Genomic DNA, 52,887 nt, shown 5'->3' with positions numbered 1-52,887 from the left:
AGACCGGATCGTAGCCTTCGTCGGCAAGCCACTTCTTGGCGGCATCATCAAGCTCCAGCTCGATCTTGCGCTGCACAAGACGCTTTTCCAGTCGGCGGAGCTGGATCTCGACGATCCCGCTCATATCTTCGCGTGTCAGCCTGTCGAAAATGATCTGGTCGTCGAGCCGGTTGAGGAACTCAGGCCGGAAATGTGCCCTGACCGCATCCATGACGTCGCGCCTGGCCTGCGCGGCATCCGCGCCGTCGGGCAACTGGCTCAGTGCCTGCGAGCCGAGGTTCGACGTCAACACGATCAGCGTTTGCTTGAAGTCGACGTGGTGTCCCTGCCCGTCAGTCAGCACGCCGTCGTCCATGACCTGCAGCAGCACGTTGAAGACATCCGGGTGCGCCTTTTCGACTTCGTCGAACAGGATCACCTGATAAGGACGTCTGCGAACCGCCTCGGTCAGCACCCCACCCTCATCGTAGCCAACATAGCCCGGAGGGGCGCCGATAAGCCGCGCGACCGAGTGCTTCTCCATGAACTCCGACATGTCAACGCGGACCATCGCGTGTTCATCGTCGAACAGGTATTCGGCAAGCGCCTTCGTCAACTCGGTCTTGCCGACCCCTGTCGGCCCAAGAAAGAGGAACGAACCAAGTGGACGATTCTCGTCTTGAAGCCCCGCCCGCGCCCTGCGAACGGCCTTTGACACGGCCTCAACCGCGCGGTGCTGGCCGACGACGCGACGGCCAAGCTCCTCCTCCATCTTGAGAAGCTTCTCCCGCTCGCCTTCGAGCATCTTCGAGGTCGGAATACCGGTCCAGCGCTCGACCACTTCTGCGATCTGCTCCGGCCGCACGGCCTCTTCGACCATCAGCGCGTCTTCCTGCTCTTCGGCCGAAGAAAGCTGCTTTTCCAGCTGCGGAATGACACCGTAGCTCAGTTCACCGGCACGCGCGAGATCGCCGGCACGCTTCGCATGATCGAGTTCGTTTCGCGCCTGATCGAGCTGCTCCTTCAGCTCCCTCGCCGATTCGAGCTTGTCGCGCTCGGACTGCCATTTGGCCGTCATCTCGGCCGACCGCTGCGAAAGTTCGCTAAGTTCCTTCTCCAGCCTCTCAAGCCGTTCCTTGGAGGACGCGTCATCTTCTTTCTTCAGCGCCTCCGCCTCGATCTGTTTCTGAAGAATCTCGCGGTCGAGAGCGTCAAGCTCTTCCGGCTTGGAATCCACCTCCATGCGCAGCCGCGAGGCGGCTTCGTCCACAAGGTCGATGGCCTTATCGGGGAGGAATCGGTCGGTGATGTACCGTTGCGAAAGCGTCGCCGCCGCGACCAGCGCACTATCAGAGATCTTCACCCCGTGGTGAAGTTCGTACTTTTCCTTGATGCCGCGTAGGATCGAGATGGTGTCCTCGACCGAGGGCTCGTCGACGAAAAGCGGTTGAAATCGCCGGGCGAGTGCCGCGTCCTTCTCGACATACTTGCGGTACTCGTCGAGCGTCGTCGCGCCGATGCAGTGCAGTTCGCCCCGTGCCAGTGCCGGCTTGATGAGATTCGCCGCATCCATCGCGCCGTCAGTCTTGCCGGCCCCGACCAGCGTGTGCATCTCGTCGATGAAGAGGACGATCTCGCCCGCCGCGGCCTCGATCTCTTTCAGAACCGCTTTCAGGCGCTCCTCGAACTCGCCGCGGTACTTTGCGCCCGCGATCAGCGCGCCCATGTCAAGCGCCATCAGCTTCTTGTTGCGCAATGATTCCGGCACGTCCCCGTTGACGATGCGGATTGCCAGCCCCTCTGCGATCGCCGTCTTGCCGACGCCCGGATCACCGATCAGCACAGGATTGTTTTTGGTGCGGCGGCTCAGAACCTGCATCGCGCGCCGAATCTCCTCGTCGCGGCCGATTATCGGGTCGATCTTGCCCTGTTCGGCTGCCTCGGTCAGGTCACGCGCGTATTTCTTAAGTGCGTCGTATCCTTCCTCGGCCGACGCCGAGTCGGCGGTTCGGCCCTTGCGGATCTCGTTGATCGCGGAATTGAGGTTCTGTGCCGTCACGGCACCGGCCTCAAGCGCATCCCTGGCCTTCGTGTTGACCATGACGAGAGCCATCAGAATCCGCTCGACGGGAACAAAGGAATCTCCCGCTTTCTTCGCGATTTTCTCAGCTTCATCCAATACACGGACGAGCGCGGTATCGACGTAGACCTGGCCGTCACCACCCGAGACTTTGGGCGTCTTCGCGATAATCTGATCGACAGATTCGGATACGCGGCTCGGTTCTCCGCCCGATCGCTTTATCAGGTTGGACGCCAATCCCTGTTCGTCATCCATGAGCGCCTTCAGTAGATGCTCAGGCATCACTCTTTGATGTCCCTCTCGCATCGCGACGGTCTGCGCGGCCTGAAGAAAACCGCGAGACCGCTCCGTGAACTTTTCCATGTCCATCGGTGATCTCCTTGCTTAGCCCCCGGCCTCCGGTCGCCCGCAACGGCACGACACATCCGGGTCTAAGCAATGACTTGGCGACGGAACGGCGGGATTTCAAGCGCCAACCGAAGCCGATCAAAACGAAACGAATTGGAAAGGAGAATCTGCCTTAATCGGGCTTAACCTTAACGGAGGAGCCCGCATGACACGTCTGACCTCGTCCATCCGCACGGCTGCCGGAGGCTGGCTGGCTACGGTGAACCCGCCGCCTCGGCAGCTACTGTCGCTTGCCGCCGAACGCCAGGCAATCCCGACGATGAAGAAGCGCTCGGTGCCGAACCCCTTCGCTCCACGGCTTCGCTAGGGGCTCTGCGATGCGCATCCTTTCGTCAAGAGTCTTGCGTGCGCGCCGCGACCGTTCGGCAGGCCAGGTCGTGGCGCTCATCGCGCTGACCGCTGTGCGGGAGGGAATTCCAGTGCAGGCTCATATACAGGTGGCCGCGCCCGCGCGCGCGCCGGGCGCGGCAGCCCTTCGCGCTCGGCTTCTAGGGGCCGCGAAACTGAGCTTCGCCGCCCATCCCGAGCGGCATGCACTTCGGCGCGCAGCTTGACTGCTGCCCAAATGCTCAAGGGGCGGACGCAAAACGCCCGCCCCTTCGGACTTACGAGTAAGTGCTGGCCTAGCGCTATTCGCTTGGCGCCGCTGCCGGGGCTGTCTGCGATTCACCGACCGCCGGCGCGGTCGCATCAGTCGCGGCCGGCGCTGCCGACCCGTCAGCGGGAACGGCCACGGCGGGATCGGCGGTGGCCGGTGCGCCGCTCCGCGTGCCCTCGCCACCTGCCAGCCAGATAACGATTGCCAACGCAGCGACGATCACTGCTATGATGAAAAGAACGCTCCCGATGCCGCCTTCGCGATGCATTTCTCCGCGAGCACGTGACGGATCGTACGAGGAGCGGCCGGGCATGTGTTGTTCATAGTCCATGATGGGCTCCTTTCTTTTAGAACTGTCCCACAAAGGCCGCGTCTGCTCTAACCCCTTCCGGCAAAGCGCTTTTCTTTCGGCCAACGCTGGCCGAATATGCCAGAATCAACCTGCGGTTTTCCGCCGATATCGCTTCTGTGCTCGGAACGGCCGGACGGCAACGCGGCGGCCAACCCGGGTCCAGCGCTTGACAGGTTCTCACCCACAGCCCAAGAAACCTGAACCTTGGGAAAGGAGTGACGATGACCCTAGCCAATGACCGCCTGATCGTCGCGCTCGACGTGCCCGAGGCGCACTCCGCACTGGAGCTGGTCGAAGCTCTTGGCGATACGGTGAGCTTCTACAAGATCGGTCTGGGCATGCTCACTGGCGGCGGGCTGGCCCTCGCGAACGAACTCAAGCAGGAGCATGGCAAGCGCGTTTTCCTCGACATGAAACTGTTCGATATCGGCGCGACGATCGAAGCCGCTGTCCGTGGCCTAGCGCGCTATGAGCTGGATTTCCTGACGGTGCATGGCGACCCGCATGTCGTGCTTGCCGCCAAACAGGGGGCGGCGGGCACAGATCTGAAAATCCTTGCGGTAACTGTCCTCACCTCTCTCGACCGCCATGATCTCGACGCTGGGCTGATCCGCCGGGGCGACATTCCCGAAATCGTGGTGGAGCGCGCCGCCCGGGCCTTTGCCGCGGGTGCCGATGGTGTGATAGCGAGTGCCCGAGAGGCCACGCATATCCGCGCGCTGCCCGGCGCGCGCGGCCGCCTCATTGTCACGCCGGGAATACGGCCGGCGGGAAGCGCCCTAAATGACCAGAAACGCGTGACAACACCCGCCGACGCCGTAGCAATGGGCGCGGACCACATAGTCGTCGGCCGGCCAATCTGGGCTGCACCCGATCCATCCGCGGCAGCGGTAGCCGTCGCCGCCGAGCTTGCAGCCGCCGATCTGCAGACCGCGAAAGCCTGACGGGGAGCGCCGCAACGCCCAAGATCCCATGCTATCCTCTCGTCGCCCCGCTAGAGGAACTTGCATGGCCCGAAAATCTCAGACTGACCCTGATCTCGTTCTATCCTTTCAAGCCGTCCGCCAGGCTCTGGGCTATCTTGGTTGGTTCCTGCCGCTGTCGCTTCTGGCCTTTGCCTGGATTGGAGGCTACAGCCTTGAGGGTTCGATCAGTGATTTCTACTACACGTCCATGGGCGGCATCCTCACAGGAACGCTGTCGGCGATAGGCATTTTTCTCGTTGCCTACCGCGGCTACGACCCAGCACCTGGTGAGTTTCTGTCCGACCGCTGGCTGTCGGCGATCGCAGGCATTGCCGCGCTCGGCATTGCACTCCTACCGGTTCACCGGCATGGCTACCCCGTCTGTGTCGATGCGCCGCAACTGTGCTGGCGTTTCGGCATCACGTCTCATCCCGAATTGCTGCACTATGGCGCAGCAATCATATTTTTTTCGTGCCTCGCACTCTTCAGCGTCTTGCAGTTCCCGCAGGGCGAACGCGACGCGGACGGCCGTCTTCTGTGGACCGTGCGCAGCTTCATATTCCTCGGCTGCGGTACGGTGATCGTTGCCATGATGGTGGCGATCCTGCCCTACTTCCTGACGGATCCCGAGACTCGCGCGCGGCTGTCGGAACGCAACTACCTGTTCTGGACGGAGTCGCTTGCGACGGTCGCATTCGCGACCTCATGGCTAACGAAGGGCCGCGCCCTGACCTCACTAACAAACACCATGCAGCGGCTCGGCGGCGGGACTTGAGCGACCCCGCAGCCGAGCCCAACTTCAATCGCTAGTGGGACACCCGATTGACCGGACCCGCGTGCGCCAACGCCGCGTCCGCCGACGCCGCGACTTCCTGGCGCTGCGCTCCGGCCGTCAAGCTGACCACCACGAACGCGATGAAAATCGCTGCGATCCTTGCAGGGGTGCCCCAGCTCCCGCCCAAGCGATTGGACACACTCCGCTCGCAGGACGGATCGTAAGAAGATCGGCCATAAAAGTGCTGCTCATACTCCACGAGCGACTCCTTTGCCTGACATCTGAACGCCGGCCGGAAAATTGACTCCATAAGCCACGAAATCCATAAGCGGAATTTCACTCAGCCGGGCCTCGCCGAAAGCGGCCCGTGGGCAACGCGCATATTCGCCGAACGAATATCCTCGTCGCAGAAAAGGGATTGGTGTTGCTGTTGTGTCAGCGGGCCAAATCGCGCGCTGAAGTGCTTCCGCTATGTGGTCGTCGCTCAAAGCGCAGCCGCAATCAGCAAATTGAACAAGGCACGCGAAAGGTCTATCGAGGCGGGGAGTGTTTCGAGGAGCAACCCATGCAAAACGCCGCAATAGAATCCCGCCGTCAATCCGCCTTGTCGCGCGGTGTTGGCGTAATGACGCAGATCTACGCCGACCGAGCCGAAAACGCTGAAATCTGGGACGCCGAGGGCAACCGCTACATCGACTTTGCGAGCGGAATCGCCGTTCTGAACACCGGCCACCGTCATCCAAAGGTGATCGCAGCGGTCAAGGATCAGATCGACCGCTTCACGCATACCTGCCACCAGGTCGTGCCGTACGAAAACTACGTGCGTCTGGCCGAGCGGCTGAACGCGATGGTCCCGGCGAAGGGCGACAAGAAGTCGATCTTCGTCACGACCGGCGCCGAGGCGGTCGAGAACGCAGTAAAGATTGCCCGCGCCGCGACCGGCCGCCAGGCCGTCGTCGCCTTCACCGGCGCATTTCATGGCCGCACCTTCATGGGCATGGCGCTGACCGGCAAGGTCGTGCCCTACAAGGTCGGCTTCGGCGGCATGCCGGGCGACGTCTTCCACGCGCCCTTCCCAGTACCGCTGCACGGCGGGAGCGTCGAGAAGTCGATCGACGCACTCAACTATCTCTTCAAGGCGGATGTCGATCCGAAGCGCGTTGCCGCGATCATCGTCGAGCCGGTGCAGGGCGAGGGCGGCTTCTACGAGGCGCCGCGCGAGTTCATGACGAAGCTTCGCGGCATCTGCGACGAGCATGGCATCCTCCTCATCGCAGATGAGGTGCAGACGGGTTTCGCCCGAACCGGAAAGATGTTCGCGATGGAGCACCACGACGTTCAGCCGGATCTGACGACGATGGCCAAGTCGCTGGCTGGCGGCTTCCCTTTGGCGGCGGTGACGGGCCGCGCCGAGGTCATGGACGCGCCCGCGCCCGGCGGTCTTGGCGGCACCTATGGGGGCAGCCCGCTCGGCATCGCTGCCGCCAACGCGGTGATCGACGTGATCGAGGAAGAGGGCCTTTGCGATCGCGCCAACCAGCTCGGCGCACGGCTGAAGCAGCACCTTGCCAGTCTGCGCGACGAGGTACCCGAAATCGTCGACATCCGGGGCCCTGGCTTCATGAACGCGGTCGAGTTCAATAAAGGCGACAAGCCGTCGGCCGACTTCGCCAATAAGGTCCGCACCGAAGCGCTGAACCGCGGCCTTCTGCTCCTGACCTGCGGTGTTTACGGGAACGTCGTGCGCTTCCTGTCGCCGATCACGATACAGGACGAGGTCTTCACCGAAGCGCTAGGAAAGCTCGAGGACTCAATTCGCGCTGCCCGCAGCGCCTGACGCGGCATTCGTATGGGGTCAGGCTGGCCGCCCCGGGGGGCGGCCGTTTCCTTACTTCAGGCGTTTCAGAATATCGACGCTCGCATATCCATCGGGGGTCAATCCGGATGCCCGCTGATAGGCTCGAATCGCGGCAATCGTGTTCGGTCCGATCTTTCCGTCCACGCCTTGGGTGTCGAACCCGGCGCGGGTAAGGCGCTCTTGCAGCTCCTTGCGTTCGGCGAACAGCAGCGCGCGGTCCTCGCGCGGCCAACTTGCCTGGATCGGCTGTCCGCCGGCGATCCGATCCGCCAGGTGACCGACGCCGATGACATAGGCGTCCGCCGTGTTGTAGCGCTCGATCACGTGGAAGTTCTGGAAGATCATGAAAGCCGCGCCGCGGGCGCCGGCCGGCATGAGGATCGATGCGGCGCCGTGGTTTGGGATCAGCTGGCCGCTCGTGTCGCGGACGCCCATGGCCGCCCACTCAGCGGGCGATTTCTTCACCCGCTCTCCCGTCAGCGCGAAGTCGAAATCGTTCGGAAGCTGCACTTCGACTCCCCAGGGCAGCCCCCTGCGCCAGCCGAACTGCGAAAGATAGGCCGCCGTCGAAGCGAGCGCATCTGCGGGATCATCCGACCAGATATCGCGCTTGCCGTCGCCGGTGAAATCGACCGCATAGGAAAGATACGAGGTGGGGATGAATTGGGTATGCCCCATCGCGCCCGCCCAACTGCCGGTCATCTGGCGCGGATCGACATCGCCTGCCTGGACGATTTGTAGCGCAGCAATCAACTGGCTTTCGAAGAATTTGCCACGCCGCCCGTCATAGGCGAGCGTCGCCAGAGCCTCGATCAGCGGCGTGTTGCCTCGGTACGTACCGTAGGAGCTTTCGAGTCCCCAAACCGCGACGACGACTTCTTTGTCGACGCCATAGGTCGCCTCGATCTGCTCCAGAAGATTGCGGTGTTGAGCGAGTGCCGCCTTGCCGTTCGCGACGCGGGTTTCTGACACGGCGGAATCGAGATAATCCCAGATCGTCTTGGTGAACTCGCTTTGATTGCGGTCTTTCGATATCACGTCGGCGTTGTACTCAATGCCGCGGAACGCGCTGTCGAAAACGTGGTCGCCTATCCCAGCTGCACGCGCCCTGCTTTGGAACCCACGAATCCAATGCCCGAACCCCTGATTGGCCGCAGCGGGTACAATCTCTTCGGGTCCGCCCATGATCCCCCCTTCAGCGGTTGGCGAGTTCGGCGCTATTCCTGCGGCAGCTGCCGCGAACGGCAGAAGCGCGAGAATTGTCATGATTCCGGCTGTGTATCGCATGCCTCACCTGCTCGTTTCTTGATTGCGGTGAGTGTAGCGCGACAGTGATCGTCCGAAAAGAGTCAGATCGCCCGCATATGCATCTTACTGGTTGTCAGCGGCGCTTGCGCTCAACTTTGCGACGGGTGCGGCCCGGTTTCGCCCGTGCCGGGCCCGGACGGCGCCCGCCCGGCCGACCGCGCCTTGCCGATGCACCGGCCGCCATCGGCCGCCCTTCGATCTCCAGAAGCTCCAGCATCAGGCCGCCGGTCACCGGCACGGCCTCGGCCAGCCGGACGGTGACCCGTTGGCCCACGCCAATCTCGGTTCCGGTATCGGCCCCCATCAGCGTCTGGCCCCTCGGGTCGAAATGGAAGAACTCACGCCCGAGCGTGCGAACCGGAATCAACCCGTCCGCGCCGGTCTCGTCGAGCTTCACGAACAGCCCGAACCGCGTAACTGTGGAAACGCGGCCTGCAAATTCGCTGCCCACCCGGTCGGCGAGATACGCCGCGAGGTAGCGGTCGGTCGTGTCGCGCTCGGCCGCCATCGAACGCCGCTCGGTGTCGGAGATGTGTTTGGCGGTTTCCTCAAGCATCTCGATGTCCTGCGGCGACAGCCCATCCTTGCCCCAGCCGTGCCCTGTGATTAGCGCGCGATGCACGATCAGATCGGAGTATCGCCGGATCGGCGAGGTGAAATGCGCGTAGTGCTTCAGTGCGAGCCCAAAATGGCCGAAGTTTTCCGCATTGTAGTAGGCTTGGGTCATGGACCGCAGCGTCGTGATGTTCAAAAGCTCGTCGAAATCGGTGCCCTCCGCTTGGGCGAGCAGGCGGTTCAGATGCTCGGTCTTCAGGACCTGCCCCTTGGCGAGCGTGAAGCCAGACGCCTCGGCCACCTCGCGAAGCGCGTCGAGCTTCTGCGGCGAAGGCTCCTCGTGCACCCTGTAAAGCAGCGGTCGGCGGAGGCGGATCAGCTCCTCGGCAGCGGCGACGTTGGCGAGGATCATGAATTCCTCGATCAGCCGGTGTGCGTCGAAACGCTCGCGCAGCGCGACGGAGGTGACGCGCCCGTCCTCGCTGAGTTCGATCTTGCGTTCGGGCAGGTCGAGGTCAAGCGGTTGGCGCATCGCGCGGGCCGTCTTCGTCGTCTCATAGGCGGAGTAAAGCGGTGCGATGACCTCGTCAAAAAGCTCGTCACAACGCGTGTTCGGACGTCCATCTTGCGCCTCCTGTACCTCCGCGTAGTTGAGGCTGGCGACCGATTTTATCATCGCGCGCGTGAAGCGGTGCGAAACCTTCCGGCCTTTGGAATCGAGCTTCATCCAAACCGCGATTACCGCACGCGCAACGCCTTCATGTAATGAACACAGGTCGCCCGACAGCCGGTCCGGCAGCATCGGCACGACGCGATCCGGAAAATAGGTGGAGTTGCCGCGATTCCGAGCCTCGCGGTCGAGCGCCGAGCCGGGGGGGACGTGGTGCGCGACATCGGCGATGGCGACCCAAACGATGTGACCGCCTTCGTTCTTTGGGTCCTCGTCGGGATGCGCGTAGCAGGCGTCGTCGTGGTCGCGTGCATCCGCGGGATCAATCGTGATGAAGGGCAGGTGGCGGAGATCCTCGCGGTCGCCGAGCGGCGCGGGGTTCATGGCATCCGCCTCGGCGATCACATCGTCGGGGAAGTCGTCGGGTATGCCGTGCTGGTGGATCGCGATGAGCGAGACAGCCTTCGGCGCCGAAGGATCGCCGAGGCGTTCGACCACCCGTGCCTTAGGCAGTCCCATGCGACCCTTCGGACCCGCCTGTTCGGCCTCCACAAGTTCGCCGTCCTGCGCGCCCTGCGTGGCGTCCGGCGCAACGGTCCACTCTTTCTCCGCGCCCTTGTCGATGGGAACGATTCGTCCGCCTTCGGTCCCCTTTCGAAAGACACCGAGAACCTTGTGTGGATTGGTCCCGATCTTGCGGATCAACCTCGCTTCGTACTGGTAATCCTCACCGCGCGTCTCATTGACGCGCGCAAGGATGCGGTCGCCCTCGCCTAGCGCCGGGTCGCTGTTGCGCGGCTGGAAGAGCACGCGCGGCTCCGGCCCCTCGCCCTGCCATTCCATCGGCCGCGCGAAAAGGTCGCCGTTCCGGTCAGGAGTGAGGATAGTGAGCACGGTCACCGGCGGCAGTTTCTCGGGGTCGCGGTAGGACTTGCGGCGGCGTTCGAGCGTGCCTTCCGCCTCCAGTTCTTTCAGGAGCCGTTTCAGCTCGATCCGATCGGCGCCCTTGATGCCAAAAGCCTTGGCGATGTCGCGCTTGGCAGAGAGGCCAGGGTTCTCTGCGATCCAGTCGAGGATTTCTGTTTTGGAAGGAATGCGCGCCATGCCGATCACCTAGCACGGGCCGAAATTGGCGTCATGCGAAAATCGGAGACGGACACATCAGGCGAAGTAGTCCCGCAATATACGCCGGTAAACAGACTTCAGGGCTCCGATCTGCGCGATCTCGACGCGCTCGTCGACCTGATGCATCGTTTGACCTACGAGCCCGAATTCCACGACCGGACAGTGCTCTTTCACGAAGCGCGCATCAGATGTGCCACCTGAGGTGGAAAGGACCGGATCGACCCCCGTCTCTGCCATCACGGCAGCGGCTACGAGATCGACCAAGGGGCCCGGCGGCGTCAGGAAACTTTCGCCCGACACCTGTATCGCCAACCCGATCTTCACCCCGGTTTCGTCTTGAACCTCCGCTGCCTCTTCACGCAGCCAGTCGGCGAGGCTTGCCGAGCTATGCGCGTCGTTAAATCGGATGTTCACGACCGACCGCGCCCGTGCCGGGATAACATTCGAGGCGACATTGCCTGTGTCGATGGTGGTGATCGCCAGTGTCGAGGGATCGAACTGTTCCGTCCCGTGATCAAGGTGATGAGACGTGATCCGGGCCAAGAGGCGCACCAGTGCGTGAAGAGGATTCCGGGCACGGTGGGGATAGGCTGAATGACCCTGCTCGCCTCGTGCCTCGAAACTAACCGTCATGGAGCCGCGGCGGCCAATCTTGATCATCTCGCCCATCCGCTCGGGGCAAGTCGGCTCTCCCACGAGGCAGACCGACATCGACTCGTCTTGCGCCTTCATCCAGTCGAGAATGGCGACCGTCCCATCTTTTCCCGGACCTTCTTCGTCCCCCGTAATCGTCACGATCACTGCGCCGTCCGGAGGTGTTTCGCGCACGAAATCCACCGCCGCGGCGACGAAGGCGGCGACGCCAGATTTCATGTCGGTGGCGCCGCGCCCCCAAAGCCAACCGTCCGAGATCTCGGCTCCGAACGGATCGCGGCTCCAGGCGGCGGCGTCGCCCACCGGGACGACGTCAGTATGGCCGTTGAAGCCGAAGCTTTTCGCTGCGCCCTTCTTGCCCCACCGCGCGAAGAGGTTGGGCGTGCCGTTCCGATCGACGCGGTGACACTCGAACCCCGCCTCGCCAAGGATCGTCGTCAGTAGGTCAAGCGCGCCGCCCTCTTTCGGCGTCACGCTAGGGCAGCGGACCAGCGCGGCGGTCAGGGCAACGGCATCGACGTGTTCGGGCAAGACAGGCTCCCAAGTTGGACTGCCAAAGCGTTAGCCCCGATGACGGCGGGCTGCAATCCGCAGGACTGTTGCGCCCACGCCACCGCGTTCCTGCGCCATCGAAACCGCCCGATCAAGAGGGATTCACAAATCGGCGGCAGTCGGACATACTCGTAGGCAGAAAAACAAGACCCGAGGCAGGGCAAACGCATTTCGGGGCGCAACGTCCTCCGAATTGAGCAGTTGGCGGAAAGGAGCGGGGCATCATTCCCCCGTCTGCAGTTTGCACTGCCTCACGAGGTTGGAGGCGGGCACGATGACCAGAGCATGGCTCGGGTGCAGAGCACTTGCGCTTCGCGCAGCCGAGGCAGTGCGGCTATGACTTGGCGCACCATATGGAGCGCGGACGGCACTGCGCGGCAACTCAACCAGGCGCCGCTTCCGGAGCGGATTGACCGCGGCACGCTTGTCATCGAACTCGATCTGGCTGAAATCGGCTTGCCTAACGACGGCGAGCCGGTGCTGAGGCTCGCGCGGCATCTCGAGCCCAAGCGGATGTTCTCGATTGAGCGCGGCCAAGACGTGAGACTGCACCTCTTGCGGCGCCATGGGCCAGAGGTGAGCCACCTCTCGGTTGGGCTCGGTCTCGAGCCGATCTCCGGGATATTGAGGCTGACCTATCACTGGGACGCGGCTCGCGGCAGAAGTCTTCTGACAGCGGAGAACCTGACACGGGGTTCCATCCGTCAGCATGACGGGACGGACGCCTTGCCGATGCTTCGGGACGAGCTGGAATCTCTGCTCGCGCCCGGTGACAGTGGTAGACATGTCGCGATTGATTGGATCGGCCTTGCCGATCATTGGCATACCGTCGGTCCCATGCCGGGCTTTGCGCCCGGCACCGTGATCGCAACGCCCGAAGGTCCGCGCCCAATTGAAACGCTGAACCCCGGCGATCTCGTGTTGACCGCCGATGACGGGCCTCTGCCCGTCTTGTGGCAAGGTCGAGTGGCCGTGCCCGGCATGGGCCGAATGCGTCCAGTCCGATTGATCGCACCTTATCATGGATTGACCCGGGACCTCCGCATTAATCCCGGACAGCGGCTCGCGCTGTCCGGCCCCGAAGTCGAGCATCACTACGGCGAGGACGAGGTGCTTGTGGAAGCGCGCCATCTCGTGAATGGCCGGACGGCGGTCTGGGATTGTGAAGGTGCGCTGGAGACTTACCACGGTCTGCTGTTCGACCGGCACACAGTGATCGACGCGAACGGAATCCGGACCGAAAGCCTCTATCTCGGCCGTCTGACTCGTAACCCGGATCTTGCTCGGACGACGGCGCCCGCCGCGCTCGGACGGATACGGGAACTCCCGGATCACGCAACGCCGGTGCGGCCGGGGCTCAGAGACCACGACGCCTTCGCGCTCAACCTCTCACGGCTGAAAAGTCGCGCGCCGCTCGCTGCCTGAACGCCCATCCTTCAAGTTATAGATCAAACGTCGCGAAAACCGGCGCGTGGTCAGACGGCTTTTCCCAGCCCCGCGCCGAGCGCAGAACGCGGCTGCCATGGCCCGCGTTCGCGATGTCCGGCGTGGCCCAGATGTGATCGAGACGACGGCCCTTATCCGCCGCATCCCAATTCGGCGAGCGATAAGACCACCAGCTGTAGAGCAGCCCCTCAGGAATGTCTTGCCGGGTGATGTCGACCCATTTGCCGGCATTTTGCGCCTCGCCGAGGCCCTCCACCTCGATCGGTGTGTGACTGACGATCTTCAAGAGTTGCTTGTGGCTCCAGACGTCATCCTCGCGTGGCGCGATGTTGAGATCGCCGACAAGGATCGACTTCTCGGGCTTTTCGGCGCTGGCCCAGTCGCGCATCGCTGCCACGTAGTCGAGCTTCTGGCCGAATTTTTCGTTCATCTCGCGGTCGGGTACGTCACCGCCCGCGGGGACGTAGAAATTGTGGATGGTGACTCCGTTTTCCAGCTGCGCCGCGATATGTCGCGCGTGGCCAAGATCGACGAAGTCGTGCGCGCCGATCTCTTTCAGGGGAAACTTCGAGAATATCGCAACGCCGTTGTATCCCTTCTGCCCACGCGCGGCAATGTACGCGTAGCCAAGGTCCCGGAATGTCTCTAGCGGGATCTTCTCGACCGGGGACTTGCATTCCTGCAGGCAAATAATGTCCGGCGCCTCTTCCTGCATCAGACGGGCAACGAGCCCCTCGCGCAGCCTGACGGAGTTGATGTTCCAGGTGGCGATGGTGAAGGGCATGGCGTTCTCCTCATCTGTCGGACCGCGCGAACTTAGCCGGGGCACCGGATGGTAGCAACGCATCAGCGGCGAACTCTTTTCCGCTTCTCGCAGGACATCTGCTTCATTCCGTCGCGGCAGCCTCGTCAGAAAAAAAGGCCGGGCTGAAAGCCCGGCCAGTCCAACAGGGAGGATATCACGCCATTACCCCGACGTGATCAGGGGATCTCTCATGCAACCAGTCTATACCCGCCAGATTCGGTGACAAGAAGGCGGGCATTTGACGGATCTGGTTCTATTTTCTGACGAAGCCGGTAGATGTGGGTCTCGAGCGTGTGGGTCGTGACGCCCGCGTTGTACCCCCAGACCTCGTGCAGAAGGACGTCGCGCGGCACAACGCCCTCGGTCGCACGGTAGAGGAACTTGAGTATGTTCGTCTCCTTTTCGGTGAGCCTGATCTTCCGGTCCCGCTCGTCGATCAGCATCTTCATCGCCGGCTTGAACGTGTACGGACCAAGCTGGAATATTGCGTCCTCGGACTGCTCGTGCGTGCGCAACTGGGCGCGGATCCGGGCCAGGAGCACGGGGAACTTGAAGGGCTTCGTCACATAGTCATTGGCGCCCGCATCGAGGCCAAGGATCGTGTCGGCATCGCCGTCCTGACCCGTCAACATCAGAATTGGACATTTGACGCCCTGCTTGCGCATCTTCTTGCAAAGCTCCCGCCCATCGGTGTCAGGCAAGCCCACGTCGAGGATCACGAGATCATAAATCCCCGCCTTCACTTTATCGATACCCTCGGCGCCAGTGCCGGCCTCGAAGACGTCGAAATCCTCGGTTGAAACGAGTTGCTCGGCCAGTGCTTCGCGCAGGTCTTCGTCGTCATCGACCAGCAGAATTTTCTTCAAGTTGGCCATTGGCTTGTCTCCTTCTTACTTCAAGAGATGCGTGCGGACCCGCAAATCGGCAAGTCACGGCTCTGTCATTTCACGCGCTCGTGTCGCGGAACCCGGGAATTGTTTCAATTTCAGCAGCGGCGGACTATCTAGAAGGGCGCGAAGTTTCAACGGATGTAACATGCCCCTTGGCCCCGATATCGTCGAACGCCTCAATCGCGGGCGCGCCGATCTGCGGATGGGCGTACCCGTTGTTCTTGTTGCGGGCGGACAGGGCGCGCTCGCACTCGCGGCCGAGGCTCTGACGCCTGAGCGATTCATTGCCCTCATGACATTGGGCGAAACCGTTCTCGCGATCACGGCACGGCGGGCGGAGACGTTGAGGGCCAGACCCTATGACGGAGACATTGCGCGGCTCATCGTGCCTGCGGACGCCACGCCGGCCTGGATCGCGGCGGTCGCGGATCCGGCGGACGACCTCACCGTTCCGATGAAGGGCCCGTTCGACTGTTCGCGGGGCGACGACGCCACCCTTGCGCGCGCCGGCGTCGAACTTGCCAAGTCGGCGCGGCTTCTGCCGGCGGCGTTGATCGTACCGGTGGCCGAACCGGCCCGGTTCGCTGCGAGGGAGAGCCTCACGCTCATCGACTGGGATCGCGCCGGCCCGATCATGCTGGATACTAGCCCGCTTCATCCGGTCGTCGCCGCCCGGCTTCCCATGGCAGCCGCCGAGGCCGGGCGTCTGCACGTCTTTCGTCCCGAAGACGGCGGCGAGGAACACTATGCGATCGAGATCGGCCAGCCGCCGCGTGACCGTCCCGTTCTCGCGAGACTGCATTCGGCTTGCTTCACCGGCGACATTCTGGGCAGCCTCAAGTGCGATTGCGGACCGCAGCTCCGCGCCGCGCTCACTCTCATGGGACAGAAGGGGGCTGGGATATTGCTCTATCTCAACCAGGAAGGCCGCGGCATCGGGCTCGCCAACAAGATGCGGGCCTACTCGCTTCAGGATCAGGGCTTCGACACGGTAGAGGCCAACCACCGGCTGGGCTTCGAGGACGACGAACGCGACTTCCGCATCGGCGCGGGAATTCTAAAGCGGCTCGGCTTTTCATCCGTACGGCTTCTGACGAATAATCCGGCCAAGATCCGCATGATGGAAGCGGCAGGCATTCGGGTGAGCGAGCGAGTTCCCCTCAAGGTCGGGCGGACGCAGCACAACGATGCCTATCTTGCGACCAAGGCTTCGCGTTCGGGCCACCTGCTATGAGCCTTGGCGAGCTCGTGCTCACCCCGACCGGACTACGCTTTCTTAGCCGCACCTTCCCGGTCACCATCGGCCGCACCGGCGTCACGACTGCCAAGCGCGAAGGCGACGGCGCCACGCCCGCTGGTACGCACCGCATCATCGGTCTCCTCTACCGGCCAGACCGCGTTGCCGGAACGCGGCTTCCGCCCTGGGCGCAACCGATTCACCTTCAGGATCGCTGGTGCGACGCGCCGGACCATCCATCATACAATCACCTGACGCGCAAACCCTTCGGCAACAGCCCGGAACGCCTGCGCCGCGCCGACCCGCTTTACGATCTGATCCTGCCACTCGACTGGAACTGGCCCAGGGCGGTGCCCGGCGACGGATCGGCGATCTTCATCCACCAATGGCGCCGCCCGGGTTTCCCCACCGCAGGCTGCCTCGCCCTGTCGCGCAGGGATCTTCTCTTCATTGCGCGCCACGCTCCGCCCGGCACTCGCGTAGTAGTTCCCACACGCGCATGATCCTCACCTTGCCCAACGCTTTCGGGGATGAACCCCCGACTCGATCCGGGGAAAGGGGCGGAAGGTACCCTCAGCGCTGTCCGTAATCCCGCGCACCGAAGATGGCGGAACCGACGCGCACATGCGTCGCGCCCGCCGCGATTGCCTCCTCGAAATCCGCGCTCATCCCCATCGAAAGGCCCGAGAGACCGGTACGCTCCGCGATCTTCGCGAGCATTTCGAAATGCGGCCGCGGATCGTCTTCCTCCGGCGGGATGCACATCAGCCCCGTAAGCGTCAGGCCCATCCCGCGGCAGTCATCGATGAAGGCGTCGGCGTCATCGGGCAGCACACCTGCCTTCTGCGGCTCCTCCCCGGTATTCACCTGAACGAAGAGTTCCGGGCACGACCCGCCCTCCTTCGCCATCCGCGCAATCTTCTTCGCCAGGGACGGCCGATCGAGCGTGTGAATTGCGTCGAAAAGCTCCATCGCGGGCTTGGCCTTGTTCGACTGCAGCGGGCCGATCATGTGGAGAGAGACATCAGCGAACCGTTCTCTCAAGGGGGGCCACTTGCCCAGCGACTCCTGCACGTAGTTCTCACCGAAGATGCGATGGCCTTCTTCCAGCACCGCCTCAATCCGCTCCAGCGGCTGCACCTTGGAGACCGCGATCAGCGTCACCGATCCCTCCGGCCGCTGCGCCGCCATCTCCGCCGCCCTGATCCGCGCGGTAATCTCAGTCAGGGACATGCCCGCCTTCCCTCAGCGCGTCGAGCATCGGCTCCAGTTCCTTCTCGTAGCGCTGCCAGAGCGCAACGGAAGCCTTCGAGATCGGCTGGCGCACCTGATAGACGGAAAGTGTTTCCACCTTGCGCTTGGTCTCGTGGAAGCTGAGGCAGGCGTCTTCCCACTCAAGCCCGCAGGCGGCGATGAGCTTGCGCGTCTCGTCCTCGGGATTGGCGACGAGTTCCTCGTACTGCACCTCGTAGAACCAGTCGGGCACCCGCTCGCGCCAGAAGTCGATCACATCGACGAAGGTGCCATAGAAGGCAGCAAGGTCTTTCTGGTCGTAGGCATAGAGGTGCGTGTCGTCGGGGAACTTGTTCTTGTAGATCGACAGAAGGTTGTCGCGCGGGTCGCGGCGTACGACGACGAAACGCGCGTTCGGCATCGCGAGCTTCACTAGACCCATATACATGTAGGTCTGGATCGATTTGTCTGTGATCCGGTCGGCGCCGGGGAAGCGGGCCCCAATATACTCCTCGAAACGGTGCCCGAGCTCCGCGACGTCTTCCATCTTCGGCGGATGCATCTTCCGCGCGCTGACATCGTCAGAGATCAGAAGCTGCGCCGCCCTTGCGCATTCGCCGATTTCGCCCGCACCGGTGACGGTCGAGTGGCTGGCGATGATCTGTTCGATCAGCGTCGTGCCGGAGCGCGGCATGCCAGTGACGAAGATCGGCGCGAAATCGGTCGTGCCTTCGAGCTTGGTCCCGTGCCAGTCGATGCCGTCGAGCACGGCCTTCGTCTCCGCCACCTGTTCGCGGCGCAGTTCGATCGAATAGGGCGACATCTTGCGCATCAGCGCGTTCGCTTCGTCAAGGTAGCGGAAGACGCGGGCGTAATCCTGCACGTCCTCCAGCGCCTTGGCGATGGCGAAGCCCATGTTGACGCGATCGGCGTCCTTCAGCGCCGGGTTTTCGTAGCGGTCGAGCATCGTGGCTATGACCGGATCGTCAGACTTGGTTTTGTGCGACATGATGAAGGCGCGGAAGTTCTCGCCGTTCAGCGGGTCGAGTTCGAAGCCACGCCGGAAAAGCTCCTCGGCCTGGTTGAAATGGCCGAGCGTCTGGAGAAGCTGCGCCTTGCCGCCCGTCGCGACCGGGGAGTCCGGGTCGATCTGCAGCGCGAGATCGTAATTGGCCATCGCCGCATCGTCCTTGCCGAGCCGCGCCTGCGACTGGGCGAGAAGTGCGGTCGCATGACCGCTCTTGCCGCCGCCCGCCGTGTCGATCGCCTTCTGAAACGCCTGTTCCGCCTTCGCGAAATTCTTGAGTCTGGTGTAGAGGTTTCCCGCGGCGATATGAAACGGCAGCGCATCGACCCCCGCGGCCTCCGCCTTGTTCAAGAGAGTGCGTGCCGCTTCATAGTGACCGGACTGCGTATAGGAACTCGCGAGGTTCACGATCGCTGACGGCAGTCCCGGGGCCAGTGTGACGGCGCGGCGGAAGAGTTGAACTGCCTCCGCATCGCGCTTCCGCTCGATGAGGAACCGTCCGAGATTGTCGTATGCCTCGGCATAGTTTGGATCGGCCTGAATCGCGCGCCGGAAGCTGGTTTCCGCCGCGCGGTCCTTGCCGAGATTCACTTGCGCTGTCGCCAGGACGTTCAGGGCGAGAGCCGACTGCGGCTGCTGCTTGAGAACGGCAAGGGCGGCGCGTTCCGCTTCATCGTGGCGGCCGGCTTCCATCAGGCCCATCAGCCCACGGATCTGCGCAGGCTTCGCGCCCCCCGTCGCCGGTCGGGTACTTGCGCGCCGTGCCCCGAAACGGTCCTGTAGAACGATCTTGGTGTCGGCAGCGACAGGGGCGGGTTTCAATGTGCGGAGGAATGCGGCCTCGACATCGGCGTTTCCGCCGAGCGCGACCGCCTCGGCCCAGGCCATCCAGATAGCACTTTCGGCAGGGCGCAGCTTCACGGCGGCCTGAAAATGCTGAAACGCCCGCTCAAAGCGATTGCTTGTCGTGAAGATGCGGCCCGCCTGGAAGTGCGCCTCAGCGATCTTCGGATTGGCCTCGATGATCCGCCCGTAGATCTGTAGAGCCTCTTCGAGCTTCCCCGCCTGATGCAGCTTTAAGGCCTCGGCATAAGTCTGCTGGACCTGGTTCGGAGTCATCACGGTTGTCATCGGGGCGTCCGGGCAGATGTCGGGTCGCGGCGGACCTTATCGCTGGCCCCCGGCAATGTCGAGTTGGCCCCGGACGGCCTCAAAAAGAAAAGAGCGGGCCGAAGCCCGCTCTCTCCCGATTTGTCAAACCGCTCGATTAGAACGAAAGGCCAAGGCCGGCCGACCAGGTGTCTTCGCCCTTGCCGTTGGCCGAGACGCCGTTGTCGCTCGCGCCGTAGCCGACCATCGCGACAGCGCCGCCGCCCAGGTCGTAGTTGGCCACGATGCCCCAGCCCGACGGATCGGGAACGCCAGCGACAGTCGCGTCGTACTCACCGTAGTTTACGCCGACAGTCAGCGCGCTCATGGTCGCAGGCGTGTAGGCCACGCCGATGCCCCACCAGCTGTCAACCGCAACGCCGTTGCCGACCGCATCGGGGATACCGTCGAGGTCGGCATAGCCGACTGCGACCGAAACACCCATGGCGAACGCCGCCGAACCGCTCAGACCCCAGACGCTGATGGCGCCGTTGTCCTGGTAGCCAGCGCCGACGCCGACATCCACACCCTGGAAACTGCCAGCCCACTTGCCACCGATGGCGAAGTTGACGTCGTTGGTGACGCCGTCGCCGAGAACGGGGTCACAAGCGGGACCCGTGCACGCCGTGTCGTCGTCCATTTCGGCCGAGATCGCGACGCCGAAGTCACCGAACGAGTACTCGTAACGCATGATCTGGTTGTCGTAGGCACCGTCGAGGCCCGTGAACCAGTACGCACCGGCGTGGGTCGAATGGTCGTCGGTCAGCGAGGTGCCGGTGTAGATTTCCGACAGGGCCCAGTCGAAGGCGCCGTCGGTTTCACCAAGCGTCACCTTGCCGAATGCGCCCGAAACGAAGAACGATTCGTCGTCGATGACCAAGCCGCCGTTGATCGCCGACGGGCTGTTGGACTCTTCGATCTGGACACGGCCGCCGAACTCGAGACCGCTGTCGGTCGAGCCGGAGAAGTTGAAGTTCACCTGCCAGTCATTATGGAACTGCGTCTCGAACTGCGCGGCGCCCGGGCCGTCGCCACCGCTGATACCGATCTCGGCGTAGCCCGAGAGCGAAACTTCCGCAGCCGCGGCGCCGGCGAAGCCGACGAGAGCGGTGGAAGCGAGAAGGATCTTTTTCATTTCGTATTCCCTCGTTGATCTCAAAGGTCGGCCCAACTCAGGGAAATCCGAATTGGGTATGCGTCTATTTCCGCTCTTGGGCCGGGCAATGCAATGGAAAGGACCGGTGGCTTGGGAAGACTGGGGCGTGATGGTGCAGTCTTGCCACAGTGCGGGCGAGCGGTCGGAGAATAGCGCAGAACCCCCTGACCGGAAAAGCCTTGTTCGGGCGGGAAGGCTCGGCTAGACAGCACAAAATTCACTGTCGTGGGGTGGGTCATGCAGGTCCGGATCATCATGCGCGGGGCGATTCTCGCCGGTCTCCTGGCCAGCCTTGGCGGGTGCAACGGATTCGGCTTCGGCGAAGGTGGCATCTTCGGACGCGATCGGGCGCCCGCAACCGATGCTGCAACACTTGAATCGCGCGCGCGTGCGGATCAGCAGCGCGCCAATCTCGAACGTGTATCGCCGCAGCGGCAACGGTCGACGATCTGGGACCTTTTTACCAACAGCGCCGACCCGAACAACACGGTCGAGGTCAACAAGTATCTCTGGCAGGCGTCGCTCGAGGTGCTGGACTTCCTTCCGATCCAGTCGGTCGATCCGTTCTCGGGCGTGATCGTCACCGGCTACGGCACGCCGCCGGGCGGCGGGCGCGCCTACCGCGCCACGATCTATGTTCAGGATCCCGCACTCGATGCGCGCTCGCTCAAGGTGGCGCTCGCCACGCGGGGCGGCGCGGTCGACGCGGCAACGCAGCGCGCGGTCGAAGACGCAATTTTGACCCGCGCGCGCCAGCTCCGGATTCGCGACAGCAAGCTCTGACCGCCGGGCACCGGCCCGGTCATCTCAGGACCCATCCGCGGGCAGAGGTAACCTCTGGACCTCGCGCGCCGCGCTTGTATAACCACGCGGACGAAGCCTCGAGGATAGACCATGTCGCGTTACGACTCCGCCGTCATCGAGCCGAAATGGCAGGAAGCCTGGGAGAAGGAAGGCATTTTCAAGGCTGAACGCGACCCCTCGAAGCCGAAATACTACGTCCTTGAGATGTTCCCCTATCCATCGGGTCGGATCCATATCGGACATACGCGCAACTACACGATGGGCGACGTCGTGGCGCGCTACAAGATGGCGAACGGTTTCAACGTTTTGCATCCGATGGGCTTCGACGCCTTCGGCCTGCCCGCAGAGAACGCGGCGATGGAGAAGGGCGTCCATCCCGGCGCCTGGACCTATCAGAACATTGCCGACATGAAGGATCAGCTGAAGCCCTTGGGCTACACCCATGACTGGAGCCGAAGCTTCGCGACTTGCGATCCTGAATATTACGGTCAGCAGCAGTCGATGTTCATCGACTTCATGGAAAAGGGCCTCGTCTACCGCAAGAACGCTGTGGTGAACTGGGACCCCGTCGACATGACGGTGCTGGCGAACGAGCAGGTCATCGACGGCAAGGGCTGGCGGTCTGGCGCCGAGGTCGAGCGGCGAGAGCTGACACAGTGGTTCTTCCGCATCTCGGATTTCGCGGGCGAGCTTCTGGAGGCGATCGACGGGCTGTCCGAGTGGCCCGAGAAGGTGCGCGTCATGCAGGCCAACTGGATCGGCAAGAGCCGGGGCCTGCAATTCGCCTTCTCGACCATCGGCGCGCCCGAGAGTTTCGACCGGATCGAGGTCTACACGACCCGGCCCGACACGCTTCTGGGCGCGAGCTTCGTCGCGATCTCTCCGGACCATCCGCTCGCCAAGCAGTTGGAGCGTCACGACGAGAAGATCGCCGCCTTTGTCGCCGAGTGCCGCCGGATCGGCACGTCGGAGGAGGCGCTGGAGAAGGCCGAGAAGAAGGGGCTGGAGACCGGGATCCGCTGCCGCCACCCTTTCGACGACGGCTGGGAACTGCCGGTCTACATCGCGAACTTCATCCTGATGGATTACGGCACCGGCGCGATATTCGGCTGCCCGGCGCATGACCAGCGGGATCTCGATTTCGCGCGCAAGTACGGGCTGCCGGTCGTGTCGACCTATGAACCGCTGTCGCCAGATGCGGACTTTCGCCACCCGGAGAACGGTGGCGACGCCTATGTTCCGATGAAGTCGGAAAAGGTGCGCTACATCAAGGGCTTCGCCGGAAGCGAGGAGCAGACCGGCGAAGGGGCGATCGATGCCGCGATCGCCTTCTGCGAAGGCAAGGGCGTCGGTCGCGGGGTCACCAACTACCGTCTGCGCGACTGGGGCATCTCGCGCCAGCGGTTCTGGGGCTGCCCGATTCCCGTCGTGCATTGCGGCGACTGCGGCGTCGTGCCCGAAAGGAAGGAAAACCTGCCCGTCAAACTGCCGAAGGACGTGACCTTCGACCGGCCCGGCAATCCGCTCGACTGGCACCCGACCTGGCGCGACTGCGTCTGTCCGCAATGCGGCCGGCCCGCCAAGCGCGAGACCGACACGATGGACACCTTCGTCGATTCGTCCTGGTACTACGCCCGCTTCACGGCGCCACGTGCCAAGACGCCGACGGTGATGGAGGACGCCGACTACTGGATGAACGTCGACCAGTATATCGGCGGCATCGAGCACGCGATCCTGCATCTGCTCTACTCGCGCTTCTTCGCCCGCGCGATGCATATCTGCGGGCATCTGCCCGAAAAGGCGGTCGAGCCGTTCAACGCCCTCTTCACGCAAGGCATGGTCGTGCACGAAACCTATGCGACCCGGACGGAGGACGGCCGGCCGGTCTGGCACCTGCCGGAGGATGTGACGCGGACCGAGACGGGCGCGACCCTGAAGGACGGCACGCCGGTCGAGATCGGCCCGCTGATCAAGATGTCGAAGTCGAAGAAAAACGTCGTCGACCCCGAAGATATCATCGGCCGGTACGGCGCGGATACCGCACGCTGGCTCGTCATGTCCGACAGCCCGCCGGACCGCGACGTGGAATGGACCGCGGCGGGCGCGGAAGCGACCCACAAGCACCTGGCGCGCGTCTGGCGCCTCGCCTCTGAGGTGAACACGCGCGGTGAAGGGGATGCTGCGCACGACGAGGCGCTTCTGAAGGCCACGCACCGGACCATCGCGGATGTCACCGACGGAATTGAGGGCTTTGCGTTCAACAAGGCGGTGGCGAAGCTGTACGAGCTTACCAACACCTTCTCGAAGTCGGACGCGAGCCGCAAGGCCAAGCGCGAGGCGATGCTGACGCTCGCGCAGCTCATGTCGCCGATGGTGCCGCATTTGGCCGAGGACATCTGGGGGATGCTCGGCGGCGAGGGGCTGGTCGCTCAGGCACCCTGGCCAAAGGCCGATCCGGCGATGCTGGCGGAAGACACGGTCACACTGCCCGTCCAGATCAACGGCAAGCGGCGGGCCGAGATCAGCGTTCCGAAGGACATGGCGGCCGCCGAGGTTGAAAAGATCGTTCTGGCCGAGGAAGCTGTGATCCGGGCGCTGAATGGCGGCGCCCCCAAGAAGCTGATCGTCGTGCCGGGCCGCATCGTCAATGTCGTCATCTGACCGTCGCACATTTCTTGCCGGGCTACTGGCGCTCTTGCTCGCGGGCTGCGGGTTCGAGCCCGCCTACGCGCCGGGCGGTCCTGCTTCCGGCCTGCTCGATCAAGTCAGAGTGGACGATCCGGCCGACAAGGATGACTTCGATTTGGTCGAGCGTCTCGAGGAACGTCTCGGTCGCCCGGGAAGCCCGCGGTTCCGGCTGTCCTATGACGTGAATACCAAGGTCGAGAGTCAGGCGATCACACCCGAAAGCGTGATCACGCGCTACCAGCTGCTTGGGAATGTGTCCTACAGGCTGCATGACATAGCCACTGATTCTGTGCTGAGCGCCGGTGAGGTGGCGTCATTCACGTCCTATTCGGCCGTGGGTACCTCGGTGGCCACAGCCGCTGGCGAAGCGGACGCCCGCACGCGGCTGATGCGGCTGCTCGCCGACCGGATGTTAACCGAGTTGATTGCCACGTCGGCGGAGTGGAACCGTCGATGAGGCTGTCGGGGGCTGCCGCCAATCGTTTCTTCGCCCGGCCAGAACCTGACCGCGCCGGGCTCTTGATCTACGGCGCCGATCCCATGCGAGTCGCGCTGAAGCGGCAGGAGGTCATCGCTGCGCTCATCGGTCCCGAAGGCGAGGCCGAGATGCGGCTGACTCGGATCGCCGCCTCCGATCTGCGCAAGGATCCTGCCCTTGTCGGCGACGCGCTCAGGGCACAGGGGTTTTTCCCGGGACCTCGGGTGGTCTTCGTCGAAGATGCGACAGACACGCTGGCCACTGTTCTGAAGGACGCTCTTGCGGATTGGAGCGCCGGGGACGCGATGCTCGTCGTCACGGCAGGCAGTCTCAACAAGTCCTCCGCGCTCCGGAGGACTTTCGAGGGCCACGCCAACGCCTACGCCGCAGGCATCTACGACGACCCGCCGTCGCGCGAAGATATCGAGGCAGAATTGGTGCGCGCGGGGCTCAAGGAGATCAGTCGCGATGCGATGACCGATCTGCATACGCTCGCCCGCGAGCTTGATCCTGGCGACTTTCGACAGACGCTTGAGAAGGTGGCGCTCTACAAGCTCGGCGATGCGGCACCTCTGTCGTCCGAAGACGTGGCCGCCTGCGCACCGGCCACGATCGAGGCCGAGCTTGACGACGTTCTCCACACCGTCGCCGAGGCGCGGACGCCGGATGTGAGCCCGCTCGTGCGGCGCCTCGAAGGGCAGGGCATCACGCCGGTCTCGCTATCGATAGCGGCTACGCGTCATTTCCGCGCACTCCACGCTGCCGCCTCGGCACCGGGCGGAGCAGCCGAGGGGATCGCACGCATGCGTCCGCCCATCTTCGGGCCGCGTCGCGAGCGGATGCTGCGGCAGGCACAGTCGTGGGGGATGCAGCGCCTGGAAACCGCGCTGTCAATCCTAACAGATACCGACCTGAAGCTACGCTCGGCGTCGCGCGCGCCGGCAATGGCCGTAATGGAGCGTGCGCTGATCAGGCTGGCGATGCTAAATCGGCACTGACCCATTCGCTGAGCTTCACTTAGAGGGCCGCGTCAACACGGGGCGGAAACATGCCTATCGGCGCTTGCGCCCGTTGCGCCCTCATGGCTCCATATCGGGCAGGTTCGGGAGAAACCGTATGTACACCGTCATCGGGACCGCCAAAAGCCGTGCGGCGCGGGTTCTCTGGATGCTCGAAGAGCTTGGTCAAGCCTACGATCATGTCGCCGCGCCCCCGCGTTCCGAAGGGGTCACGGCCTTCAATCCCGCTGGCAAGGTTCCAGTTCTGATCGAGGATGGGACACCAATCACCGATTCGACGGCGATCATCCAGTACCTCGCAGACAAGCACGGCCAACTGACGCACCCAGCCGGAACGCTGGAGCGCGCGCGCCAGGACAGTCTCACCCAATTCCTTCTTGATGAGTTTGACGCCGCGCTCTGGATGGCCGCCCGGCACAGCTTCGTCCTACCCGAGGAGCTTCGCCACGCCGCAATCAAGAACACATTGCGGTGGGAGTTCGAGCGCAGCCAAAAGACGCTTGTCCACCGCATGGGCGAGGGTCCGTTCATCATGGGTGAAATGATGACAGTGCCCGATATAATCCTCACCCATTGCGGCAATTGGGCGCTTGGCGCAAAGTTTCCAATCACCGAGCATCGGCTGACTGAGTATCTTGACCGGATGCGACGCCGCCCGGCCTACAGCCGGGTGATGTCGCAATGGAAATAGGCGCTTTGCTTAAGGGCAGGCCGCCACGTAGCGGTTGCCGTAGCGATCCTGATAGACGCAGTCGCCAGGCTTCTGCGCTTGCCCGATCAGTCCGCCGACGATCGCGCCCGCCGCGCCGCCCATCAGAGCGCCCTCGACGCGGTCGCCGTCATCCGAAACGGCCGCTCCGATCGCGGCGCCGGCAAGCGCGCCGGTTCCTGCGGAGCGCTGTTCCTGCGTCTGGCAGGCGGCAGCGGCGAGCACGATCGGCGCGACAAACATCAATCTTTTCATGTCACCCTCCTGGGTCTGGGTTATGGTTCCCGATCCTATCCAACGCCGGATCGGCCGGGTAGGTTCCCGCCGCACTCAGGCGGTTCGCTCGCGTATATCCGCCGATGCCGCCCGACCCGCCCATTGCCCCGTCGCAAGGCATGCGGTCAAGAGATAGCCCCCGGTGGGTGCCTCCCAATCCAGCATTTCGCCACAGGCAAAGACACCCGGCAGCGCCTTGAGTTCCAGCCCACCTGTCAGCGCATCGCGGCGTATACCTCCGGCGACAGATATCGCCTCGTCGATCGGTCGCGGGCCCTGATGCGGCACGGGCAGCGCCTTGACAAGTCGTGCGAGCGCGTTTCCTCGCGGCAACGGACGGCCCCACTCCTGCAACAGCGCGATCCGCACCGGGTCAAGCCTCAGCGCCTTTCTGAACCAGTTCGTCACTGAAACCTTTCCAGGCCCTGTTGAAAGCTGCGCTGCAAGTTCTTCCTCACTGCGGTCAGGCAGCAGGTCGAGCCGCAATTCCGCGCCTTCCCTGACCGCGCGCGACACAGCATAGAGTCCGCCGCCCTCGAGTCCATTGATCGATATCACGAACTCCCCACGTTCCTCCTGGTGTCCGGCAATCAGAGCAGCTCCTTTTACCGGCTGGCCGAAATAGCGGGTCATATGCGCCGACCAATCGACACGGAACCCCACGTTTGCCGGCTTGAACGTTGCGATCGCGACACTCTTTTCCGCTAGTCTTGGCACCCACGCTGCGTCCGAACCGAGCCTAGCCCAGCTTGCACCGCCCAACGCGAGAATGGTCACGGCGGGGTTGAGGACCTGCCGTCCGCCGGGCGTGTCGAAGGCGAGGCCGCCATTTTCGAAACCCAGCCATCGCCAGCGGATTCGCAGATGCACCCCCGACGCGGCGAGTCGCCCGAGCCAGGCGCGCAGAAGCGGAGAGGCCTTCATCGCCTCTGGGAAGACCCGACCTGTGGAGCCGGTGAAGACCTCCTGCCCGAGCCCCCTGGCCCAGTCCGTCACCTCCTTGGGCCCGAACGCCTCCAGCATCGGGCGCAGCCAGTCGGCGTCATAGCGGCCGACAAATGCCTTGAATGGCTCCTCCTTGGTCAGGTTCAGCCCCGACTTACCTGCCATCAGGAACTTCCGCGCCGGGCTTGGCTTCGCCTCGCAAACCACCACGCTCCGCCCGGCGGCGACAAGCGCTTCGGCGGCCATGAGGCCCGCCGGTCCGGCGCCGATCACCAGCGCGTCGATCACGTCGGCACACCGCCTTTGATCTCCACGACACGGTGCGGATAGGGAATTTCGATCCCCGCCGTCTTCAGCGCGTTCCAGACCGCGAAAAGCACGTGACTCGCATACTTGTTGCGACCGTCGTCGATGCCGTGCACCCAGTACTCTACGGCGAAATTGATGCCGGATTCGCCGAAACCCTTCAGCTCGCAGTCCGGCCCCTCGGGCATTTCCAATACGAATGGCAGCGCCGACACAGCAGGGTTTATGATTTCGGGCACCCTGTTGATGTCCGTGTCGTAGCTGACCGAGAACTCGATCTCATAGCGGTTGGCGCTGCCCTGGTCGGAGTAGTTTACGACCCGCGTCGTGATGAAATGCTCGTTCGGCACTACAATCCACCTGCCGTCGAAGGTCTCGAGCACGCAGGCCCGCGCCGTCATCTTGACGATTGTCCCAGCTTCGCCGCCGTCAAGTTCGACGTAGTCGCCAACAGTCGTCTGCCCCTCGATCAAGAGAATGATGCCCGAGATGAAGTTTGCCGCGATCTGCTGAAGGCCGAGGCCGATGCCCACACCCAGCGCGCCGCCCAGCACGGCGACCGTCGTCAGATCGATCCCCATGATGTTCAGGAGAAGCAGGAAGGCGATGCCGAAGATAACGAGTTCGGCCGCCTTCGCGGCCAGTTCCCGTGTCGCCGGTCTTAACTCCTCCTGCGCCTTGATGTAGCTGGCGCTCCGCTGGTTCGACCACGACCCCAGCCAGAAGAGAAGGCTGCCTGCGATCGCGCCGCGAATGAGCGCCATCATCGAGAAGCTGATATTGCCCAGCTGGACCGTCAGACCTTCCAGCCACTCCGCCGCTTCATCCGTCAGGTCGAGAACATAGAGCGCGGCAACCGGGATCAGCACGTAGCGGCCGAGCAGCTTGAGGAACGGGTCGCTTATCACGCGCCGCACGAGCACCCGCGCGGCGATGAACAGGAACACTCGCTTGCCGAAGGCGATGACCGCGCCCGAGCCGAAGACCGAGCGCGTGACGCTTTCACCGACCGCTGTAAAGCCATAGGCGAGAAGCGGCAGAAGAAGCGGCAGGAACCGCAGGAAAAAGCGGCGCAGAATTGCGAAGGGGCCACGCGCCTCCTTTGCCGGGGCAACGAGCGCTTGTATCCGGCGGCCGAGCTTACGCGCGACGACGACCGCGACAAGCCATGACACGACGAGAATGGCAAACTGCGACCATGCCGCAGGACTTTTCACCCAGTCGAGCGCCAGCGCCCATCCCTGATCGAGAAAGCCGAGTGCCCTCGCGACGATTTCCGGCTGTCCTTCCATGCCCTTGCGCCTTTCGGATTGCCCGTTCAACCTGTGACAACAAACCGGGTTCGACTCAAGTGTCCGAACGATACGAAGACCGCGATCTGATCTGCCCGCTGTGCCGCCGCGCAATTCCAGTGGACGTGCCGCAGAGCCGCCACCACCTCGTGCCGCGTCTGCGCGGCGGGAAGAGTGGGCAGACGGTTCTGTTGCACCAGATCTGCCACGCAGAGGTCCATGCGGCGCTAAGCGAAGCAGAACTCGCGCGCAGCTATGCGACGATCGAGGCCCTGCGCGCCCATCCACGGCTCGCAAGGTTCATCGCCTGGGTCGCCAAGCGGCCGCCTGGCTTCATGTCGCGGACGCCGGGGTCGCGCCGGTCCGCGCGCGGTTGATCCGCGAATGGAGAGAACGTCTGGGCTAGCTCCGCACCGACCGATGTGGCACTGAGATATGAAACGAGGGGGAGCCGGAGGTGAATCGCGAACATATCGACATTGCCCGCGGCTGCGTCCTGCTGTCCGCCGCGCCGGACGCCATCGTTGACAACGTGCTGGCTTCTGCCCGGCTACGCGAATTCGATCGGGGCGCCACCATCTTTCTACAGGGTGAGCAGGCCAACGCAATCTACATCGTCGCTGAGGGCTGGGTGAAGCTGTACCGTATCGCGCCCAGCGGGGCCGAGGCTGTCGTCGGGGTCTTCACGCGCGGTCGCAGTTTCGGCGAGGCGGTGGCGTTTCAAAATCGCACGTATCCGGTCGCGGCGGAAGCTGTCACTGACTGCAAGCTGATCCGGATCGAGGCGGAAGCGTTCCTCAGGATCATCCGGGGCAACCCCGAAATTGCGCTTTCGATGCTCGCGGCGACCTACGTGCACCTTCACAGCCTCGTCGAGCAGATCGAGGCGCTCAAAGCGCAAACGGGCGCCCAGCGCGTCGCCGAGTTTCTGATGGAACTGGCACCCTGCCCGGGGGGTGCGTGCGAAGTCGTGTTGCCATACGACAAGGTGTTGATCGCTGGTCGTCTTGGCATGAAACCCGAAAGCCTCAGCCGCGCCTTCGTCCGGCTGCGCGACCAAGGCGTCACTATCCGTCACAACCACGCGCTTATTGAAGATCTAGGCGCGCTGCGCAGATTCGCGGAAGAGGATCCTGCCGCAGCCTGGAGCCGCTAGGCGTGTTCAGCCGAGGACGGTCAGTGCCATCAGAAGCAGCGTGTAGGCGGTGACGGCAAAGTCGAACCCCTGCCGCCACAAACCGGTACCGGCCAGCCCCAGATAGTGCCACAGGATCACCCGCGCCTTTGCCCAGCCAATGGCGAGAATTGCGAGGTTGGCCGCATCGATGGCCCATCCGCCGGGAAAGTCGCTTCGCGCCAGCGAAAGAAGCGTCGCGAACGCCGACAGGCCTAAAAGCCACATCCATGCACGTGTTGGTGCGGCGGTATGGCGTGCGGAGCTCATGACACCAGGTAGATGACCGGAAGCAGCATCATCCAGACGAGATCGACCATGTGCCAGAACGCGGCGACGGTCTCCGTCGTGTCCGGGCGCGGTCGGAACGTCACATAGGTCAGAAGAACGATCCCGGCCGCGACATGCGCGGCATGAAATCCAGTGAGCAGGTATGAGAAGGTGAAGAAGGCATGTGTATCGGTGGTGATGCCCTTGGCCGACAGGTCGGCGAATTCCGTCGCCTTGACCGCCAGAAAGACGATACCCAGAAGCGCCGCACCCGATAGAAGCCAGCGCGCCTGCAACACCCGGCCTTTAGCGGCCGCGCGGGTCGCGAGAGCGGCAAGCCAGCCGGATGTGACGAGGATCAGCGTGTTCACACCGGCGGCGGCGCGGTGCAGGTGCGACTGTGCCGCCGCGAAGCCCTCTGGGTCCGTCACGCGCACCGCGAGGAAGGCAGCGAGCCCCGCGCCGAAGACCAGAAGTTCGGACACGATGAGAACCCAGATCATCAACTCGCCAGGCAACTCGTCGCCCGGCGGGTTGGCAATTCGATCTGAAGCTGCTCGCGTCATGCCCCGACGAGCTGTCGGTAGATGTCTGGAAGCGCGCGCGTCAAATGCTCTGGCGCGGGGATGAGCGCGAAGCCGCCCTGCCCGAAAAGACGCGGGAACCACGACTTGCCGTCACGGTCTACTGTGATGCCGAAGACGGCGTGACCCGCACGCCGCGCCTCCATCACGGAGCGCCGGCTGTCTTCGATCCCGTGGCGGCCCTCGTAGTGATCGAGGTCGTTAGGCTTGCCGTCTGTGATCACCAGAAGCAGACGGCGCTTGCACGATTGGGTCGAGAGTTGCGCCGAAGTGTGGCGAACGGCGGCACCGAGACGCGTGTAGAAACCGGGCTTCAGACCGGCGATCCGCGCCTCCACGGATGCGGACATCGGTTCACCGAAGTCCTTGGCCGATTGCACGAAGACGCGGTCACGCTTCAGGCTCGAGAACGCGTGGATCGAGAAATCGTCGCCGCAGGCATCCAGCCCCCAGGCAAGCGCGGCGAGCGCTTCGCATTCGATTTCGATGACGCTGCGCCCTTCGTGACCGTGCCCGGGCACGGCCGCCTCGGTCGATCGCGAGATGTCGAGGAGAATCGACACGGCGAGATCGCGGCGCAACGGACGGCTCTGGCGCCAGACACGGTCGCTGCCTCGGCCCGTCGCGAGAAGCTCTGTATGCGCCCTGATGGCGCGTTCGGTATCGACCTCGTCTCCGTCCACATGGCCGGTCGTGGTCACCCGTCCGGGGCGCAATGCCTCGAACTGGCGGCGGACGGAGCGGATGCGCGCGGCGGCGCGGGGATCGTCGCGGAAGCCGATGCACCCGACCTCGGGCGCAGGTTCGGCCCGCGACGTCAGGACGCGTACGTGATCGGGCAGGTATGCGGCGCTTCGCGCATCCCATTCGGGATAGGTCAGCTTGCCCGACAGCGCTTCGCGCGCGGCGTCCTCGGGCGCAAGGTCGAGATGCAACTTGAGCCGGCTCGCCGGTGCCTTCGAGATCTGGCCGAGCCCGATTTCGTCCGTGTCCTCCGCCGCCTTCTTCGCGCTATCGGTATCGTCGTCCTCGACCCGACGGTTGAGGTTAATGAACTCCGCCCAGCTCAGGATCGCCTCGAACTTATGCAAGATGAAGCTGTCGGCGCGTTCTGCTTGGTCGGCGGCGCGGCGGCGGGCGCGGTGACTGCGCGCGATGTTGGCTTCGTCGGTTCGCGCGTCCGTCCGCTCGGTTTCCTCAGCCGCCGATGGTTCGGAGGACTCGATGCAGCGCAGCATCGGCCAAAGCGGCACAGGCTGAAACGTCCGGTAGCCGCGAGTTGCGCGCAGACCCGCAATATCGCCGGTTTCCAGCCGCACGGAAAGCGCAGCCGCCCCAAAGGGAAGCGGCGCCGGGTCGCCGAGTTCGTGGCGCACGAGAGCCTCGACCTCGGCTTCCATCGCAGGAAGCTGCGGAACGCGCCGGAGGCCGAGATGAAGCCGCGCGAGATCGTCATGCAAGGTCTGGTACCCCGGGGCTGCTTCCAGCGTCGCCTTCGTCATCCGGCGCGCCGCGATCAGCGCGGCTAGGTCGGCGCGGAGCGGATCGCATTCAGCCTGCGGCACGCCGGCATGGGCCGCCGCGGCGGCAAGCCAGAGATAGAGCGCGGCGTTTGCTGCGCGAGCGGGGAAGACGGCAAGGCTTTCGGGCAGGCGTAGGACTTCGCCGTCGAAACTCGCTCGCGGCGCGCGCTCGGCGGGCGTCCCCAGACGGCGGCTGAGGGACAGCCGATGGGTGCTTTGCTCCTCGGCCACGGCGCGAAGTTCTACCGCCGGGTTGCCGCCGAGACCGCGGAACAAAACTGCCAGCCGCCCCCCGACTTCGGAAAGGCCGACACGTGCTCCCTCGTGGACGCTCGGCGCGTCGAGACGGCTGGCATAGGCGTGCCACAGTTTCCCGATCGTTTCCTCGGGTTCCCATGGCTCGATGTCGATCTGCGCCACGGCCGGCCTCACCCGAATACAGCCGTGACCAGATCGAGGAGCCCGCCTTTCGTGTCGGGGTCATCGGTGAGCGGCTCGATCATGGCCGCGAGGATCGCGCGATCCGTGGACATGCCACCCGCGATCAGCGTGGCGGCATAGACTACGAGCCGGGTCGAAACTCCCTCTTCCAGATCCTGGCCCTTCAGTGCGCGAAGCTTGTTGGCAAGACGCACGAGCGGCGCGACGCGTTCCTCCGAAAGTCCGCTTTCGCGCGCCACGACGGGGACTTCATGCTCGGCCCGCGGGAACCGGAACTCTAGACTGATGAAACGCTGGCGCGTCGACGGCTTCAAAGTCTTCAGAATATTCTGATAACCGGGATTGTAGGAAGCAACGAGCATGAAATCGGGAGGTGCCGACAACTCCTCGCCGGTCCGGTCTATCGGCAGGATGCGCCGGTCGTCCGTCAGCGGGTGAAGAACAACGGTCACGTCCTTGCGCGCCTCAACCACCTCGTCGAGATAGCAGATCGCGCCTTCCCGCACGGCCCGCGTCAAAGGTCCGTCGACCCACTGCGTCTCTCCTCCTTTCAGGAGGTAACGCCCGATCAAGTCGGCGGCGGACAGGTCGTCATGACAGGCCACCGTGTAGAGCGGCCGGCCCAGCCGCGCCGCCATGTGCGCGACGAACCGTGTCTTTCCGCAGCCCGTCGGCCCCTTCAGCAGGACCGGGAGGCATTTGTCGCTGGCCGCCTGGAATAGTCCGCACTCATCGCCTTGCGGGAGGTAGAAGGGGGCCTCGGCCCCCGTTACGTTGATGCTTCCGTGCATCATGCGCCTCACTCCGCTGCCGTGTGTTCAGCGTCGATCCGGGCCTTTTCGAGCGGGCCCGGCTCAATGAATTCGCGGCGCGGCGCCAGCACCGAGTAGATGAAGAGAATCGCGCCCAGCACGACTGCGATGCCCGAACCGAAGCGCATCACATAGAACACCCAGAGCTGGTCCTGCACTTCCATGTAGTTCATGCCAAGTACGCGCTGGAGGTGCGTCTGAACGGTACCAGCGAAAGTAAGCGTGAAGGTCATGAAGGTCATGCCACCCGCCATCAGCCAGAAAGAGGCCATATTGAGCACCTGGTTGTACGGATCGCGCCCCTTGAGCACTGGCATCGCGTAGGTGATGATCGCGAGGTTGAGGCACACATAGGCGCCGAAGAAAGCGAGGTGGCCGTGTGCAGCGGTGATCTGAGTACCGTGTGTATAGAAGTTCACACCGTGGAGAGTATGCAGGAACCCCCAGACGCCCGCGCCGAAGAAGGCGAGCGTTGCGCAGCCGAGACTCCATAAGAGCGCCGCCTTGTTCGGATGGTCGCGGCGGCCCTTCCAGACCATGACGAAGGCGAAACTCATCATCGCGAAGAACGGAATCACCTCGAGCGAGGAGAAGATCGAGCCGATCCACTGCCAGTAGCCCGGCGTGCCGATCCAGTAGTAGTGGTGCCCGGTACCGAGGATCCCCGAGAATAGTGCCGTTGCGACGATGACGTAGAGCCATTTCTCAACGACCTCGCGATCGACGCCCGTCAGTTTCAGCATCAGGTAGGCGAGGATCGAGGCCATGATCAGCTCCCACACGCCTTCGACCCAGAGGTGGACGACATACCACCAATATTGCTTGTCGAGCGCCAGGTTCGACGGGTTGTAGAAGGAGAAGAGAAAGAGCAGCGCAAGACCCCAGAGCCCGAGCAGAAGGATGTTCGTGACCGCCGTCTTGCGACCCTTAAGCACCGTCATCGTGACGTTGTAGAGGAATATCAGCGCCGCGACGACGATGCCCGCCTTGACCCATTTCGGTTGTTCAAGGAACTCGCGCCCTTCCTTGCCGAGAAGGAAGTTCCCCTCGAAGAGATTGAAGAAGTAGGTCAGGACCACGCCAACCGTACCCAGGACCAGGATTGCCAACTGGATGTAGGCCAGCGTCGACGAATGGATCTCGCGTTCGGCCTCCTCCGGCAGCAGGAAGTAGGCCGCGCCGAAGAAACCGAGAATAAGCCACACGATAAGGCTGTTGGTGTGCAGCATCCGCCCGATATTGAAGGGCAGGACTTCGCTCAGGAAATTGCCGTCGACGTATATCCAGCCGAGCACTAGACCGAGCGTGACCTGAACGGCGAACAACGCCATGGCGACGATAAAGTAGGCCAGGGCGATCTTTTGCGATTGATATCTCATGGCGATGTCTCCTCAGCCGGCATCGTTGGGCGGCCAGCCCTGCGTGCGGATCTTGTTGGTCCACAGAAGGAAGTCGGCGAGTTCGCGGTACTCCTCGTCGCTCAGGCCGAAATTCGGCATCTGGCGACGACCCTCGATGCCGGTGGGCATCGCTTCCATCCAGCCTTTCAGCACCTCCATCGCCGCCTCAGGGTCGTCCGCGACGCCCCAGCGCGTCATCACGTTTCCAAGCTCGGGCGCGAAGTATGCGCCTTCGCCGAGGATCGTGTGGCAGTTGATACAGGCGTGCTTTTCCCAGATGTGCTTGCCTGCCGCCACGCTGTCGGTCAGCGGCATGTCGGCCGTGGATGTGTTCACGATATAGCGGTGGCTGTGGAACGACAGCCCGATGAAGATAAGGATGAAGAACAGTGACCCGCCGTAGAATATGTTTCGGGCCATGCTCTTGGTCATGACGTCGCGCATGGCGGCAATCCTTCCCGGAGCGGTTTGACTTGGCTCTATCTGAAGGCTTGGGCGCGTCCGGTCCTTAACGAAAGTCAATCCGGCGTCAGATCAGCACCCTGTCCGCGCGGCGGGGAACCGGGCGAGCGCGTCGTCGATCGCGGGCCGGTCCTTCGGGCAGAAGGCAGTCGAAAGCGCGCCGGCCGTGGCGACATCTGGGGCAGAAACGGCAACGGTGGTCCAGCGCGGCAAGGCGCCCGACGGATGCAGGTTGTGTGCCGAGCGCCGGCCGATCGGTGTCCCCGTCTACGAGGATGTCGCTTACGCCGGGTCGCTGAGGCCAGCGCGGGCAAGCTCGCGCCCGTCCGGACCGGCAATGGCGGCCTGTCACGCGCGCAACATTCCGGCCACACGCCGCGATCTCGCCCATGTCCACGAGCACGTCGCGGAACCCATCCGCGCGCGGGAGCGCGGCGACTTCGGTCCGCCGCGTGGCGCTGCGCGACGCCGTTGAATGTGGGCGCCATGCCGGGATCGAGACGCATTTCCCGCGCCGACGGCCGCACCCGGCCCCAGCCAACGGGTCTCCGCGCCGCCTCGACATTACCGCCCGTTGCCATGGCGCGCCACAATGGCTGAACTGTCGGGTCGAACGTGCCGCCTGTCGCGTCGTGGAGGTCCGGGGCGGCGACGAGCGAGAGCGCTGCGAGAAGCGTTGAAAGGAGGCGCATCGTCCTGGATGCGGAAATTACTCCGGACCCTGTGCTGATGCTCGCCCCGCCGCCTTAACGAAAGTCAAGGAGCGGATCGCGCCGCTCACGCAAGGTCGCTCGAGCCTCACCAGCGTATTGGAGAACACCCATGACATCCCGAGCCCCACGCGCCAGGCGTGCGCTGCTGAGCAGTGCCACGGTGGCGTTCGCCCTGTTCGCCGGCCCCGCGCTGGCTCAGGAGAAGCCAGAGGAACACGGTGACGGTCCGTCCGCCGCCTATGAGCCCTCGATGACCACGCTCAGTCAAATCCAGGTCGAAATCCCGGGCCGAAAGCCGGACGACCCGGTGATCTCGGCAGAGGAATTTCAGCAAGGCACGCAGATCTACTTCGAGCGGTGCGCCGGCTGCCACGGCGTGCTGCGCAAGGGTGCGACCGGCAAGCCGCTGACCACCGACATCACACGTGAGAACGGCTACGACTACTTGCACAGCTTCATCACCTATGGCTCTCCGGCCGGAATGCCGAACTGGGGCACCTCGGGCGAGCTGAGCGAAGAGCACGTCGACCTGATGGCGCGCTATCTGCTCATCGAGCCTCCGGCGCCACCGGAATGGGGCATGCCGGAGATGCGTGACAGCTGGGAAGTCGTGGTTGCCCCCGAAGATCGCCCAACCGAGAAGATGAACGACATCGACATCGACAATCTGATGTCGGTGACGCTGCGTGACGCCGGCCAGATTGCACTCATTGACGGCGGCACATACGAAATCAAGGCAGTGATCAACACTGGCTACGCGGTCCATATCAGCCGCATCTCGGCCTCCGGCCGATATCTGTTCGTGATCGGCCGCGACGCTCTAGTCAACATGATCGACCTTTGGATGGAGACGCCGGCGACGGTCGCTAAACTCAAGGTCGGGATCGAGGCGCGGTCGGTCGAGACCTCCAAGTTCGAAGGCTACGAAGACCAATACGCGATCGCTGGCAGCTATTGGCCGCCGCAATACGTGATCATGGACGGTGATACGCTTGAGCCGCTCAAGATCATGTCCACGCGCGGGATGATCTACGACGAACAGACCTACCACCCCGAACCGCGCGTCGCCTCCATCGTGTCGTCACACTTCGCGCCGGAATTCATTGTCAACGTCAAGGAGACGGGCAAGATCCTTTTCGTCGACTACTCGGACATCCGGAACCTGAAGGTGACAGAGATCGAGGCAGAGCGGTTCCTGCATGACGGCGGCTTCGATTCGACCAAGCGCTACTTCCTGGTGGCTGCGAATGCTCGTGGCAAGATCGCGGTCGTGGACACCAAAGAAGACAAGCTGACCGCGCTCATCGAGACCGGCGGCCAGACTCCGCATCCGGGGCGCGGCGCAAACTTTGTCCACCCGGTCTACGGTCCTGTCTGGGCAACCTCACACCTTGGGGACGAGACGGTCACATTGATAGGCACCGACCCAGAGGGCCACGCCGACAACGCCTGGAAGGTCGTCGATACCTTCTATGCGCTCGGTGGCGGATCGCTGTTCATCAAGACCCACCCGACGTCCGACCATCTCTATGTCGACGCGCCCCTGAACCCGGACGCGGAGACTTCGGCCTCTGTCGCTGTCTTCAAGATTTCAGAGATGACGGCCGATGCTGATGCGGAATTCGTCACGCTTCCGATTGGAGAGTGGGCGGGTATCTCGGAAGGCCAGCCGCGCGTGGTCCAGCCCGAGTTCAACAAGGACGGCAACGAGATCTGGTTTTCGGTCTGGAATGGCAAGGAACAGGAAAGCGCCATTGTCGTGGTCGACGACCGCACGCTCGAGCTGAAGCACGTGATCAAAGATCCGCGCCTGGTGACACCCACGGGCAAGTTCAATGTTTTGAACACCCGCGAGGACATTTACTGACGCGTCCCTCCGGCGGGGGTCCCACACCCCGCCGGCCCTTCCCATTCACGGAGACGGCCATGAAGGACATCAGTGCAGGCAAAGTCTTCCTCATCGGCGCCGGGCCGGGCGATCCGGAGCTTCTGACGCTCCGCGCGCTCAATGTTCTGCAAGGGGCCGATGTGGTGGTCTTTGACCGGCTCGTCTCGGACGAGATCATGGCGCTCGTACCCGATGGCAAACGGCGAATCGACGTGGGCAAGCTGCCTGGCCATCACCCGGTGCCGCAGCCCGAGATCAACGACATCCTGATCGCGCTCGCGCAGGAGGGGCTGACGGTCGCGCGGCTGAAGGGCGGCGACCCGCTGATCTTCGCGCGCGGCTCGGAAGAGGCCGAGGCGCTGCGCGAAGCGGGGATTGCGGTCAGCTACGTGCCGGGCATCACGGCCGCGCAGGGCGCCGCGGCCGCGGCCGGTCTGCCCCTGACCCACCGCGGGCTCGCGACCGGCATACATTACGTAACCGGCCACCGCGCGCGCGACGCGCGGCTCGACCTCGATTGGGCGGCGCTCGCGGGCGGAGACTCCACGCTTGTCGTCTACATGGGCGTGGCGAATATCGCCGAGATCGCCTTCCAGCTCATGCGGCACGGGATGCCGGTCACGCTTCCGGTGCTCGCTGTAGCCGCGGCCACGACGCCGCGAGAGACGCGGATGGTCTCCACACTTGGCGCCATCGCCGCCGACATCGCCGGCGCCGCTCCGGAAGCGCCGGTGCTGTTCATCATCGGTCGGGTGGTTGGGCTCCGCGACCTTGCCGCGCGGACCTGTGCGGCTATGACTGGCGGATCGGAGACTGCGGCCTATGCGTAGCATCGCAATCCTTCTTCTCTCCAGCTTGCCTGCGTCGGCCGAGATAGCGACGGACCGCGCCAACCGGCTGGAGCACATCGTCGAGCAGGATTGCGGATCGTGCCACGGGCTGACGATGAATGGCGGGCTTGGTAGCCCGCTGACGCCCACCGCGCTGTCAGCGACCGAATCCGAGGGGATCGCCGAAATCATTCTCGAAGGCGTACCCGGAACCGCGATGCCGCGCTGGCGCCCGCTGCTCAGCGAAGAGGATGCCCTGTGGATCGCCGATTACCTGAAGGGACGGACAAAATGAGACCATTGGTCACCGCCATTTTCCTTGCCCTCTGCCAGCCCGCCGCCGCGATGGATCCATGCTGCGCAACCGGCGATCTCGGGCTTGTCGTCGAACGCACGACGGGCTCGTTGTTGGTCGTGGACCGGTCCGATCGCGCCGCGATCGGTCGGATTCAGGGGCTCGGTGACCTCAGCCACGCCTCGCTGACCTACAGCCCCGACGAACGTTACGCCTATGTGTTCGGCCGCGACGGCGGGCTGACCAAGGTCGACATGCTGACCCGGTCCATCGCCAAGAGAATCGTGCAGGGCGGAAATTCGATCGGCGGCGCGATTTCTGACGACGGGAGACTCATCGCCGTGTCGAACTACGACCCCGGCGGCGTGAAGGTCTTCGATGCCGATACGCTGGAGATGGTCGCCGATGTTCCCGCCGGCGCGAAGACCATCGGCCTCGTCGACGTGCCGGGCCGCCGCTTTGCCTGGTCGACATGGGAAACCGGCGAGGCATTCATGGCCGATTTCTCCGGTCCCGAGATGGTTCTGACCAAACTCGGCGATGTCGGCGCGAACCCCTTCGATGCCGTTCTGACCGAGGACGCGCACATATACCTGATCGGATTGTTCGGCGAGAAGGGCGTGACCGCTATCGACCTCTGGGACGAGAGGCCGAAGCCCGTGCGCTTCCTCAAGGACTACGGCAAGACCGACGACGACCTGCCGGTCTACAAGATGCCGCATCTTCAGGGCTGGGCCTTCACCGAAGGGCAATACGTCCTCCCCGCCATCGGCCGGCACGAGCTTATTTGGGTCGACCGCGAAAACCTTCAGGAAGTCGCGCGCACGCCCATGCACGGACAGCCGGTCTTCATCGTCGCGCAGCCGGGCTCTCCTTTCGTCTGGGTCAACTTCGCGACGCCCCTCAACGACACGGTTCAAGTCGTGGACAGCCGTACGCACGAGGCCGTGAAGACCCTGACGCCCGGCGCCGCCGTCCTGCACATGGAATTCGCGCCCCGAGGCGCCGAGGTCTGGATCTCCGCCCGCGACGACAACAAGGTCGCGATCTACGACACCAGGACTTTCGAATTGCTGGCCGAGATCGCGGCCGACACCCCGAGCGGGATCTTCTTCACCGCCCGGGCGCATCGGACGGGGCTCTGACCATGCTCGACAGCCTCGACCCCACGGACCGCCGCCTTCTCGACGACTTCCAGCGCGACCTGCCTCTCGTGCCCCGGCCCTTCGCGGCGATCGGCGAATGTATCGGCATCGACGAGGACGAAGTGATCTCGCGCCTGGGAGCGCTCCGCTCCGCCGGGATGATCAGCCGCGTCGGCGCGACCCTGCGCCCGAACACCGCCGGCGCCTCGACGCTCGCCGCGATGACCGTGTCTGAGGGGCGCGTCGAAGAGGTCGCCGCGATCATTGGTGAAGAACCAGGCGTCAACCACTCCTACCTGCGCGAGGACCCGTGGAATCTGTGGTTCGTCGCGACCGCGCCCGACCCGTCGCGGCTGGAGGCAAGCCTGTCACGCATCGGGGCGCGTAGCGGACTCAGGGTGCTCGACCTGCGCCTCGTGCGGCCCTTCAATATTGATCTCGGATTCAGGATGGGCGGTGCGCGGCCGGAAGTCATGCCGGCGCCTCGACCTGCCCGGCCCGAGATTCTTTGGGATGACGACCGCCCGCTTCTTCAGGCGATGAGCACCGGGCTGACACTTCTGCCACGCCCGTTCGCGATTCTGGGGCGCGATCTCGGGCGCGAGGAAAGTACGGTCATCAAACGCATCGGGATGCTTCAAGCGGCCGGCATTCTGTCGCGCATCGGCGTCATCGTCCGGCACCGGCCGCTTGGCTGGACGGCGAATGCGATGATTGTCTGGGATCTGCCGGCAGGCCGGATCGACGCCGCCGGTCCGGCGCTCGCCCGCCACGCCGGCGTGACGCTTTGTTACGAGCGGAGGACCGTGCCGGGCATCTGGGATTATCCGCTCTATTCCATGATCCACGCGCGGTCGCGTCCCGAAGCGCTTGCGATACTGTCGGAAGCTGCGCGACTGCCCGAGCTTTCCGGCGCCAGGCATCGCGTCCTGTTCTCGACCCGCTGCTTTCGTCAGACAGGCGCGCTGATCGAGGAGAAGGCGGCATGAGACGGACGCCCCTGCCCCCTGATTCCCTCGACGACACCGACCGCAGGGTCTTGAATGCGCTGCAGGAAGACGGATTCCCTCTCTCGCCGCGCCCATTCGCCGAAGTCGCCGCCCAGCTAGGCATCGACGAAAGCGATCTGATCCGCCGCCTGCTCGCGCTGCGCGACCTCGGCGCGATCACCCGATTCGGACCGTTCTTCGACGCCGAAGCCTTGGGCGGAGCCTTCTGTCTCTGCGCGATGTCGGTACCACCGGACCGCTTCGATGCGGTTGCCACGCTCGTCAACGCCCACCCCGAAGTCGCGCACAACTATGAACGCAGCCACAAGCTGAACATGTGGTTCGTGCTGGCGACCGAACGCCCGAAAGGCATCTCCGAAACCGCGGAGCGGATCGAGAAGGAGACGGGGCTGAAGGTGCTTCTCTTTCCAAAACTTCGAGAGTTCTTCGTCCGGTTCAAGGTCGCAGCATGACACAGCTCGACGACACCGATCGCCGCCTCATCGCCGCCACCCAGGGCGGACTACCCATCACGGCTACGCCCTATGCCGAAGTCGCCTCGTGGCTTGGTCTCGATGAGGCGGCAGTCATTGCCCGCATTCACGCCATGCTCGAATCCGGTGCCATCCGGCGCATCGCGATCGCACCCAATCACTTTGCGCTCGGCCTGACCGCGAACGGGATGAGCGTCTGGGACGTGGAAGACGACGCGGCCGAGGAACTCGGCGCAAAGATCGGCGCGCTGGACTACGTTTCGCACTGCTACCTCAGGCCGCGCGCCCTGCCCGACTGGCCCTACAATCTGTTCGCGATGATCCACAGCCACGACCGTGATGAGGTCGAGACACGGCGTCGCGAGATCGCGGCGCTTCTCGGCCCCGCCTGCAGAAGCCACGACATTCTTTACTCCACGCGCATCCTGAAGAAGGCGGGGCTGCGCCTTAGCAATGGGAGCTGAGCGATGTTCAGATTGACCCAGTACATGCACGAACTGATCACGCCCACGAAGCCGCGCAGGCGGCCGGGCCCGGTCAAACCGGTCGTGATCTGGAACTTGACGCGACGCTGCAACCTGCGTTGCCGGCACTGCTACACAACCTCGGCCGATGTCCATTTTCCAGGTGAATTGACGCACGACCAGGCGATGAGCGTGCTCGACGATCTGTCGGGCTTCGGTATCCCGGCGTTGATCCTGTCTGGCGGCGAGCCACTATCGCGATTCGATTTCTTCGATCTCGCCGAACGCGCGCGGACGCTCAGCTTCCGGCATCTGAGCCTCTCGACGAACGGCACCAAGCTCGCCGAGCACGCCGACCAGATCGCAGATCTGGGCTTCGACTATGTTGGCATCTCGCTTGATGGGACAGGCGCGGTGAACGACTGGTTCCGGGGCGTGGACGGGGCATTCGACGCGGCGCTCGAAGGGGTCCGGGCCTGCAAGGCGCGCGACATCAAGGTTGGCCTGCGCTTCACGATCACCGACGACAACGCGCATGCGCTCTCTGATATGCTCGACCTCTGCGACAGCGAAGGCGTGGATAAGTTCTACCTCTCGCATCTCGTCTACGCCGGACGCGGCGACAAGAACCGCGGCGAGGACACCGCGCATCTGCGCACACGCACCGCGATGGATCACCTGATCGAACGTGCCTGGGCCGCAGTCGTCGAAGGCCAGCCACTCGAGATCGTGACCGGTAACAATGACGCGGATGCCGTCTGGTTCCTGCGCTGGGTCGAGCGGAATTACAACGCGGAGAAGGTCCGCCACGTCCGGGCGCATCTCGAGGCTTGGGGCGGCAATTCGTCCGGCCTCGGCGTCGCCAATATCGACCATCAGGGCCGGGTCCACCCCGACACCTACTGGTCCGACTACACCGTCGGTTCGGTCAAGGATACGCCATTTTCCGAGCTCTGGACCGGCGACGACGTGATACTTGCCACCTTGCGTCAACGGCCCAGACCGCTCAAGGGTCGCTGCGGCGACTGCAAGTTCCAGTCGGTCTGCGGCGGCAATACGCGCATCCGGGCGTTGCAGGTGACGGGTGATCCCTGGGCCGAGGACCCGGCCTGCTATCTGACCAACCGGGAAATCGGCACGGAAGATACCGCGCGCCTGTCCGTCACGCCATTCCGGGGCAAGAGCCATGATCCGGCACATCGCTTTTTCTAGTGCTCTGACCGCTCTTGCCGCCCTGCCCGCGATGGCGGCGCCCGATGGGGCTGCACTTTACGGCGAGCATTGCGCGGCCTGCCATGCCGAGACACGGCTCGGCGGAATGGGACCCGCGCTGATCCCCGAGACGCTGGGCAGAATCAAAGGCGACGCCCTTCAGGAGGTCATAGGCAACGGGCGCGTGGCGACGCAGATGCCCGCTTTCGCCGGTGATCTGGCAGCCGAAGAAATCGCCGCGCTCGCCGCGTACATCTCCGCGCCTCTTGCCGAAGTGCCGGACTGGACGGCGGCCGATATAGCCGCAACGCGCGAGATGCGAGCCGACTACGCGGCATCCGACGCGCCCGTTTTTGAGGCCGATCCGATGAATGTCACACTAGTCGTCGAAACGGGCGACCATCATGTCAGTGTGCTCGACGGCGACACATTCGGCGTACTCGACCGGTTCTCGACGCCCTACGCCGTTCATGGCGGTCCGAAGTTCACGCCCAATGGTCGCTTCGTCTTCATCATGTCACGGGATGGCTGGGTGCAGAAGTATGACCTCTGGTCGCTGGCCGAGGTGGGTCGCGTTCGCGCCGGGCTCAACAGCCGAAACATCGCGATCAGCCATGACGGCAAGTGGCTTGCGGTCGCGAACTACCTGCCGAACACGCTGACGATTCTGGACGCGGCCGATCTTAGTGTCGCGCGCGTGATCGACGTGGTTGGCCGCGACGGTGCGACCAGCCGCGTCTCGGCCGTCTACCAGGCGCTGGATCGCGAGAGCTTCGTCCTCGCGTTGAAGGACGTGGCCGAGATCTGGGAAGTCGCGACCGTTCCCGATGCGGGCCCCTTCCACGAAGGCTTCGTGCATAGCCACGAGTCGGGGATGGAGGAAAGCCTGGCGGCCGAAACGGGGCTTTTCGCCCGCCGCCGCATTCCGGTCGAGGACCCGATCGACGATTTCTTCTTCAGCCCGGACTACCGCAACCTGATCGGTACGAACCGTGAGGGCGATCGGGGCGTCGTCGTCAATCTCGACGTCGGTCGCGCGATCGCGGAACTTCCGCTGCCCGGCATGCCGCATCTCGGTTCCGGCATCTCCTGGCTTCGCGACGGGCATCGCGTCATGGCAACGCCGCATCTGCGGGAAGGCATGTTGAGCGTGATCGACATGGCGTCCTGGCAAGTCGTGAAGACGATTAAGACGGACGGTCCCGGCTTCTTCCTCAGAAGCCACGCAAACACGCCTTATGTTTGGGCCGACGTGTTTTTCGGCCCGAACCACGACAGGATGCATGTGATTGACAAGCGCACGCTAGAGATCGTGAAGACGCTCATACCCGCGCCGGGTAAAACGGTCGCGCACACGGAGTTCACGCGCGACGGACGCCACGCGCTCGTCTCCGTCTGGGAGGATGATGGAGCGGTGATCGTCTACGACGCCGCGACACTGGAAGAAGTGACGCGCCTGCCGATGCGAAAACCCTCGGGGAAGTACAATGTCTGGAACAAGATCACCTTCGAGGATGGCACCTCGCACTGATCCACGCTGGCCGCTCTGGAGACTCGGGCTGCTGCTCTATCCCTTCGCGACGGCCGCCGTTGCAATCAACCTCTTCATGCTCGCCCTCATGGGCCAAGCGGTCGGCCTGCCTGCCCTTCCGCCGGTGACGGCGCTGGCGCTGTCCGTACCTCTCGGTTTCCCAGCAACCTGGGCGGCCGCCCGCTGGGTCCGCCGCCTGATCGACGAGGCGGAGAGCCGCTAAACCCTTTCCTGCGGGCGGAACAAGCCCTTCATCTCCGCGACATGCGATGTTTCGGCAGCGAGCGCATCTGCGGTCAGGGTCTCCACCGCACCGGTCAACGCCCGAAGTGCGACCACGCGGTCGACGAGACCCCAGGCAAGCGCCTCCTCTGCGCCGATCCGGGCCCCAGCCAGCAGGATCATCCGCGCACGAGAGGGTCCGATCAAGGCTTCAAGCCGCGGTGGATCGGAGGGTTGCGGAAGGTAGCCGCGCTGCATGACCGGATAAAAGAACTCCGCCCCGGACACCGCGATGCGGATGTCGCAAGCCAGCGCGACCCCGAAGGCGCCACCTGCAAGCGTGCCGTTCAGCGCGGCGACGGTAAGACAAGGCAGCGCGGCAATCGCAGCGGAAGCGCGCTCCCAGACCGGATCGCTGGAAAGGCCTGACTTCATTTCCTCGAGATCAGCGCCTGCCGAAAATACCTTTCCTTCCGCCGTCAGGACAAAGGTGCGCACCCCCGCGCCCACCGCCGCCTCGGCCGCATCCACGATTTCTGCCAGCATCGCGGCAGTAAGCGAGTTCGCCTTGTCCACGCGCGTGATCGTCACGCGCCACAACGCACCGTCTTTCTCTAGCCGGATCATCGCTGCCCTTGTCCCGCGCCATCGTTTCGCCCGATTGTGTCGGTGTAACAGCCGTGGATGGTGGAATTCCATCCCCCCTCCGCCCTTGACCCCACTTGGCACGAAGCGGATGCTGTTTGCGAATTCGACAACAAGGCAGGCTTGATTATGAAACAATGGAACGGGACCAGCGCCGTCGCGCTGACTGCCCTCCTTCTCGGTTCGACCGCTACCAGGGCCGACATAACCGCCAACGAAGTTTGGCAGGGCATGTCGGACTATTACGCCGATCTCGGTCAGCAGGTGGAAACCGGATCGATGCAGACGACGGGCGATACGCTTGTCATCACGGATGCAGTTTTCGCGTCGGAGACGCCCGAGGGCAAATTCTCCGCTACGATCCCGGAAATCCGGCTGCGCGAATTGGGCGATGGCCGCGTCGAAGTGACTATGTCCGAGGAAATCCCGGTACAGGTCCTGACCAAGCCGGAGACCGGCGAAACCGTCGACATGGGCATGAAGGTCACCCATTCGGGCCTGTCCATGATCGTCTCCGGCGACATGGCGGACACGGCCTACGACATCACTGCACCCGAGATGGCGTTCATCATCGACGGCATGAAGGTGGACGGCGCCGACGTACCGCTGCAGGTCAATGCGACGCTTACCGGAAACACCGGATCGTACAGGATGCTGACGGGCACCTCGCGCGAGGTGACCTCCGACATGTCCGCGGACAAGGTCGACTTCGAGGTTGGGGCGACCGATCCCAAAGGCAACGGCACATTCTCGGCCAGCGGTTCGCTGACGGGTCTTTCGGGCACGTCCTTCGCCGTCATTCCCGAGGGCGTGGACATGACCGACATGAACGCCGCGCTTCAGGCCGGGATGAACATGAAGGGTGAGTTCACATATTCGGGCGGCGGGTATGTGATGGACTTCCAGGACAAGGAGGAAAGCTTCAGCGCCCAGTCAACCGGCGAGGGCGGCAAGCTTCATTTCGAAATGTCGAAAGACGGCCTCTCCTACGGCGGAGAGGGCCAGAACTCCGATATCTCGATGCAGGCATCGGCCTTCCCGCTTCCGATTGACCTCTCGGTCGCCGAAACCGCCTTCAACCTCAGCCTTCCGGTCTCGAAAGGGGACGAAGCACAGCCATTCGGCCTTCTGTTGAAGTTCGTCGACCTTGGGGTTTCCGAGGGGATCTGGAGCATGTTCGATCCTTCTTCCCAACTTCCGCGCGATCCGGCAACGCTCATCGTCGATGTAACCGGCGCAGCGAAGTTGCTCATCAACATCTTTGATCCGGCAGAGGCGGAATCGATTGCCGATCAGCCGCCGGGCGAGCTTGAGAAAATTGACATTAATCAGCTGCAGCTCTCCGTTGCCGGTGCGGAACTGAGCGGCAAGGGTGCAATGACGTTCGACAATTCGATGGGCATGCCCAAGCCGCTCGGCGCATTAGACTTGCAGCTAATCGGCGGGAACACCCTCATCGACAAGCTGGTTGCGATGGGCTTCGTCCCTGCCGACCAGGCGGCCGGCGCGAAGATGATGATGGGTCTTTTCGCGATTCCGACCGGCGAGGACACGCTCACCTCAAAGATCGAGTTCAAGGAGGACGGTGGCATCTACGCGAACGGCCAGCGGATCCAGTAGGGCGTCACCCTTTAAGCAAGGCCGCCCCCGGTGACGCGGGCGGCCTTGTTCGTTTGCCGTGCAAGCGCGAATGGGCGGTCCGCCGACGCCGCCAGCTCCGCCCCGTACTTGCACGCAAGCTGCGCCCGGACTAGGTGCTAGGAAACGCAGGCCAATGCAGGATATTCCCATGACAAACCGGCTCGCCCAGCTGACCGAGGCGCTCCTTTCCGCCGCCACAAAGGCCGGTGCCGAAGCGGCGGATGCGATCGCGGTAGACGGAACTGCCGTGTCGGTCGACGTCCGGAGCGGCAAGTTGGAGCAGGCCGAGCGGGCAGAGGGAATCGAGATCGGGCTACGCGTGCTGATCGGCAAGCGGCAGGCCTGCGTTTCCGCCTCCGACATCTCGGACCGGACAATTGCCGAGATGGCCGAGCGTGCTGTTGCGATGGGAAAGGAGGCGCCAGAGGATTCGAGTGTTGGCCTTGCCGCGCCGGAGGAACTCGCGAAGGCGTGGGACCTGACACTTCTCGAGCTCGCCGATCCGGCGCCCGAACCGGCCGCGGCGGCGCTCGAGGACGATGCTCGCCGCGCCGAAGCTGCCGCGCTTGCCGTGGCGGGCGTCAGCCAGTGCGACCCGGCCGCCGCCAGCTACAGCCGCCGGCGCATTCACCTTGCCGCGACGAACGGCTTTTCGGGTGGCTACGCGCGGACCTCGCGATCGACTTCCGTCGTTGCAATCACCGGCGAGGGCTTGAAGATGGATCGCGACTGGGCGGCCGAGGCCCGCACCTACCAGTCCGACATGCCCGCCCCGGAAGAGATCGGCCAGCTCGCCGGTGAGCGCGCCGCCGCCCGGGCGGGTGCGCGAAAACCGAAGACCGGCGCCTTCCCGGTCGTCTTCGATGAGCGCGTCTCCTCGGCGCTGATCGGTCATCTTCTGGCGGCCATCAACGGCTCGGCGATCGTGCGCGGCGCGTCGTGGCTCAGGGGTGCGATGGGGGAGCAGGTGCTGCCCAAGGGGCTGTCGATCTTCGAGAATCCGCATCGCCCGCGCATTTCGGGCTCGCGCCCCTTCGACGCCGAAGGGCTGCCGACGGAGCCGCGAGACATCGTGCGCGACGGCATTCTGAAGGGCTGGACGCTCGATTTGGGCACTGCTCGCCGACTTGGACTAAATTCGACCGCTTCCGCAGCGCGCGGCACCTCCTCGCCGCCGTCGCCGAGCATCTCGAACATCGCGCTCACTCAGGGCGACAAGACCCGCGACCTTTTGCTCGCGGAGATGGGAACCGGGCTTTTGGTGACCTCGATGATCGGCTCCTCGATCAACCCGACGACCGGCGACTACTCGCGCGGCGCGTCGGGCTATTGGGTCGAGAACGGCGTACTCGCTTACCCGGTTAACGAATGCACGATTGCAGGCAACCTGCGCGACATGCTGATGCGGATCACGCCGGCTAACGACGCACGCGCGCATTTGAGCTATGTCGTGCCGTCGCTGCTCGTCGAAGGGCTGACCCTTGCCGGAGAGTGATCTCGATCTTCTGATCGATGCCGCGCGAGAGGCCGGCCGCATCGCGCGCCGCTACTTCCGCCGCGATCCCGGCATCTGGCACAAACCGGGCGACGCAGGTCCGGTGACCGAAGCGGACATCGCCGTTAACGACATGCTGAAGGCCGAACTGTGCACCGCCCGGCCGGACTACGGCTGGCTAAGCGAGGAGACGCCGGACGACGCCGCGAGACTTGACGCCTCGCGGGCATTCATCGTCGATCCGATAGACGGCACGCGCGCCTTCATCGACGGCGACACGAGTTTCGCCCATTCGCTGGCGATCGCTAGTGGCGGGGCGGTGACCGCCGCCGTCGTCTACCTGCCGATGAAGGACGCGCTCTATGCCGCCTCCGCAGAGGGGCCGTCAACTCTGAACGGGCAGCCCATCCGCGCCTCGGGCAGAAGCGTGGCCGAAGGCGCTACGCTATTGGCAACAAAGCCAAATCTCTCATCTGAACACTGGCGCGGGGGCGCGCCACCGCCTTTCGAGCGAAAGTTCCGCGCCTCGATCGCCTGGCGGCTGTGCCTTGTGGCCGAGGGGCGCTTCGACGCGATGCTGACGCTCCGGCCCACCTGGGAATGGGACGTCGCGGCAGGCGACCTGATCGCCCGCCGCGCGGGGGCAAGGGTGACGAACCGGCTGGGCAACGCGATCCGTTACAACGCCCCCGACCCGAAGGCGGCGGGCGTGATCGCCGCGCCCGGGCCGCTTTGGCAGAGTCTCCGGAACGGCCTGGCGGAGTAGCTGCAAAGCGTCGGCTTTGCGTATGGCGAGCGTATGGCACGCGTACCGACATTGGGGCTGCCGCTAGGCATGGCTGCGCCACACGCATTGGCGCCGCTCGCCCCGCCTTGAGGCCCACCCTCCCTTGGCATAGGGTGGCGTCTGAACAAGCGGACAGACCCGGAGAGCCCCATGACCCAGCGCCTGCATCTCGTCTTTGGAGGCGAGCTCGTGGACCCGCAGAAGACCACCTTCAAGGACCCGTCTGGGATCCATGTCGTGGGCATCTTTCCGGACTACGCATCGGCCTACAACGCCTGGAAAGCCGAGGCGCAGCGTACCGTGGACGACGCACATACCCGCTATTTCATCGCGCATCTGCATCGCCTTAGGGACGAAGACGCCGAAGCGAGTCCGACCGAGGAACTCGGGATCTGAGAGTTTTGGCGCATGGGACGCTCGCTCGCGCTCGCGCTTTACATGACGGCGGCCGCGCGTGGCGGGCCGGGGCCTGAACCTGCCCGGCCGCCGCGACCGGAGGGCCGGCTCGTCTGGCTCCATGCCGGCGCGGACAGCACATCGGCCAGCGTCGCACAACTTGCCCAGCGGCTTGTTCAGGAGGACGCGACACTTAGCCTCTTGATCAGCGCCGAGGACGCACCGCCGCACCTCAAGGGCTTTCCGGGCGGGGCGCGTGCCGATCTCCTGCCGCCCGACCGGCTGGCCTGCCTGAGGCCATTTCTCGATCACTGGTGCCCGGACCTTCTGATCCTCGTCGGCGCGAGCCTTCCGCCCGCCCTGATCGTGGAATGCCACGACCGCGCGATCCCGCTTGTCCTCGCCGATTTTCAGATGACTGCGGCCGCGGCGTCAGCCTGGCGCTGGCGGCGCGGGATGGCAAGGTCGCTCCTCGGCCGGTTCCGCCGCATCCTCGCGCGGGAATCAGACAGCGCGGAGCGACTGAGACGGATGGCGGGCCGCAATGTCGCGGTCGAGACCGCCGGCCGGATCGAGGAGACGACGGAGCCGCTCCATGCCAACGAGGCGGAGCGCGCGTCGCTTGCCGAGCTATTGCATGCGCGGCCGGTCTGGCTTGCCGCGGCCTGCCCGGAGGCCGAGGAAGAGGTGGTGCTGGCGGCGCAGGCGCATGCGATGCGCTTTGCGCACCGGTTGCTTCTGATCCTCGTGCCGACCGACCCCGGCCGCGCCGGGCCGCTTGCCGAGCGGGTCGCCAGAGAGAACTGGTTGGTGGCGTTGCGCGCCCGCGAGGAGGAGCCGGAGGCGGCGGTCCAGGTCTTCATCGCCGAGGGCATGGCCGAGCTTGGCCTGTGGTACCGGCTCGCGCCGGTCACCTATATGGGCGGCACGCTGACCCAAAGGGGCGCCGGGCGCAACCCGTTCGAACCCGCCGCGCTTGGCTCGGCGATCCTGCACGGGCCGCATCCGGGGCCTTATCCCAGCGCCTACGCCCGGCTCGCGGCCGCGGGCGCGACGCGGCAGGTCGAAAGCGCCGCCCAGCTTGCGACTGCGGTCGCGGACCTCATCGCGCCCGACAAGGCGGCGACACTGGCGCACAATGCCTGGGCGATCTCGTCCGGCGGGGCCGAGGTGGCCGAACATGTGGTGGAGGTCATCCTCGACACGCTCGGCTCGGGCGGCGGAAAGGCGGTGGCCTGATGCGGGCGCCCGGATTCTGGTTCACGCCGCAGGACCGTCCGGCGCTGGCCGCGAGGGTACTCGCGCCGCTCGGGCGGATCTACGCCGCGGCGACCGCGCGGCGGCTCGCGCAAGGCGCGGGCGGCGGGTTCCGGCCCAGCGTTCCGGTGATCTGCGTCGGCAACCTCAATGCCGGCGGCACGGGCAAGACGCCAACGGTGATCGCGCTCGTCCAACGCCTCGCCGCGCGCGGAGTCGCGGCGCAGGTCTTGAGCCGGGGCCATGGCGGACGGTTGGCCGGACCGCTGCAGGTCGATCCGCGCGTGCACGGCCCTGAGGACGTCGGTGACGAACCCCTTCTGATCTCTGGCTTCGCGCCGATCTGGGTCGCGCGGGACCGTGCCGCGGGCGCACGCGCCGCCGTTCAAGCGGGAGCGAAAGTGATCCTTCTCGACGACGGTTTTCAGAATCCCTCGGTCGCCAAGGATCTGTCGATCGTCGTCGTCGACGCCCAGCGCGGGTTCGGGAATGGCCGCTGCCTGCCCGCGGGTCCCCTGCGGGAGCCGGTCGAGACGGGCCTGTCCCGCGCGGATTTCGTCCTCTCCGTTGGCGACGCGGCGGCGCAGGACCGTTTCAGCGAAACCTGGGTGTCCGCGCTTGGCGTTCCGCATCTGACCGGCGCGCTCCAGCCGCTCGCGACCGGCATGGACTGGCAAGGCCTCCGCGTCTTCGCCTTCGCGGGCATTGGCCATCCCGAGAAGTTCTTTGCGACGCTCCGCGCCCTCGGCACTGAAATCATCCGCGCCGTGCCGCTCGACGACCACCAGCCGCTGCCGCCGACGCTCCTGCGCCGTCTCGAGGGCGAGGCGGCGGGTCTTGGCGCCCAGTTGGTCACGACTGAAAAGGATGCGACGCGA

Annotated in this window: 50 protein-coding genes (2 of these 50 only partly in view); 30 read left to right on the top strand and 20 right to left on the bottom strand. The window is 64.2% G+C overall.

The window, feature by feature from the left end; genetic code table 11:
• On the bottom strand, nt 1-2,428 hold the 5' portion of the coding sequence (gene clpB / locus DEA8626_RS14490) for an ATP-dependent chaperone ClpB (RefSeq protein WP_108853936.1). The gene continues 188 nt to the left of window position 1, outside the view; 2,428 of the gene's 2,616 nt are visible here — the first part of the coding sequence; the start codon lies at nt 2,426-2,428; its stop codon lies off the left edge, out of view.
• A gap of 184 nt (nt 2,429-2,612) precedes the next feature.
• On the opposite strand from clpB, the gene DEA8626_RS21080 reads away from it, so the two are divergent.
• Nucleotides 2,613-2,774 carry a hypothetical protein gene (locus DEA8626_RS21080; protein WP_181366453.1) on the top strand — a complete coding sequence of 54 codons (162 nt, stop codon included), beginning with the start codon at nt 2,613-2,615 and terminating at the stop codon, nt 2,772-2,774.
• 322 nt (nt 2,775-3,096) lie between these two features.
• Here DEA8626_RS21080 and DEA8626_RS14485 read toward each other — a convergent pair whose 3' ends face one another.
• Nucleotides 3,097-3,396, bottom strand: a complete 300-nt coding sequence (locus DEA8626_RS14485) for a hypothetical protein (RefSeq protein WP_146188871.1) — start codon at nt 3,394-3,396, stop codon at nt 3,097-3,099.
• 242 nt (nt 3,397-3,638) lie between these two features.
• On the opposite strand from DEA8626_RS14485, the gene pyrF reads away from it, so the two are divergent.
• The 3 genes from pyrF (at nt 3,639) to DEA8626_RS14465 (ending at nt 6,994) form a co-directional block, all read left to right on the top strand.
• On the top strand, nt 3,639-4,361 hold the full coding sequence (gene pyrF, locus DEA8626_RS14480; RefSeq protein ID WP_108853934.1) for an orotidine-5'-phosphate decarboxylase: 723 nt from the start codon (nt 3,639-3,641) through the stop codon (nt 4,359-4,361).
• A 64-nt stretch (nt 4,362-4,425) separates the two neighbouring features.
• Nucleotides 4,426-5,157, top strand: a complete 732-nt coding sequence (locus DEA8626_RS14475) for a hypothetical protein (protein WP_108853933.1) — start codon at nt 4,426-4,428, stop codon at nt 5,155-5,157.
• A gap of 565 nt (nt 5,158-5,722) precedes the next feature.
• On the top strand, nt 5,723-6,994 hold the full coding sequence (locus DEA8626_RS14465) for a 4-aminobutyrate--2-oxoglutarate transaminase (protein WP_108853931.1): 1,272 nt from the start codon (nt 5,723-5,725) through the stop codon (nt 6,992-6,994).
• A gap of 51 nt (nt 6,995-7,045) precedes the next feature.
• Here DEA8626_RS14465 and DEA8626_RS14460 read toward each other — a convergent pair whose 3' ends face one another.
• From DEA8626_RS14460 to dapE, 3 genes are all read right to left on the bottom strand, one after another.
• Nucleotides 7,046-8,302 carry a lytic murein transglycosylase gene (locus DEA8626_RS14460; protein ID WP_438502437.1) on the bottom strand — a complete coding sequence of 419 codons (1,257 nt, stop codon included), beginning with the start codon at nt 8,300-8,302 and terminating at the stop codon, nt 7,046-7,048.
• 94 nt (nt 8,303-8,396) lie between these two features.
• On the bottom strand, nt 8,397-10,652 hold the full coding sequence (gene rnr / locus DEA8626_RS14455) for a ribonuclease R (protein WP_108853930.1): 2,256 nt from the start codon (nt 10,650-10,652) through the stop codon (nt 8,397-8,399).
• Nucleotides 10,653-10,709: 57 nt separating this feature from the next.
• Nucleotides 10,710-11,858: a succinyl-diaminopimelate desuccinylase gene (dapE, locus tag DEA8626_RS14450; RefSeq protein ID WP_108853929.1), complete on the bottom strand. Its 1,149-nt coding sequence runs from the start codon at nt 11,856-11,858 to the stop codon at nt 10,710-10,712.
• A 357-nt stretch (nt 11,859-12,215) separates the two neighbouring features.
• On the opposite strand from dapE, the gene DEA8626_RS14445 reads away from it, so the two are divergent.
• On the top strand, nt 12,216-13,304 hold the full coding sequence (locus DEA8626_RS14445; RefSeq protein ID WP_181366452.1) for a Hint domain-containing protein: 1,089 nt from the start codon (nt 12,216-12,218) through the stop codon (nt 13,302-13,304).
• Nucleotides 13,305-13,320: 16 nt separating this feature from the next.
• On the opposite strand, the gene DEA8626_RS14440 is transcribed toward DEA8626_RS14445, so the two are convergent.
• Nucleotides 13,321-14,109 carry an exodeoxyribonuclease III gene (locus DEA8626_RS14440; RefSeq protein ID WP_108853927.1) on the bottom strand — a complete coding sequence of 263 codons (789 nt, stop codon included), beginning with the start codon at nt 14,107-14,109 and terminating at the stop codon, nt 13,321-13,323.
• A gap of 209 nt (nt 14,110-14,318) precedes the next feature.
• Complete coding sequence (locus DEA8626_RS14435) at nt 14,319-15,005, bottom strand: response regulator transcription factor (RefSeq protein ID WP_108853926.1); 687 nt, start codon at nt 15,003-15,005, stop codon at nt 14,319-14,321.
• Between the two features lie 160 nt (nt 15,006-15,165).
• On the opposite strand from DEA8626_RS14435, the gene ribA reads away from it, so the two are divergent.
• Nucleotides 15,166-16,254, top strand: a complete 1,089-nt coding sequence (gene ribA, locus DEA8626_RS14430; RefSeq protein ID WP_108853925.1) for a GTP cyclohydrolase II — start codon at nt 15,166-15,168, stop codon at nt 16,252-16,254.
• On the top strand, nt 16,251-16,760 hold the full coding sequence (locus DEA8626_RS14425; protein WP_108853924.1) for a L,D-transpeptidase family protein: 510 nt from the start codon (nt 16,251-16,253) through the stop codon (nt 16,758-16,760). Before ribA ends, DEA8626_RS14425 begins: the two co-directional genes overlap by 4 nt.
• Nucleotides 16,761-16,830: 70 nt before the next feature.
• Here the strand turns inward: DEA8626_RS14425 and DEA8626_RS14420 are convergent, their stop codons facing one another.
• From DEA8626_RS14420 to DEA8626_RS14410, 3 genes are all read right to left on the bottom strand, one after another.
• A complete protein-coding gene (locus DEA8626_RS14420) occupies nt 16,831-17,490 on the bottom strand; it encodes a YggS family pyridoxal phosphate-dependent enzyme (RefSeq protein WP_108854071.1) in 660 nt (219 codons plus the stop codon).
• Nucleotides 17,477-19,648 carry a tetratricopeptide repeat-containing sulfotransferase family protein gene (locus DEA8626_RS14415; protein ID WP_108853923.1) on the bottom strand — a complete coding sequence of 724 codons (2,172 nt, stop codon included), beginning with the start codon at nt 19,646-19,648 and terminating at the stop codon, nt 17,477-17,479. Before DEA8626_RS14415 ends, DEA8626_RS14420 begins: the two co-directional genes overlap by 14 nt.
• A 136-nt stretch (nt 19,649-19,784) precedes the next feature.
• Nucleotides 19,785-20,801 carry a porin gene (locus DEA8626_RS14410; protein WP_108853922.1) on the bottom strand — a complete coding sequence of 339 codons (1,017 nt, stop codon included), beginning with the start codon at nt 20,799-20,801 and terminating at the stop codon, nt 19,785-19,787.
• A 258-nt stretch (nt 20,802-21,059) separates the two neighbouring features.
• On the opposite strand from DEA8626_RS14410, the gene DEA8626_RS14405 reads away from it, so the two are divergent.
• From DEA8626_RS14405 to DEA8626_RS14385, 5 genes are all read left to right on the top strand, one after another.
• Complete coding sequence (locus tag DEA8626_RS14405) at nt 21,060-21,605, top strand: DUF3576 domain-containing protein (RefSeq protein WP_245890878.1); 546 nt, start codon at nt 21,060-21,062, stop codon at nt 21,603-21,605.
• A 111-nt stretch (nt 21,606-21,716) separates the two neighbouring features.
• Nucleotides 21,717-24,287 (top strand): leucine--tRNA ligase, encoded by a 2,571-nt coding sequence (leuS, locus tag DEA8626_RS14400; protein ID WP_108853921.1) that lies wholly within the window; start codon nt 21,717-21,719, stop codon nt 24,285-24,287.
• Nucleotides 24,274-24,771, top strand: coding sequence for an LPS assembly lipoprotein LptE (gene lptE / locus DEA8626_RS14395; protein WP_108853920.1), 498 nt, complete (start codon nt 24,274-24,276; stop codon nt 24,769-24,771). The genes leuS and lptE overlap by 14 nt, the downstream gene beginning before the upstream one ends.
• The gene (gene holA, locus DEA8626_RS14390) at nt 24,768-25,790 is read left to right on the top strand and encodes a DNA polymerase III subunit delta (protein WP_108853919.1); all 1,023 of its coding nucleotides are present in this window, start codon (nt 24,768-24,770) and stop codon (nt 25,788-25,790) included. The genes lptE and holA overlap by 4 nt, the downstream gene beginning before the upstream one ends.
• A gap of 118 nt (nt 25,791-25,908) precedes the next feature.
• A complete protein-coding gene (locus DEA8626_RS14385) occupies nt 25,909-26,502 on the top strand; it encodes a glutathione S-transferase family protein (protein ID WP_108853918.1) in 594 nt (197 codons plus the stop codon).
• A 9-nt stretch (nt 26,503-26,511) separates the two neighbouring features.
• Here DEA8626_RS14385 and DEA8626_RS14380 read toward each other — a convergent pair whose 3' ends face one another.
• The 3 genes from DEA8626_RS14380 to DEA8626_RS14370 all read right to left on the bottom strand — a co-directional run bounded on the left by DEA8626_RS14380 (nt 26,512) and on the right by DEA8626_RS14370 (nt 29,339).
• Entirely contained in the window at nt 26,512-26,775 is a 264-nt protein-coding gene (locus DEA8626_RS14380; protein WP_108853917.1) for a YMGG-like glycine zipper-containing protein, read from the bottom strand.
• A 75-nt stretch (nt 26,776-26,850) separates the two neighbouring features.
• On the bottom strand, nt 26,851-28,026 hold the full coding sequence (locus DEA8626_RS14375; RefSeq protein ID WP_108854069.1) for a TIGR03862 family flavoprotein: 1,176 nt from the start codon (nt 28,024-28,026) through the stop codon (nt 26,851-26,853).
• On the bottom strand, nt 28,026-29,339 hold the full coding sequence (locus tag DEA8626_RS14370; RefSeq protein WP_108853916.1) for a mechanosensitive ion channel family protein: 1,314 nt from the start codon (nt 29,337-29,339) through the stop codon (nt 28,026-28,028). Before DEA8626_RS14370 ends, DEA8626_RS14375 begins: the two co-directional genes overlap by 1 nt.
• Before the next feature lie 59 nt (nt 29,340-29,398).
• Here DEA8626_RS14370 and DEA8626_RS14365 point away from each other — a divergent pair, with 59 nt between their 5' ends.
• The gene (locus DEA8626_RS14365; RefSeq protein WP_108853915.1) at nt 29,399-29,716 is read left to right on the top strand and encodes an HNH endonuclease; all 318 of its coding nucleotides are present in this window, start codon (nt 29,399-29,401) and stop codon (nt 29,714-29,716) included.
• An 80-nt stretch (nt 29,717-29,796) separates the two neighbouring features.
• Complete coding sequence (locus DEA8626_RS14360; RefSeq protein WP_108853914.1) at nt 29,797-30,495, top strand: Crp/Fnr family transcriptional regulator; 699 nt, start codon at nt 29,797-29,799, stop codon at nt 30,493-30,495.
• A gap of 6 nt (nt 30,496-30,501) precedes the next feature.
• On the opposite strand, the gene DEA8626_RS14355 is transcribed toward DEA8626_RS14360, so the two are convergent.
• Genes DEA8626_RS14355 through DEA8626_RS14330 form a run of 6 tightly spaced genes read right to left on the bottom strand, consistent with a single transcriptional unit; the run spans nt 30,502 to nt 35,987 of the window.
• Nucleotides 30,502-30,741 carry a nitric oxide reductase F protein gene (locus DEA8626_RS14355; protein ID WP_108853913.1) on the bottom strand — a complete coding sequence of 80 codons (240 nt, stop codon included), beginning with the start codon at nt 30,739-30,741 and terminating at the stop codon, nt 30,502-30,504.
• A gap of 38 nt (nt 30,742-30,779) precedes the next feature.
• Nucleotides 30,780-31,286: a cytochrome c oxidase subunit 3 gene (locus DEA8626_RS14350; RefSeq protein ID WP_245890877.1), complete on the bottom strand. Its 507-nt coding sequence runs from the start codon at nt 31,284-31,286 to the stop codon at nt 30,780-30,782.
• A gap of 59 nt (nt 31,287-31,345) precedes the next feature.
• The gene (locus DEA8626_RS14345) at nt 31,346-33,310 is read right to left on the bottom strand and encodes a nitric oxide reductase activation protein NorD (protein ID WP_108854068.1); all 1,965 of its coding nucleotides are present in this window, start codon (nt 33,308-33,310) and stop codon (nt 31,346-31,348) included.
• 8 nt (nt 33,311-33,318) lie between these two features.
• Nucleotides 33,319-34,122: a CbbQ/NirQ/NorQ/GpvN family protein gene (locus DEA8626_RS14340; RefSeq protein WP_108854067.1), complete on the bottom strand. Its 804-nt coding sequence runs from the start codon at nt 34,120-34,122 to the stop codon at nt 33,319-33,321.
• 8 nt (nt 34,123-34,130) lie between these two features.
• A complete protein-coding gene (locus tag DEA8626_RS14335) occupies nt 34,131-35,522 on the bottom strand; it encodes a cbb3-type cytochrome c oxidase subunit I (protein WP_108853911.1) in 1,392 nt (463 codons plus the stop codon).
• A 12-nt stretch (nt 35,523-35,534) separates the two neighbouring features.
• Nucleotides 35,535-35,987, bottom strand: coding sequence for a c-type cytochrome (locus DEA8626_RS14330; RefSeq protein ID WP_108853910.1), 453 nt, complete (start codon nt 35,985-35,987; stop codon nt 35,535-35,537).
• A gap of 840 nt (nt 35,988-36,827) precedes the next feature.
• On the opposite strand from DEA8626_RS14330, the gene DEA8626_RS14320 reads away from it, so the two are divergent.
• Genes DEA8626_RS14320 through DEA8626_RS14275 form a run of 10 tightly spaced genes read left to right on the top strand, consistent with a single transcriptional unit; the run spans nt 36,828 to nt 45,789 of the window.
• On the top strand, nt 36,828-38,585 hold the full coding sequence (locus tag DEA8626_RS14320; RefSeq protein ID WP_108853908.1) for a nitrite reductase: 1,758 nt from the start codon (nt 36,828-36,830) through the stop codon (nt 38,583-38,585).
• Between the two features lie 59 nt (nt 38,586-38,644).
• Nucleotides 38,645-39,436 (top strand): uroporphyrinogen-III C-methyltransferase, encoded by a 792-nt coding sequence (gene cobA, locus DEA8626_RS14315; protein ID WP_108853907.1) that lies wholly within the window; start codon nt 38,645-38,647, stop codon nt 39,434-39,436.
• Entirely contained in the window at nt 39,429-39,731 is a 303-nt protein-coding gene (locus DEA8626_RS14310; RefSeq protein WP_108853906.1) for a c-type cytochrome, read from the top strand. The genes cobA and DEA8626_RS14310 overlap by 8 nt, the downstream gene beginning before the upstream one ends.
• Nucleotides 39,728-40,876 (top strand): cytochrome D1 domain-containing protein, encoded by a 1,149-nt coding sequence (locus DEA8626_RS14305; RefSeq protein WP_108853905.1) that lies wholly within the window; start codon nt 39,728-39,730, stop codon nt 40,874-40,876. The genes DEA8626_RS14310 and DEA8626_RS14305 overlap by 4 nt, the downstream gene beginning before the upstream one ends.
• A 2-nt stretch (nt 40,877-40,878) precedes the next feature.
• The gene (gene ahbB, locus DEA8626_RS14300; RefSeq protein ID WP_108853904.1) at nt 40,879-41,865 is read left to right on the top strand and encodes a siroheme decarboxylase subunit beta; all 987 of its coding nucleotides are present in this window, start codon (nt 40,879-40,881) and stop codon (nt 41,863-41,865) included.
• A complete protein-coding gene (locus DEA8626_RS14295; protein WP_108853903.1) occupies nt 41,862-42,338 on the top strand; it encodes an Lrp/AsnC family transcriptional regulator in 477 nt (158 codons plus the stop codon). The genes ahbB (DEA8626_RS14300) and DEA8626_RS14295 overlap by 4 nt, the downstream gene beginning before the upstream one ends.
• Nucleotides 42,335-42,823 (top strand): siroheme decarboxylase subunit beta, encoded by a 489-nt coding sequence (ahbB, locus tag DEA8626_RS14290; protein ID WP_108853902.1) that lies wholly within the window; start codon nt 42,335-42,337, stop codon nt 42,821-42,823. Before DEA8626_RS14295 ends, ahbB (DEA8626_RS14290) begins: the two co-directional genes overlap by 4 nt.
• Nucleotides 42,824-42,826: 3 nt before the next feature.
• Entirely contained in the window at nt 42,827-44,035 is a 1,209-nt protein-coding gene (gene nirJ, locus DEA8626_RS14285; protein ID WP_108853901.1) for a heme d1 biosynthesis radical SAM protein NirJ, read from the top strand.
• Complete coding sequence (locus tag DEA8626_RS14280) at nt 44,010-45,566, top strand: nitrite reductase (protein WP_108853900.1); 1,557 nt, start codon at nt 44,010-44,012, stop codon at nt 45,564-45,566. The genes nirJ and DEA8626_RS14280 overlap by 26 nt, the downstream gene beginning before the upstream one ends.
• Nucleotides 45,550-45,789: a hypothetical protein gene (locus DEA8626_RS14275; protein ID WP_108853899.1), complete on the top strand. Its 240-nt coding sequence runs from the start codon at nt 45,550-45,552 to the stop codon at nt 45,787-45,789. Before DEA8626_RS14280 ends, DEA8626_RS14275 begins: the two co-directional genes overlap by 17 nt.
• Here DEA8626_RS14275 and DEA8626_RS14270 read toward each other — a convergent pair.
• On the bottom strand, nt 45,786-46,415 hold the full coding sequence (locus tag DEA8626_RS14270; RefSeq protein ID WP_108853898.1) for an enoyl-CoA hydratase/isomerase family protein: 630 nt from the start codon (nt 46,413-46,415) through the stop codon (nt 45,786-45,788). The genes DEA8626_RS14275 and DEA8626_RS14270 overlap by 4 nt on opposite strands.
• 147 nt (nt 46,416-46,562) lie before the next feature.
• Here DEA8626_RS14270 and DEA8626_RS14265 point away from each other — a divergent pair, with 147 nt between their 5' ends.
• The 6 genes from DEA8626_RS14265 to lpxK all read left to right on the top strand — a co-directional run.
• On the top strand, nt 46,563-48,053 hold the full coding sequence (locus tag DEA8626_RS14265) for a DUF2125 domain-containing protein (RefSeq protein ID WP_181366450.1): 1,491 nt from the start codon (nt 46,563-46,565) through the stop codon (nt 48,051-48,053).
• 169 nt (nt 48,054-48,222) lie between these two features.
• Entirely contained in the window at nt 48,223-49,569 is a 1,347-nt protein-coding gene (locus tag DEA8626_RS14260; protein WP_108854066.1) for a TldD/PmbA family protein, read from the top strand.
• Nucleotides 49,556-50,335: a 3'(2'),5'-bisphosphate nucleotidase CysQ gene (locus DEA8626_RS14255; protein WP_108853896.1), complete on the top strand. Its 780-nt coding sequence runs from the start codon at nt 49,556-49,558 to the stop codon at nt 50,333-50,335. Before DEA8626_RS14260 ends, DEA8626_RS14255 begins: the two co-directional genes overlap by 14 nt.
• A 171-nt stretch (nt 50,336-50,506) precedes the next feature.
• Nucleotides 50,507-50,752, top strand: coding sequence for a DUF4170 domain-containing protein (locus tag DEA8626_RS14250; protein WP_108853895.1), 246 nt, complete (start codon nt 50,507-50,509; stop codon nt 50,750-50,752).
• A gap of 12 nt (nt 50,753-50,764) precedes the next feature.
• The gene (locus DEA8626_RS14245) at nt 50,765-51,991 is read left to right on the top strand and encodes a 3-deoxy-D-manno-octulosonic acid transferase (protein WP_108853894.1); all 1,227 of its coding nucleotides are present in this window, start codon (nt 50,765-50,767) and stop codon (nt 51,989-51,991) included.
• Nucleotides 51,991-52,887 carry the 5' portion of a tetraacyldisaccharide 4'-kinase gene (gene lpxK, locus DEA8626_RS14240; RefSeq protein WP_108853893.1) on the top strand. 102 nt of this gene lie beyond the right edge of the window, so the window shows 897 of its 999 coding nt (coding positions 1-897); the start codon lies at nt 51,991-51,993; its stop codon lies off the right edge, out of view. Before DEA8626_RS14245 ends, lpxK begins: the two co-directional genes overlap by 1 nt.

The sequence above is a fragment of the Defluviimonas aquaemixtae genome (assembly GCF_900302475.1).
GTDB lineage: Bacteria > Pseudomonadota > Alphaproteobacteria > Rhodobacterales > Rhodobacteraceae > Albidovulum > Albidovulum aquaemixtae.
This window is presented reverse-complemented; position numbering and strand designations above follow the sequence as displayed.

Excerpts from the sequence above, each read along its gene's own strand:
- DEA8626_RS21080 (WP_181366453.1), top strand. The coding sequence starts at position 2,613 with ATGACACGTCTGACCTCGTCCATCCGCACGGCTGCCGGAGGCTGGCTG.
- DEA8626_RS14485 (WP_146188871.1), bottom strand. The coding sequence starts at position 3,396 with ATGGACTATGAACAACACATGCCCGGCCGCTCCTCGTACGATCCGTCA.
- pyrF (WP_108853934.1), top strand. The coding sequence starts at position 3,639 with ATGACCCTAGCCAATGACCGCCTGATCGTCGCGCTCGACGTGCCCGAG.
- DEA8626_RS14475 (WP_108853933.1), top strand. The coding sequence starts at position 4,426 with ATGGCCCGAAAATCTCAGACTGACCCTGATCTCGTTCTATCCTTTCAA.
- DEA8626_RS14465 (WP_108853931.1), top strand. The coding sequence starts at position 5,723 with ATGCAAAACGCCGCAATAGAATCCCGCCGTCAATCCGCCTTGTCGCGC.
- DEA8626_RS14460 (WP_438502437.1), bottom strand. The coding sequence starts at position 8,302 with ATGCGATACACAGCCGGAATCATGACAATTCTCGCGCTTCTGCCGTTC.
- rnr (WP_108853930.1), bottom strand. The coding sequence starts at position 10,652 with ATGGCGCGCATTCCTTCCAAAACAGAAATCCTCGACTGGATCGCAGAG.
- DEA8626_RS14445 (WP_181366452.1), top strand. The coding sequence starts at position 12,216 with ATGACTTGGCGCACCATATGGAGCGCGGACGGCACTGCGCGGCAACTC.
- DEA8626_RS14440 (WP_108853927.1), bottom strand. The coding sequence starts at position 14,109 with ATGCCCTTCACCATCGCCACCTGGAACATCAACTCCGTCAGGCTGCGC.
- DEA8626_RS14435 (WP_108853926.1), bottom strand. The coding sequence starts at position 15,005 with ATGGCCAACTTGAAGAAAATTCTGCTGGTCGATGACGACGAAGACCTG.
- ribA (WP_108853925.1), top strand. The coding sequence starts at position 15,166 with ATGCCCCTTGGCCCCGATATCGTCGAACGCCTCAATCGCGGGCGCGCC.
- DEA8626_RS14425 (WP_108853924.1), top strand. The coding sequence starts at position 16,251 with ATGAGCCTTGGCGAGCTCGTGCTCACCCCGACCGGACTACGCTTTCTT.
- DEA8626_RS14420 (WP_108854071.1), bottom strand. The coding sequence starts at position 17,490 with ATGTCCCTGACTGAGATTACCGCGCGGATCAGGGCGGCGGAGATGGCG.
- DEA8626_RS14415 (WP_108853923.1), bottom strand. The coding sequence starts at position 19,648 with ATGACAACCGTGATGACTCCGAACCAGGTCCAGCAGACTTATGCCGAG.
- DEA8626_RS14410 (WP_108853922.1), bottom strand. The coding sequence starts at position 20,801 with ATGAAAAAGATCCTTCTCGCTTCCACCGCTCTCGTCGGCTTCGCCGGC.
- DEA8626_RS14405 (WP_245890878.1), top strand. The coding sequence starts at position 21,060 with ATGCAGGTCCGGATCATCATGCGCGGGGCGATTCTCGCCGGTCTCCTG.
- leuS (WP_108853921.1), top strand. The coding sequence starts at position 21,717 with ATGTCGCGTTACGACTCCGCCGTCATCGAGCCGAAATGGCAGGAAGCC.
- lptE (WP_108853920.1), top strand. The coding sequence starts at position 24,274 with ATGTCGTCATCTGACCGTCGCACATTTCTTGCCGGGCTACTGGCGCTC.
- holA (WP_108853919.1), top strand. The coding sequence starts at position 24,768 with ATGAGGCTGTCGGGGGCTGCCGCCAATCGTTTCTTCGCCCGGCCAGAA.
- DEA8626_RS14385 (WP_108853918.1), top strand. The coding sequence starts at position 25,909 with ATGTACACCGTCATCGGGACCGCCAAAAGCCGTGCGGCGCGGGTTCTC.
- DEA8626_RS14380 (WP_108853917.1), bottom strand. The coding sequence starts at position 26,775 with ATGAAAAGATTGATGTTTGTCGCGCCGATCGTGCTCGCCGCTGCCGCC.
- DEA8626_RS14370 (WP_108853916.1), bottom strand. The coding sequence starts at position 29,339 with ATGGAAGGACAGCCGGAAATCGTCGCGAGGGCACTCGGCTTTCTCGAT.
- DEA8626_RS14355 (WP_108853913.1), bottom strand. The coding sequence starts at position 30,741 with ATGTGGCTTTTAGGCCTGTCGGCGTTCGCGACGCTTCTTTCGCTGGCG.
- DEA8626_RS14350 (WP_245890877.1), bottom strand. The coding sequence starts at position 31,286 with ATGATCTGGGTTCTCATCGTGTCCGAACTTCTGGTCTTCGGCGCGGGG.
- DEA8626_RS14340 (WP_108854067.1), bottom strand. The coding sequence starts at position 34,122 with ATGCACGGAAGCATCAACGTAACGGGGGCCGAGGCCCCCTTCTACCTC.
- DEA8626_RS14335 (WP_108853911.1), bottom strand. The coding sequence starts at position 35,522 with ATGAGATATCAATCGCAAAAGATCGCCCTGGCCTACTTTATCGTCGCC.
- DEA8626_RS14330 (WP_108853910.1), bottom strand. The coding sequence starts at position 35,987 with ATGCGCGACGTCATGACCAAGAGCATGGCCCGAAACATATTCTACGGC.
- DEA8626_RS14320 (WP_108853908.1), top strand. The coding sequence starts at position 36,828 with ATGACATCCCGAGCCCCACGCGCCAGGCGTGCGCTGCTGAGCAGTGCC.
- cobA (WP_108853907.1), top strand. The coding sequence starts at position 38,645 with ATGAAGGACATCAGTGCAGGCAAAGTCTTCCTCATCGGCGCCGGGCCG.
- DEA8626_RS14310 (WP_108853906.1), top strand. The coding sequence starts at position 39,429 with ATGCGTAGCATCGCAATCCTTCTTCTCTCCAGCTTGCCTGCGTCGGCC.
- DEA8626_RS14305 (WP_108853905.1), top strand. The coding sequence starts at position 39,728 with ATGAGACCATTGGTCACCGCCATTTTCCTTGCCCTCTGCCAGCCCGCC.
- ahbB (WP_108853904.1), top strand. The coding sequence starts at position 40,879 with ATGCTCGACAGCCTCGACCCCACGGACCGCCGCCTTCTCGACGACTTC.
- DEA8626_RS14295 (WP_108853903.1), top strand. The coding sequence starts at position 41,862 with ATGAGACGGACGCCCCTGCCCCCTGATTCCCTCGACGACACCGACCGC.
- ahbB (WP_108853902.1), top strand. The coding sequence starts at position 42,335 with ATGACACAGCTCGACGACACCGATCGCCGCCTCATCGCCGCCACCCAG.
- nirJ (WP_108853901.1), top strand. The coding sequence starts at position 42,827 with ATGTTCAGATTGACCCAGTACATGCACGAACTGATCACGCCCACGAAG.
- DEA8626_RS14280 (WP_108853900.1), top strand. The coding sequence starts at position 44,010 with ATGATCCGGCACATCGCTTTTTCTAGTGCTCTGACCGCTCTTGCCGCC.
- DEA8626_RS14275 (WP_108853899.1), top strand. The coding sequence starts at position 45,550 with ATGGCACCTCGCACTGATCCACGCTGGCCGCTCTGGAGACTCGGGCTG.
- DEA8626_RS14270 (WP_108853898.1), bottom strand. The coding sequence starts at position 46,415 with ATGATCCGGCTAGAGAAAGACGGTGCGTTGTGGCGCGTGACGATCACG.
- DEA8626_RS14265 (WP_181366450.1), top strand. The coding sequence starts at position 46,563 with ATGAAACAATGGAACGGGACCAGCGCCGTCGCGCTGACTGCCCTCCTT.
- DEA8626_RS14260 (WP_108854066.1), top strand. The coding sequence starts at position 48,223 with ATGACAAACCGGCTCGCCCAGCTGACCGAGGCGCTCCTTTCCGCCGCC.
- DEA8626_RS14250 (WP_108853895.1), top strand. The coding sequence starts at position 50,507 with ATGACCCAGCGCCTGCATCTCGTCTTTGGAGGCGAGCTCGTGGACCCG.
- DEA8626_RS14245 (WP_108853894.1), top strand. The coding sequence starts at position 50,765 with ATGGGACGCTCGCTCGCGCTCGCGCTTTACATGACGGCGGCCGCGCGT.